This window comes from Bacillus mycoides (genome assembly GCF_001757995.1).
Taxonomy (GTDB): Bacteria; Bacillota; Bacilli; order Bacillales; family Bacillaceae_G; genus Bacillus_A; species Bacillus_A mycoides_B.
Window position 1 is genome coordinate 1 of sequence record NZ_LXLV01000011.1, and the last position, 55,355, is coordinate 55,355.

General features: G+C 35.8%; 64 protein-coding genes, 13 tRNA genes, 1 pseudogene and 4 riboswitches (1 of these 82 running past the window's edge). Of the genes and pseudogenes, 60 read left to right on the top strand and 18 right to left on the bottom strand.

Annotated features, from left to right (window positions below; translation table 11 throughout):
* Nucleotides 1–53 precede the first annotated feature (53 nt).
* From BWGOE10_RS03415 to BWGOE10_RS03485, 15 genes are all read left to right on the top strand, one after another.
* Nucleotides 54–127 (top strand) — tRNA-Arg (locus BWGOE10_RS03415).
* Between the two features lie 10 nt (nucleotides 128–137).
* A tRNA-Pro gene (locus tag BWGOE10_RS03420) sits at nucleotides 138–211 on the top strand.
* 15 nt (nucleotides 212–226) lie between these two features.
* Nucleotides 227–299: transfer RNA gene (locus BWGOE10_RS03425), tRNA-Ala, on the top strand.
* An 18-nt stretch (nucleotides 300–317) separates the two neighbouring features.
* A tRNA-Ser gene (locus tag BWGOE10_RS03430) sits at nucleotides 318–410 on the top strand.
* A 61-nt stretch (nucleotides 411–471) separates the two neighbouring features.
* Nucleotides 472–564: transfer RNA gene (locus tag BWGOE10_RS03435), tRNA-Ser, on the top strand.
* Nucleotides 565–588: 24 nt separating this feature from the next.
* Nucleotides 589–665 (top strand) — tRNA-Met (locus BWGOE10_RS03440).
* Between the two features lie 2 nt (nucleotides 666–667).
* A tRNA-Asp gene (locus BWGOE10_RS03445) sits at nucleotides 668–743 on the top strand.
* Between the two features lie 9 nt (nucleotides 744–752).
* Nucleotides 753–828 (top strand) — tRNA-Phe (locus BWGOE10_RS03450).
* Between the two features lie 12 nt (nucleotides 829–840).
* Nucleotides 841–916: transfer RNA gene (locus BWGOE10_RS03455), tRNA-Thr, on the top strand.
* A 3-nt stretch (nucleotides 917–919) separates the two neighbouring features.
* Nucleotides 920–990 (top strand) — tRNA-Trp (locus BWGOE10_RS03460).
* Between the two features lie 10 nt (nucleotides 991–1,000).
* Nucleotides 1,001–1,077 (top strand) — tRNA-Ile (locus BWGOE10_RS03465).
* A 5-nt stretch (nucleotides 1,078–1,082) separates the two neighbouring features.
* A tRNA-Asn gene (locus BWGOE10_RS03470) sits at nucleotides 1,083–1,157 on the top strand.
* Nucleotide 1,158: 1 nt separating this feature from the next.
* Nucleotides 1,159–1,230 (top strand) — tRNA-Glu (locus BWGOE10_RS03475).
* A 131-nt stretch (nucleotides 1,231–1,361) separates the two neighbouring features.
* A complete protein-coding gene (locus BWGOE10_RS03480) occupies nucleotides 1,362–1,781 on the top strand; it encodes a CBS domain-containing protein (RefSeq protein WP_016103753.1) in 420 nt (139 codons plus the stop codon).
* Nucleotides 1,782–2,206: 425 nt separating this feature from the next.
* Entirely contained in the window at nucleotides 2,207–3,358 is a 1,152-nt protein-coding gene (locus BWGOE10_RS03485) for a DUF3965 domain-containing protein (protein WP_002159244.1), read from the top strand.
* 240 nt (nucleotides 3,359–3,598) lie between these two features.
* Here BWGOE10_RS03485 and BWGOE10_RS03490 read toward each other — a convergent pair whose 3' ends face one another.
* Nucleotides 3,599–3,931, bottom strand: coding sequence for a hypothetical protein (locus tag BWGOE10_RS03490; protein ID WP_070140928.1), 333 nt, complete (start codon nucleotides 3,929–3,931; stop codon nucleotides 3,599–3,601).
* A gap of 5 nt (nucleotides 3,932–3,936) precedes the next feature.
* Complete coding sequence (locus BWGOE10_RS03495; protein ID WP_070140929.1) at nucleotides 3,937–5,091, bottom strand: SH3 domain-containing protein; 1,155 nt, start codon at nucleotides 5,089–5,091, stop codon at nucleotides 3,937–3,939.
* Between the two features lie 259 nt (nucleotides 5,092–5,350).
* A riboswitch (TPP riboswitch) is annotated at nucleotides 5,351–5,463 on the top strand.
* Between the two features lie 60 nt (nucleotides 5,464–5,523).
* A riboswitch (TPP riboswitch) is annotated at nucleotides 5,524–5,627 on the top strand.
* 89 nt (nucleotides 5,628–5,716) lie between these two features.
* Here BWGOE10_RS03495 and tenA point away from each other — a divergent pair.
* The 18 genes from tenA (at nucleotide 5,717) to kdpDN (ending at nucleotide 20,688) form a co-directional block, all read left to right on the top strand.
* Nucleotides 5,717–6,412: a thiaminase II gene (tenA, locus tag BWGOE10_RS03500; protein ID WP_070140930.1), complete on the top strand. Its 696-nt coding sequence runs from the start codon at nucleotides 5,717–5,719 to the stop codon at nucleotides 6,410–6,412.
* A complete protein-coding gene (locus tag BWGOE10_RS03505) occupies nucleotides 6,381–7,130 on the top strand; it encodes an ABC transporter ATP-binding protein (protein WP_070140931.1) in 750 nt (249 codons plus the stop codon). Before tenA ends, BWGOE10_RS03505 begins: the two co-directional genes overlap by 32 nt.
* On the top strand, nucleotides 7,130–7,882 hold the full coding sequence (locus BWGOE10_RS03510) for an ABC transporter permease (protein WP_070140979.1): 753 nt from the start codon (nucleotides 7,130–7,132) through the stop codon (nucleotides 7,880–7,882). The genes BWGOE10_RS03505 and BWGOE10_RS03510 overlap by 1 nt, the downstream gene beginning before the upstream one ends.
* Entirely contained in the window at nucleotides 7,879–8,880 is a 1,002-nt protein-coding gene (locus tag BWGOE10_RS03515) for an ABC transporter substrate-binding protein (RefSeq protein ID WP_070140932.1), read from the top strand. The genes BWGOE10_RS03510 and BWGOE10_RS03515 overlap by 4 nt, the downstream gene beginning before the upstream one ends.
* A 10-nt stretch (nucleotides 8,881–8,890) precedes the next feature.
* The gene (gene tenI / locus BWGOE10_RS03520) at nucleotides 8,891–9,511 is read left to right on the top strand and encodes a thiazole tautomerase TenI (protein ID WP_070140933.1); all 621 of its coding nucleotides are present in this window, start codon (nucleotides 8,891–8,893) and stop codon (nucleotides 9,509–9,511) included.
* Nucleotides 9,504–10,613, top strand: coding sequence for a glycine oxidase ThiO (thiO, locus tag BWGOE10_RS03525; protein ID WP_070140934.1), 1,110 nt, complete (start codon nucleotides 9,504–9,506; stop codon nucleotides 10,611–10,613). Before tenI ends, thiO begins: the two co-directional genes overlap by 8 nt.
* A gap of 15 nt (nucleotides 10,614–10,628) precedes the next feature.
* Nucleotides 10,629–10,832, top strand: a complete 204-nt coding sequence (gene thiS / locus BWGOE10_RS03530) for a sulfur carrier protein ThiS (protein WP_070140935.1) — start codon at nucleotides 10,629–10,631, stop codon at nucleotides 10,830–10,832.
* Nucleotides 10,833–10,834: 2 nt separating this feature from the next.
* Nucleotides 10,835–11,605: a thiazole synthase gene (thiG, locus tag BWGOE10_RS03535; RefSeq protein WP_070140936.1), complete on the top strand. Its 771-nt coding sequence runs from the start codon at nucleotides 10,835–10,837 to the stop codon at nucleotides 11,603–11,605.
* Nucleotides 11,598–12,617 (top strand): thiazole biosynthesis adenylyltransferase ThiF, encoded by a 1,020-nt coding sequence (locus BWGOE10_RS03540; RefSeq protein WP_070140937.1) that lies wholly within the window; start codon nucleotides 11,598–11,600, stop codon nucleotides 12,615–12,617. Before thiG ends, BWGOE10_RS03540 begins: the two co-directional genes overlap by 8 nt.
* A gap of 6 nt (nucleotides 12,618–12,623) precedes the next feature.
* Nucleotides 12,624–13,445, top strand: a complete 822-nt coding sequence (gene thiD, locus BWGOE10_RS03545; RefSeq protein ID WP_081338070.1) for a bifunctional hydroxymethylpyrimidine kinase/phosphomethylpyrimidine kinase — start codon at nucleotides 12,624–12,626, stop codon at nucleotides 13,443–13,445.
* 83 nt (nucleotides 13,446–13,528) lie between these two features.
* Nucleotides 13,529–13,676: riboswitch (cyclic di-AMP (ydaO/yuaA leader) on the top strand.
* 93 nt (nucleotides 13,677–13,769) lie between these two features.
* Nucleotides 13,770–14,156: a hypothetical protein gene (locus tag BWGOE10_RS03550; RefSeq protein ID WP_070140939.1), complete on the top strand. Its 387-nt coding sequence runs from the start codon at nucleotides 13,770–13,772 to the stop codon at nucleotides 14,154–14,156.
* 16 nt (nucleotides 14,157–14,172) lie between these two features.
* Nucleotides 14,173–14,403, top strand: coding sequence for a hypothetical protein (locus BWGOE10_RS03555; protein WP_070140940.1), 231 nt, complete (start codon nucleotides 14,173–14,175; stop codon nucleotides 14,401–14,403).
* A gap of 263 nt (nucleotides 14,404–14,666) precedes the next feature.
* Nucleotides 14,667–14,812: riboswitch (cyclic di-AMP (ydaO/yuaA leader) on the top strand.
* Nucleotides 14,813–14,906: 94 nt separating this feature from the next.
* Nucleotides 14,907–15,011 (top strand): SipW-dependent-type signal peptide-containing protein, encoded by a 105-nt coding sequence (locus BWGOE10_RS03560; protein WP_000887888.1) that lies wholly within the window; start codon nucleotides 14,907–14,909, stop codon nucleotides 15,009–15,011.
* Nucleotides 15,008–15,088 carry a K(+)-transporting ATPase subunit F gene (kdpF, locus tag BWGOE10_RS03565; protein ID WP_000972378.1) on the top strand — a complete coding sequence of 27 codons (81 nt, stop codon included), beginning with the start codon at nucleotides 15,008–15,010 and terminating at the stop codon, nucleotides 15,086–15,088. Before BWGOE10_RS03560 ends, kdpF begins: the two co-directional genes overlap by 4 nt.
* Before the next feature lie 19 nt (nucleotides 15,089–15,107).
* Entirely contained in the window at nucleotides 15,108–16,775 is a 1,668-nt protein-coding gene (gene kdpA / locus BWGOE10_RS03570) for a potassium-transporting ATPase subunit KdpA (protein WP_070140941.1), read from the top strand.
* Between the two features lie 13 nt (nucleotides 16,776–16,788).
* Nucleotides 16,789–18,879: a potassium-transporting ATPase subunit KdpB gene (kdpB, locus tag BWGOE10_RS03575; protein WP_070140942.1), complete on the top strand. Its 2,091-nt coding sequence runs from the start codon at nucleotides 16,789–16,791 to the stop codon at nucleotides 18,877–18,879.
* Nucleotides 18,880–18,895: 16 nt separating this feature from the next.
* Nucleotides 18,896–19,477: a K(+)-transporting ATPase subunit C gene (kdpC, locus tag BWGOE10_RS03580; RefSeq protein WP_070140943.1), complete on the top strand. Its 582-nt coding sequence runs from the start codon at nucleotides 18,896–18,898 to the stop codon at nucleotides 19,475–19,477.
* Between the two features lie 56 nt (nucleotides 19,478–19,533).
* Nucleotides 19,534–20,688 carry a KdpD-like non-kinase potassium sensor gene (gene kdpDN, locus BWGOE10_RS03585; protein ID WP_098786235.1) on the top strand — a complete coding sequence of 385 codons (1,155 nt, stop codon included), beginning with the start codon at nucleotides 19,534–19,536 and terminating at the stop codon, nucleotides 20,686–20,688.
* 23 nt (nucleotides 20,689–20,711) lie between these two features.
* Here kdpDN and BWGOE10_RS03590 read toward each other — a convergent pair whose 3' ends face one another.
* Nucleotides 20,712–21,893: an MFS transporter gene (locus BWGOE10_RS03590; protein ID WP_070140945.1), complete on the bottom strand. Its 1,182-nt coding sequence runs from the start codon at nucleotides 21,891–21,893 to the stop codon at nucleotides 20,712–20,714.
* A gap of 140 nt (nucleotides 21,894–22,033) precedes the next feature.
* On the opposite strand from BWGOE10_RS03590, the gene BWGOE10_RS03595 reads away from it, so the two are divergent.
* From BWGOE10_RS03595 to BWGOE10_RS03630, 8 genes are all read left to right on the top strand, one after another.
* Entirely contained in the window at nucleotides 22,034–22,495 is a 462-nt protein-coding gene (locus BWGOE10_RS03595; RefSeq protein WP_070140946.1) for a MarR family transcriptional regulator, read from the top strand.
* A 131-nt stretch (nucleotides 22,496–22,626) separates the two neighbouring features.
* Entirely contained in the window at nucleotides 22,627–23,481 is an 855-nt protein-coding gene (locus BWGOE10_RS03600; RefSeq protein ID WP_070140947.1) for a patatin family protein, read from the top strand.
* A 197-nt stretch (nucleotides 23,482–23,678) separates the two neighbouring features.
* Entirely contained in the window at nucleotides 23,679–24,074 is a 396-nt protein-coding gene (locus BWGOE10_RS03605; protein WP_000676986.1) for a hypothetical protein, read from the top strand.
* An 87-nt stretch (nucleotides 24,075–24,161) separates the two neighbouring features.
* Nucleotides 24,162–25,235, top strand: coding sequence for an ABC transporter permease (locus tag BWGOE10_RS03610; protein ID WP_070140948.1), 1,074 nt, complete (start codon nucleotides 24,162–24,164; stop codon nucleotides 25,233–25,235).
* Between the two features lie 9 nt (nucleotides 25,236–25,244).
* The gene (locus tag BWGOE10_RS03615) at nucleotides 25,245–26,477 is read left to right on the top strand and encodes an ABC transporter permease (protein ID WP_070140949.1); all 1,233 of its coding nucleotides are present in this window, start codon (nucleotides 25,245–25,247) and stop codon (nucleotides 26,475–26,477) included.
* A complete protein-coding gene (locus tag BWGOE10_RS03620; protein WP_070140950.1) occupies nucleotides 26,478–27,128 on the top strand; it encodes an ABC transporter ATP-binding protein in 651 nt (216 codons plus the stop codon).
* A gap of 37 nt (nucleotides 27,129–27,165) precedes the next feature.
* On the top strand, nucleotides 27,166–27,378 hold the full coding sequence (locus BWGOE10_RS03625) for a hypothetical protein (RefSeq protein WP_070140980.1): 213 nt from the start codon (nucleotides 27,166–27,168) through the stop codon (nucleotides 27,376–27,378).
* Nucleotides 27,379–27,441: 63 nt separating this feature from the next.
* Entirely contained in the window at nucleotides 27,442–27,714 is a 273-nt protein-coding gene (locus BWGOE10_RS03630) for a sugar ABC transporter ATPase (RefSeq protein ID WP_070140951.1), read from the top strand.
* Nucleotides 27,715–27,774: 60 nt separating this feature from the next.
* Here the strand turns inward: BWGOE10_RS03630 and BWGOE10_RS03635 are convergent, their stop codons facing one another.
* Complete coding sequence (locus tag BWGOE10_RS03635) at nucleotides 27,775–29,076, bottom strand: NCS2 family permease (RefSeq protein ID WP_070140952.1); 1,302 nt, start codon at nucleotides 29,074–29,076, stop codon at nucleotides 27,775–27,777.
* Between the two features lie 224 nt (nucleotides 29,077–29,300).
* Between BWGOE10_RS03635 and BWGOE10_RS03640 the strand changes: the two genes are divergently transcribed.
* The 3 genes from BWGOE10_RS03640 (at nucleotide 29,301) to BWGOE10_RS03650 (ending at nucleotide 31,565) form a co-directional block, all read left to right on the top strand.
* Nucleotides 29,301–30,167: an SDR family oxidoreductase gene (locus tag BWGOE10_RS03640; protein ID WP_070140981.1), complete on the top strand. Its 867-nt coding sequence runs from the start codon at nucleotides 29,301–29,303 to the stop codon at nucleotides 30,165–30,167.
* 221 nt (nucleotides 30,168–30,388) lie between these two features.
* A complete protein-coding gene (locus tag BWGOE10_RS03645) occupies nucleotides 30,389–31,150 on the top strand; it encodes a L,D-transpeptidase (RefSeq protein WP_070140953.1) in 762 nt (253 codons plus the stop codon).
* Nucleotides 31,151–31,313: 163 nt separating this feature from the next.
* On the top strand, nucleotides 31,314–31,565 hold the full coding sequence (locus BWGOE10_RS03650; RefSeq protein ID WP_002029881.1) for a hypothetical protein: 252 nt from the start codon (nucleotides 31,314–31,316) through the stop codon (nucleotides 31,563–31,565).
* A 32-nt stretch (nucleotides 31,566–31,597) separates the two neighbouring features.
* Here BWGOE10_RS03650 and BWGOE10_RS03655 read toward each other — a convergent pair whose 3' ends face one another.
* From BWGOE10_RS03655 to BWGOE10_RS03695, 9 genes are all read right to left on the bottom strand, one after another.
* Nucleotides 31,598–31,813, bottom strand: coding sequence for a DUF1540 domain-containing protein (locus BWGOE10_RS03655; protein ID WP_002010693.1), 216 nt, complete (start codon nucleotides 31,811–31,813; stop codon nucleotides 31,598–31,600).
* A 72-nt stretch (nucleotides 31,814–31,885) separates the two neighbouring features.
* Nucleotides 31,886–32,305: a thioredoxin family protein gene (locus BWGOE10_RS03660; RefSeq protein WP_070140954.1), complete on the bottom strand. Its 420-nt coding sequence runs from the start codon at nucleotides 32,303–32,305 to the stop codon at nucleotides 31,886–31,888.
* 12 nt (nucleotides 32,306–32,317) lie between these two features.
* Nucleotides 32,318–32,737, bottom strand: a complete 420-nt coding sequence (locus tag BWGOE10_RS03665; RefSeq protein ID WP_002150462.1) for a disulfide oxidoreductase — start codon at nucleotides 32,735–32,737, stop codon at nucleotides 32,318–32,320.
* A 166-nt stretch (nucleotides 32,738–32,903) separates the two neighbouring features.
* Nucleotides 32,904–33,155 carry a YhdB family protein gene (locus tag BWGOE10_RS03670; RefSeq protein ID WP_002150460.1) on the bottom strand — a complete coding sequence of 84 codons (252 nt, stop codon included), beginning with the start codon at nucleotides 33,153–33,155 and terminating at the stop codon, nucleotides 32,904–32,906.
* Between the two features lie 122 nt (nucleotides 33,156–33,277).
* Nucleotides 33,278–33,787 (bottom strand): PCYCGC motif-containing (lipo)protein, encoded by a 510-nt coding sequence (locus tag BWGOE10_RS03675; protein WP_002186740.1) that lies wholly within the window; start codon nucleotides 33,785–33,787, stop codon nucleotides 33,278–33,280.
* A 45-nt stretch (nucleotides 33,788–33,832) separates the two neighbouring features.
* Entirely contained in the window at nucleotides 33,833–34,942 is a 1,110-nt protein-coding gene (locus tag BWGOE10_RS03680) for a GerAB/ArcD/ProY family transporter (protein ID WP_070140955.1), read from the bottom strand.
* Nucleotides 34,943–34,954: 12 nt separating this feature from the next.
* On the bottom strand, nucleotides 34,955–36,037 hold the full coding sequence (locus BWGOE10_RS03685) for a Ger(x)C family spore germination protein (RefSeq protein ID WP_070140956.1): 1,083 nt from the start codon (nucleotides 36,035–36,037) through the stop codon (nucleotides 34,955–34,957).
* Nucleotides 36,034–37,539, bottom strand: a complete 1,506-nt coding sequence (locus BWGOE10_RS03690; protein WP_070140957.1) for a spore germination protein — start codon at nucleotides 37,537–37,539, stop codon at nucleotides 36,034–36,036. Before BWGOE10_RS03690 ends, BWGOE10_RS03685 begins: the two co-directional genes overlap by 4 nt.
* Before the next feature lie 125 nt (nucleotides 37,540–37,664).
* A complete protein-coding gene (locus BWGOE10_RS03695) occupies nucleotides 37,665–38,261 on the bottom strand; it encodes a hypothetical protein (protein ID WP_070140958.1) in 597 nt (198 codons plus the stop codon).
* A 231-nt stretch (nucleotides 38,262–38,492) separates the two neighbouring features.
* On the opposite strand from BWGOE10_RS03695, the gene BWGOE10_RS03700 reads away from it, so the two are divergent.
* From BWGOE10_RS03700 to BWGOE10_RS03710, 3 genes are all read left to right on the top strand, one after another.
* A complete protein-coding gene (locus BWGOE10_RS03700) occupies nucleotides 38,493–39,053 on the top strand; it encodes a nitroreductase (RefSeq protein ID WP_070140959.1) in 561 nt (186 codons plus the stop codon).
* 114 nt (nucleotides 39,054–39,167) lie between these two features.
* Nucleotides 39,168–40,586, top strand: a complete 1,419-nt coding sequence (gene spoVR / locus BWGOE10_RS03705) for a stage V sporulation protein SpoVR (RefSeq protein WP_070140960.1) — start codon at nucleotides 39,168–39,170, stop codon at nucleotides 40,584–40,586.
* A gap of 106 nt (nucleotides 40,587–40,692) precedes the next feature.
* Nucleotides 40,693–41,955, top strand: coding sequence for a neutral/alkaline non-lysosomal ceramidase N-terminal domain-containing protein (locus BWGOE10_RS03710; protein WP_070140961.1), 1,263 nt, complete (start codon nucleotides 40,693–40,695; stop codon nucleotides 41,953–41,955).
* A 128-nt stretch (nucleotides 41,956–42,083) separates the two neighbouring features.
* Here BWGOE10_RS03710 and BWGOE10_RS03715 read toward each other — a convergent pair whose 3' ends face one another.
* Nucleotides 42,084–42,557 (bottom strand): MarR family winged helix-turn-helix transcriptional regulator, encoded by a 474-nt coding sequence (locus tag BWGOE10_RS03715; protein ID WP_070140962.1) that lies wholly within the window; start codon nucleotides 42,555–42,557, stop codon nucleotides 42,084–42,086.
* Nucleotides 42,558–42,709: 152 nt separating this feature from the next.
* On the opposite strand from BWGOE10_RS03715, the gene BWGOE10_RS03720 reads away from it, so the two are divergent.
* The 12 genes and pseudogenes from BWGOE10_RS03720 (at nucleotide 42,710) to BWGOE10_RS03775 (ending at nucleotide 49,890) form a co-directional block, all read left to right on the top strand.
* Entirely contained in the window at nucleotides 42,710–43,294 is a 585-nt protein-coding gene (locus BWGOE10_RS03720; RefSeq protein ID WP_070140963.1) for a DUF3238 domain-containing protein, read from the top strand.
* A gap of 135 nt (nucleotides 43,295–43,429) precedes the next feature.
* A complete protein-coding gene (locus tag BWGOE10_RS03725; protein ID WP_070140964.1) occupies nucleotides 43,430–44,014 on the top strand; it encodes a DUF3238 domain-containing protein in 585 nt (194 codons plus the stop codon).
* Between the two features lie 354 nt (nucleotides 44,015–44,368).
* Nucleotides 44,369–44,863: pseudogene (locus BWGOE10_RS03730) on the top strand (trypsin-like serine peptidase); the annotation flags it as partial.
* 49 nt (nucleotides 44,864–44,912) lie between these two features.
* Nucleotides 44,913–45,302 carry a DUF2606 family protein gene (locus tag BWGOE10_RS03735; protein WP_070140966.1) on the top strand — a complete coding sequence of 130 codons (390 nt, stop codon included), beginning with the start codon at nucleotides 44,913–44,915 and terminating at the stop codon, nucleotides 45,300–45,302.
* 179 nt (nucleotides 45,303–45,481) lie between these two features.
* The gene (locus BWGOE10_RS03740) at nucleotides 45,482–45,745 is read left to right on the top strand and encodes a metal-sensitive transcriptional regulator (protein ID WP_070140967.1); all 264 of its coding nucleotides are present in this window, start codon (nucleotides 45,482–45,484) and stop codon (nucleotides 45,743–45,745) included.
* An 88-nt stretch (nucleotides 45,746–45,833) separates the two neighbouring features.
* Nucleotides 45,834–46,394 (top strand): sulfurtransferase TusA family protein, encoded by a 561-nt coding sequence (locus BWGOE10_RS03745; RefSeq protein ID WP_070140968.1) that lies wholly within the window; start codon nucleotides 45,834–45,836, stop codon nucleotides 46,392–46,394.
* Between the two features lie 38 nt (nucleotides 46,395–46,432).
* Nucleotides 46,433–47,569 carry an MBL fold metallo-hydrolase gene (locus tag BWGOE10_RS03750; RefSeq protein WP_070140969.1) on the top strand — a complete coding sequence of 379 codons (1,137 nt, stop codon included), beginning with the start codon at nucleotides 46,433–46,435 and terminating at the stop codon, nucleotides 47,567–47,569.
* A 21-nt stretch (nucleotides 47,570–47,590) separates the two neighbouring features.
* Nucleotides 47,591–47,821, top strand: coding sequence for a sulfurtransferase TusA family protein (locus BWGOE10_RS03755; protein WP_070140970.1), 231 nt, complete (start codon nucleotides 47,591–47,593; stop codon nucleotides 47,819–47,821).
* 38 nt (nucleotides 47,822–47,859) lie between these two features.
* Nucleotides 47,860–48,219 (top strand): rhodanese-like domain-containing protein, encoded by a 360-nt coding sequence (locus tag BWGOE10_RS03760; RefSeq protein WP_070140971.1) that lies wholly within the window; start codon nucleotides 47,860–47,862, stop codon nucleotides 48,217–48,219.
* A 15-nt stretch (nucleotides 48,220–48,234) separates the two neighbouring features.
* Complete coding sequence (locus BWGOE10_RS03765; protein ID WP_070140972.1) at nucleotides 48,235–48,546, top strand: rhodanese-like domain-containing protein; 312 nt, start codon at nucleotides 48,235–48,237, stop codon at nucleotides 48,544–48,546.
* A 57-nt stretch (nucleotides 48,547–48,603) separates the two neighbouring features.
* Complete coding sequence (locus tag BWGOE10_RS03770) at nucleotides 48,604–49,083, top strand: DsrE/DsrF/DrsH-like family protein (RefSeq protein ID WP_070140973.1); 480 nt, start codon at nucleotides 48,604–48,606, stop codon at nucleotides 49,081–49,083.
* Nucleotides 49,084–49,116: 33 nt separating this feature from the next.
* The gene (locus BWGOE10_RS03775; protein ID WP_070140974.1) at nucleotides 49,117–49,890 is read left to right on the top strand and encodes a sulfite exporter TauE/SafE family protein; all 774 of its coding nucleotides are present in this window, start codon (nucleotides 49,117–49,119) and stop codon (nucleotides 49,888–49,890) included.
* A 33-nt stretch (nucleotides 49,891–49,923) separates the two neighbouring features.
* Here the strand turns inward: BWGOE10_RS03775 and BWGOE10_RS03780 are convergent, their stop codons facing one another.
* Both BWGOE10_RS03780 and BWGOE10_RS03785 read right to left on the bottom strand, forming a co-directional pair.
* Nucleotides 49,924–50,364, bottom strand: a complete 441-nt coding sequence (locus BWGOE10_RS03780; RefSeq protein ID WP_002010734.1) for a hypothetical protein — start codon at nucleotides 50,362–50,364, stop codon at nucleotides 49,924–49,926.
* A 149-nt stretch (nucleotides 50,365–50,513) separates the two neighbouring features.
* Nucleotides 50,514–51,728, bottom strand: coding sequence for an LCP family protein (locus BWGOE10_RS03785; RefSeq protein WP_070140975.1), 1,215 nt, complete (start codon nucleotides 51,726–51,728; stop codon nucleotides 50,514–50,516).
* A 314-nt stretch (nucleotides 51,729–52,042) separates the two neighbouring features.
* Here BWGOE10_RS03785 and BWGOE10_RS03790 point away from each other — a divergent pair, with 314 nt between their 5' ends.
* A complete protein-coding gene (locus tag BWGOE10_RS03790) occupies nucleotides 52,043–53,044 on the top strand; it encodes a YhdH/YhfP family quinone oxidoreductase (RefSeq protein WP_070140982.1) in 1,002 nt (333 codons plus the stop codon).
* A gap of 34 nt (nucleotides 53,045–53,078) precedes the next feature.
* On the opposite strand, the gene BWGOE10_RS03795 is transcribed toward BWGOE10_RS03790, so the two are convergent.
* The gene (locus BWGOE10_RS03795) at nucleotides 53,079–54,734 is read right to left on the bottom strand and encodes a Na/Pi cotransporter family protein (protein WP_070140976.1); all 1,656 of its coding nucleotides are present in this window, start codon (nucleotides 54,732–54,734) and stop codon (nucleotides 53,079–53,081) included.
* A 456-nt stretch (nucleotides 54,735–55,190) separates the two neighbouring features.
* Nucleotides 55,191–55,355, bottom strand: the 3' end of a protein-coding gene (locus tag BWGOE10_RS03800) for an MFS transporter (RefSeq protein WP_002029919.1). The gene runs 1,038 nt beyond the window's last position; only the last 165 of its 1,203 coding nucleotides appear in the window; its start codon lies beyond the right edge, outside the window; the stop codon is at nucleotides 55,191–55,193.

Genomic DNA, 55,355 nt, shown 5'->3' on the forward strand with positions numbered 1-55,355 from the left:
TCCTGCGGTGGGTGACCACCGTGCGGGTTCGACCCCCGCCCTCGGCACCATATGCGCCCGTAGCTCAATTGGATAGAGCGTTTGACTACGGATCAAGAGGTTAGGGGTTCGACTCCTCTCGGGCGCGCTTTTATTAACGGGAAGTGGCTCAGCTTGGTAGAGCACCTGGTTTGGGACCAGGGGGTCGCAGGTTCAAATCCTGTCTTCCCGATTTTCCCAAAAACATGGGGCCTTAGCTCAGCTGGGAGAGCGCCTGCCTTGCACGCAGGAGGTCAGCGGTTCGATCCCGCTAGGCTCCACTTTATTTTTTATATGTCGGAGGTATACCCAAGTTCGGCTGAAGGGATCGGTCTTGAAAACCGACAGGCGGCGAGAGTCGCGCGGGGGTTCGAATCCCTCTACCTCCTCCATTTTTTAAAAAAATGGTTTAGTTACATATAAAAATGAATAAGATATTATTTTTTCCTTCATGGAGGTATACCCAAGTTCGGCTGAAGGGATCGGTCTTGAAAACCGACAGGCGGCGAGAGTCGCGCGGGGGTTCGAATCCCTCTACCTCCTCCATTTATTTTTAAAACATAATATCGTCGCGGGGTGGAGCAGTACGGTAGCTCGTCGGGCTCATAACCCGAAGGTCGCAGGTTCAAATCCTGTCCCCGCAACCAATGGTCCCGTGGTGTAGTGGTTAACATGCCTGCCTGTCACGCAGGAGATCGCCGGTTCGACCCCGGTCGGGACCGCCATTTTATGTTGGCTCGGTAGCTCAGTCGGTAGAGCAGAGGACTGAAAATCCTCGTGTCGGCGGTTCGATTCCGTCCCGAGCCACCATTTTTTTTTTATGCCGGCTTAGCTCAATTGGTAGAGCAACTGACTTGTAATCAGTAGGTTGGGGGTTCAAGTCCTCTAGCCGGCACCATTTAGGGGCATAGTTTAAAGGTAGAACTGAGGTCTCCAAAACCTCCAGTGTGGGTTCAATTCCTACTGCCCCTGTAAAGTATATGGGCCTATAGCTCAGCTGGTTAGAGCGCACGCCTGATAAGCGTGAGGTCGATGGTTCGAGTCCATTTAGGCCCACCATATATTCCGCAGTAGCTCAGTGGTAGAGCTATCGGCTGTTAACCGATCGGTCGTAGGTTCGAGTCCTACCTGCGGAGCCATGGCCCGTTGGTCAAGTGGTTAAGACACCGCCCTTTCACGGCGGTAACACGGGTTCGAATCCCGTACGGGTCATAAAAAAAGAGTCAGCAATGTGCTGACTCTTTTTTATTATGTATAAGCCTCTTTTTATCACCGTATTTTCCTGAAATAAATAAAGGGATTTAGGAAAAGCTATGGTATGTATTAAAAGGAGGAGATGAAAAATGACACAAGTTAGAGAACTTATGAGTACTCATATCGTACATTGTACACCATTAGATAATGTATATGAGGCGGCTGTAAAAATGAAGGAAGAATCGGTTGGATTGATTCCTGTTATTGAAAATAAACAAGTTGTTGGGCTTGTTACTGATCGAGACTTAGTTGTTCGTGGGATTGCTGAAAAACATCCTGGATCTAATCAAATTACAAATGTAATGACAACAAACATTGTTTCAGTTTCTCCAGATGATTCTATTGAAAAAGCTACAGAGTTAATGGCACAATATCAAATTAGACGATTACCGGTAGTTGAGAGCGGTCAACTTGTTGGGATGCTAGCACTAGGTGATTTAGCTATAAGACAATCAGCAGATGATCAAGCAGGGTTTGCTTTAAGTGAAATCTCGGAGCATACGGAATAAATTATGTATAAAGATCAGATACATTATTCTAGTATATATGGATTAAACTAATATGTTAGCGTGATGTATCTGAGACATTATATAATAAGTATAGAGTCAATATTTTTGACAGTTTTTTTAAATTTGTCATTCCTAATTTTTAATAAGAGAAAAAATGATATACTGAGAGATATAAGTATTATGATAGATTTTGAATATAACAATATTCATTATTAATGATGTAATAATGAATTAATATTTCCTACGTAGATAAAGTGAAACTTTAATTATTGGGGGGTTTGTCCATCCCCCAATAATTATTAGTTGAACCAATCGGGCTTTTATGGGCAGTTTTATCTCCCATCTAACTTCCTCGCATTCGCAGAATTTTGAGGTGGGAGTCTTACTGCCCGCAAATAGCGGGATAAAAAGGGAAGGGGAATTATATGAGGGCTGTACAGGGCGATCCAAATTGGAATTTGGTTACAGATACATATATAGAACCAAATAATTTCGCTGAGTTATTTTCTTTGCTTGTACCTTGTCATCCAAAAGGTGAAGGGAAAGAGCGAACTATATTAGTATGGAAAGAAAAAGAATTTTATAAAGAAGAAAATTTAGCGGCATTTATCGTATATGGCATGAATAAAGTAAAGAATTTACCGCAGTTTCATAAAGATGAAATTCCAACTCTAGTACGTATTCTTCGTTTATGTCAAGAGATTGGTTGGTATGAAGAGGCAAATGCTTTTATGATAGCCCAAGGACTAGATGAATTTGTCCAAACTTCATTGGAGTATGAAACATGGGATCTTTTGACGAAAGCAGTTGCTTTAAACTATTTAATTATTAAATATCGTATTGGTGAATTAACAGCCGAGGATGTAGAAATTTGGGATCGAGTTAAATTTAATGAGAAATGTATAACAAATTGCAAACATCTATTATCTCATAAAGAAGTATTGGAATTTACATTCTTTTATATGTGTAAGCGAGCGAAAACACTATCAAAAGAGCAATTAAATAGTGATATGATGAGTCTAGCAATGTATTGTAATACTTTTGTGTATGATTTATATACACATGACTTATTACGAAAGTATCGTAAGTGTACAGACTTCCTATCATATTATGGACCTAGTCAGGCAGTTTTAGCTTGTCAAAGAGCTGTACTTTCTCAAATTTCCGATCGATTAGACCCTTTAAAGACAACTCATGTAGATGATTATTTATATGTGATGAAAGAAATGATGGAGCATATGACGATAGGGGTAATGGATCGGTATGGTCATTTTATTGGAAAGTTACTATCATATGTACCATTTTTCGAAATGATCCAAGTTCCACAGCATGCATATTATTGTGAAGAATTACTGTATATTTGTAAGGGAATTGAATACAAAGAAGAAATACTACGCAATTATATATTTATACAATTACATGATTGTTTACCATCATTCTTTAAACTATTTCTTAAAAATAAGCGTTATGCAACGATTCATGATATTCTTTTCTATTGGTGCGACGATGAGCAAAGAATGAGCTTAGAGAAAAAATATAATCTTAGTTTTATTTATGAAAAATATGCTTGTGGATAAATCTTATTTTACATATTAAAAATTAATATAAATTAAAAAGGATCTCAAGTTTATGTGAGATCCTTTTTTGTTAGTAAAACAAGGAGAAAGTAACTAAGATAAGAAATAACATTCCATAAAGGAGAAATTGTGCAGTATAACTTCCTTGTATACCAAAAAAAGTATTCATTTGTTCATATAAATTCAATATATATTTCATTGGATTATCTTTGAAATATTGGTACACAGTGTCTCCTCTTTCTAAGCTTCTTGTTCATGTTTTTGGTTATTAGGAACATGAACGTATCTAGCTATGAATAATAAAACACCTATAAAGAATACAGGAAGTACGGTAGATAAATAAAAACCATTACTAATTATATTTGTTATAAGAGCGCTCAAAAGAAAAATTGCATTATAAATATGGGCAATTTTTTGTTTTAGCCGCATTTGTAATGCTTCCATAATGATTTCTAAAGCAACAAAAGCAATAATAATAGATAAAAATACAATGTTCGTATTATAAATGATTAAACAACAGATTAAACCTAAAAAGGCCAGGTATTCAATAAAGAGAGGTATATTGCGTGGCATATAATTTACCTAACTAAATATGGCAGTGGGTTCACTGCATTTGTTTTTTCAAAATTCCATTCCCCATTATGTAATTCAAAATGGAGATGTTGCCCGTATGAATGACCTGTGTTTCCCATATGACCTACTAATTGTCCAGTTTGTACTTGATCACCAGCTTGTACAGTGCGATCCTTCATATGAGCATAAACTGTTGTATATAATTTCCCATTTATTTGATGGGCGATGAACACGACATTGCCGTAGCTAGCCGAATAATAAGATTTCACAACTTTACCTGCAGCAGCAGCTTGAATAGAGACATTTCCTTGAGCTGCTATATCTATACCATAATGCATTTGCTCCCAGCGCATATCAAAAGTTGAGCTGATTTTCCCTTGAGTAGGGAATTTGAAAACTGCTGGAATTGATGAAGGTTGAGCTGTTTTAGCTTGTGCTTGATTTTGCACTACATAGTGTTTTGCTACATATCCGTATCCTGTACCAAAACGAATTTTATACCAAGTACCTACCGTTTCTACTACTTGTACTTGTGTACCATTTTGTAATGAACCAAGTAGAGTGCTACTTGTACTAGCGTTGCTACGTACATTTAATTTTGGTGTTGCAACAGTATAAGAAGGAGAACCTTGTACAGTTACACCTTTTACTAGAGGTGTGGATCCATTAGATACAAATGTTTTTTGTACGTATCCAATTTGACCATTATGTAATATTTTGTACCAATCCCCTTGTTCACCTTGAATGGTAATGAATTGACCATTTGGTAATATATCTAGGATAGAAGACTCTGTATTAGGTTCAGAACGAACGTTTAATGCGTTTGCATTTACGATATATTGATTCTTTGGTTGAACATTTTTTTTGAATAGAATTGCATCTTTTTTCATATAGCCTGTTTTGTTGTTAACAGATACTTTATACCAATCTTGAGTTGTCTCAAGAATAGTAACCGGGCTATTAAATCGAATGTTATCAATTATTGCACTGTCTGCATTGTTATTTTGATGTAGTGCAACGTTGTCAATTTTTACATATCCAGTTGTTACTGTAGATGGTTGCTTAGCAGCCGCTGTTTGTATATCGGATTCTCCCATAGAAGGAAGTAAAGAAGCAATTGCGATAGTAGTTGCTGTTAAAGCTGTAGCTTTCATATTCATGTAATAAAGACCTCCTCTAGTTGTATAGTTGTAATTTTATTATAGTATAAAGATATAATATATTGGTCGTATTCACATAAATGTAATATGAAATCAATAAAAATAATGCTAGAAGAGAGATTCGTATATAAATATTGTATATATCATTTGTGGGGTCGCATTTATATTTGTTTAACACGTTAAGATTTAATTCTCAATTAAGAAAATTAAAACAGTTGATGATGTCTTATGGCGGTGTTATACTGACAGTGATAATTTTATAGTTTGCTAGGAGGGCTGGTGTTGCCAGCTGAGAGTAGGGCCGTAAGCCTTTGATCCTTTTTATTACCTGATCTAGATTATGCTAGCGTAGGGAAGCAATTCGGACATTAACAATCAGTCCCCGTTTCTTTGCGTATAGAAACGGGGCTTTTTTATTTGAAAATTTCATATTAACACCACTAGGGGTGCTTTTCGTGCTGAGAGAGGAATAATCCTTAACCCTTACAACACCTGATCTAGATAATACTAGCGAAGGGAAGTGGAACAACGAATAAATTATAATTTTATTTGCTGTAACCACTTCTTATATACAGAAGTGGTTTTTTTATTGAGATAAATAGATATATAGGAAGGGGAATTATAAATGAAATTTTGTGAAAGATTATTTGATACGGTGCAGCCTGTTTGGGAGAAAAGTCATAATCATCCGTTTGTAGTAGGTATGGGGGATGGTACGTTGGAAAAAGACAAATTCCAGTACTATATTATTCAAGATTATTTATATTTGTTAGATTATGCAAAGCTATATGCAATTGGGGTTGTAAAGGCAACGAATCCACAAGTTATGGCAAAATTTGCAGAGCAAATTGATGGGATTTTAAATGGTGAAATGACGATCCATAAACAGTATGCAAAAAGACTTGGCATTTCTGCACAAGAGATGGAATCTGCGAAACCATCTGCTAAAAATTTAGCCTATACAAATTACATGATGTCTGTATCTCAAAATGGCACACTTGCGGAATTAATAGCGGCACTTCTTCCATGTATGTGGAGCTATCGGGAGATTGGAAAACGTTTAAATGATATTCCTGGAGCAAGAGATCATGAGTTCTTTGGTGAATGGATTCAAGGATATAGTTCTGAAGAATACGGTAACCTTTGTATTTGGTTAATAGATTTATTAAATGAAATGGCAGTTGGAAAATCAGAGAAAGAGCTAGACCGATTAGAGGAGATTTTCTTATATTCCAGCCGATTTGAATATTTATTCTGGGATATGGCTTATCGTAAGGAGATGTGGGGTTTTGAGGAGCAAGAACATACTACAGTTTCATAATGTTTCTTTTCATTATGATGAGAAACCAATCATCGATGAATTAAATGCTTCTATACAAGATAAAGAGTTTGTAAGTATTATCGGACCGAGTGGATGCGGGAAAAGTACATTATTTCGCCTTATTACAGGCTTAGAAGAGGCAAGTACTGGACAGATAGAGCTGACAGAAACAAAGAGCCATCCTGTAGGGTATATGCCCCAAAAAGATATGCTTTTGCCGTGGAGGACGATTATTGAGAATGCGGCCCTGCCGCTAGAATGCCAAGGTGTGCAGAAGAAAGAAGCGCAAGTAAAAGCGAAAGAACTGTTACATAAATTTGGTTTACAAGGGTACGAGAAAAAATATCCGAAAGATTTATCTGGTGGTATGAGGCAACGCGTATCTTTTATCCGAACTTTATTAACGGGCGGGGAGATATTATTGTTAGATGAACCGTTTAGCGCATTGGACGTTTTAACGAAGGCATCTTTGCAAGAATGGTTGTTTGAACAATGGAAAGAGTGGGAAAAAACAATTTTATTTATCACTCATGATGTTGAAGAAGCATTGTTTCTTTCTAATCGAATTTTCGTTGTAGAAAATCAACCGATAGCAACTTTAACTGAGCGAATTGTGCCGCTTGATCGTAACCGAACAAGAAAAGATTTATATAAGCCTGAAGTGTTGGCGCTTAAAGAAGAGCTCCTTAGTATGTTACAAAGGCAGGTACTCGTATGATGAATCGCTTGAAGGAGTTATTACCTGCCCTCATATTAAGTGGGATTTTACTTACTCTATGGGAAGTAGGAGCAAGAATTGTAGATGAGATGTACATTTTGCCATCACCTTCTGCAATTGTAATGAAGATATGGGCGCTGAAAGATATATTATTTACGGTTCATTTACCAGCAACGTTGTACGTCGTTTTAATAGGCGTTGTTATTTCTATCGTACTGGGCGTAGGGCTAGCGATGTTAATGAATGCGAGTACGTGGATGGAAAGAGCATTTTATCCATTATTGGTAGCTTCACAAACAATTCCAATTACAGCACTTGCACCACTATTTGTTTTATGGTTTGGATATACCATTTGGAGCAAGGTTGTTGTCACTGTCTTAATTACGTTTTTCCCAATTGCGGTAAATACGTATGATGGACTGCGTAGTACGAAGAAAGAATGGGAGGAGCTCTTAGTTACGTATGGTGCAACGAAAAAAGATATTTTTTTAAAGCTAAAATTGCCATCTGCTCTTCCTTATTTTTTCTCAGCTTTAAAAATTGCAGTTCCGCTTAGTGTTATCGGGGCAGCAATTGGAGAATGGCTCGGTGCACAAGCTGGGCTTGGATATTTCAGTAAACGAATGATGACGCAGTTAGACGGAGCTGGTGTATTTGCACCGATTGTATTGTTATCATTATTAGCTATTTTCTTCGTCATACTTGTTTCGATATTAGAAAAGAAATTTATTAGTTGGAGGAAACATTCATGAAATTATTAAAACGCATCTTTGTGTTTACATTATTAGTTGCAATGATTGCAGGATGTTCGAGTAATTCAGCATCGGATAAGAATAAAACAGAAAAAGAAATAACAGTAATGCTTGATTGGTATCCAAATGCGGTACATAGCTTTATTTATGCAGCAATTGAAAAAGGATACTTTAAAGAAGAAGGAGTAAAGGTGAATATTAAATTCCCTTCTAATCCGACTGATCCATTAACGTTAGCTGCTGCAGGGAAAGTGACAGTTGGTCTATATTATCAGCCAGATGTTGTCATGGCCAGAGCAAATGAACAAATTCCAGTGAAATCCATTGGAGCTGTCGTACGTTCGCCGCTAAATCATGTTGTATCGCTGAAATCAGCAGGTATTAAGTCACCTAAAGACTTAGAAGGAAAAACAGTTGGATATTCTGGAACTCCTTTAAGTGAAGCATATTTAAAGACGATGGTAAAAGAAGATGGTGGTAATCCAGATACAGTAAAAGTAGTTGATGTTGGATTCGATTTAGTACCAGCGTTAATTACGAAAAAAGTAGATGCTGTAACAGGAGCATACATTAACCATGAAGTACCTGTTATGCGTCACGAAGGCCATGAACCAGCATACTTTAATCCAGCTGATTACGGAGTACCGAATTATCATGAACTTGTTTTCGTAACAGGTGATAAAACGTTAAAAAAAGATAAAGAAGCATTGCAAGCCTTTTTACGTGGGGCACAAAAAGGGTATGACTTTATGAAGAAAAACCCTGATGAAGCATTAAATATTTTATTAGATCATCAAGAAAAAGAAAACTTCCCGCTTGTACCAGAAGTTGAAAAAGAAAGTATGAAAATTTTATTAGAGAAGATGGAAACGAAAGATGAGCCATTCTTATCGGATTCAAAAGAGTCATGGGAGAAACAAAACAAATGGTTGAAAGACAAAGGAATGACGAAAGAAATCGTTCCAGCCGATGAATTATTTGAAAACATTTTAAAGTAGGCGAATGAATATGAAAAATGAGCTCCATGTAATCTCAAATGGCCATATGCCATTCGAAGAGTTAGTGAATGTAGCGATGCAAATTGAGAGTGAGATTGATTATTTGCATATTCGTGAGCGTGAGAAAAGTACGAAGGAATTGTATGAAGGTGTGGAAAGTCTTTTGGGGAAAGGCTTTCCGGCATCGAAGATAGTGATAAATGATCGAATTGATATTGCTATTCTATTAAATATTCCACGTGTGCAGCTAGGATATCGAAGCGCAGATGTAAGGTCAGTGAAAGAAAAGTTTTCTTATTTGCATGTTGGTTATTCAGTACATTCTTTAGATGAAGCGATAGTGGCATTTAAAAATGGAGCGGATTCACTCGTTTACGGTCATGTATTTCCAACGGCTTGTAAAAAGGATGTGCCAGCAAGAGGATTAGAAGAAGTTGCTCATATGGCAAGATGTTTATCCATACCAATAACTGCAATTGGTGGAATCACTCCTGAAAATACAGGAGAGGTTCTTGTAAATGGTGTAAGTGGCATTGCTGTTATGTCCGGAATTATAAGCAGTAGTAATCCGTATAGCAGAGCGAAATCTTATAAGGAATCAATAAGAAAGTGGGCGGAGAAACATGTGTAAGAGGTATGATGTAGCGATTATTGGCGGAGGTGTAATTGGTAGTTCAGTTGCACACTTTCTAGCAGAAAGAGGGCATAAAGTAGCGATTATAGAGAAGCAAAGAATCGCATCTGAAGCTTCGAAAGCAGCTGCTGGTTTGCTCGGTGTTCAGGCAGAATGGGATGAATATGATCCGCTGTTTGAGCTTGCTAGAGAAAGCCGTGCTATATTTCCACAACTTGCAGCAGTTTTACGTGAAAAGACAGGCATCGATATTGGGTATGAAGAAAAAGGCATTTATCGTATTGCCCAAAATGAAGATGAGAAGGAAAGAATTCTTCATATTATGGATTGGCAACAGAAAACAGGTGAAGATTCCTATTTTCTAACGGGGGACCATTTACGGGAAAAAGAGCCGTTTCTATCTGAGTCAATTATAGGAGCGGTATATTATCCGAAAGATGGTCATGTTATTGCACCAGAGCTTACGAAAGCATTCGCACACTCCGCGGTATTTTCTGGAGCTGACATATATGAACAAACAGAAGTGTTTGATATTCGTATTGAAAATAATAAAGTGACTGGGATTGTTACGAGTGAAGGTGTAATCACATGCGAAAAAGTCGTTATCGCTGGAGGGTCATGGAGTACGAAATTACTACATTATTACCATAGTGATTGGGGTACATATCCTGTTAAGGGAGAGGTTGTTGCAGTAAGAAGCAAGAAACCGCTCTTGAAAGCTCCTATTTTCCAAGAACGGTTTTATATTACGCCGAAGCGCGGTGGGCGTTACGTAATTGGAGCAACGATGAAGCCTCATACGTTTAATAAAACTGTGCAGCCCGAAAGTATTACTTCTATATTAGAGCGTGCTTATACAATATTACCGGCTTTAAAAGAAGCAGAGTGGGAAAGCACATGGGCAGGATTAAGACCACAATCGAATCACGAAGCTCCTTATATGGGAGAGCATGAAGAAATAAAAGGTTTATATGCTTGTACTGGGCATTATCGAAACGGTATTTTATTAAGTCCTGTTTCTGGTCAGTATATGGCTGATTTAATAGAAGGAAAGCAGGAGAATCACTTGCTAGATTCATTGCTTTCTAAATCGGTTTAGAAAGGGGATGGAAGTTTGAATTTAAAAATTAATGGTAAGCAAATTGAAGTGCCGGCGAGTGTGAAAACAGTAGCTGAGCTACTTATATATTTAGAATTAGATAACAGAATTATTGTAGTAGAGCGTAATAAAGATATTTTACAAAAGGATGATCATAAAGATACATCTGTTTTTGATGGAGACCAAATTGAGATTGTAACTTTCGTAGGAGGCGGTTGATTATGTTAAACATTGGACCATTTTCATTTAATTCTAGACTTTTATTAGGAACAGGGAAATTCTCTGATTTTGATGTGCAGCAAAAGGCAATTGACGTTTCGGAAGCTGAAATTTTAACATTTGCAGTACGTCGTATGGATATATTCGATGCGAAGCAACCTAATTTATTAGAGAAACTTGATGTGAAAAAATATACGTTATTACCGAATACTGCAGGAGCAAAGAATGCTGAAGAAGCTGTTCGAATTGCGAAATTAGCAAAAGCTTCGGGGCTTTGTGACATGATAAAAGTAGAGGTTATTGGTGATGATAGAACGTTACTACCTGATCCAGTAGAAACTTTAAGGGCATCTGAAATGTTACTAGAAGAAGGATTTATCGTACTTCCGTACACATCTGATGATGTTGTATTAGCGCGTAAATTACAAGAACTTGGTGTGCATGCGATTATGCCAGGAGCATCACCGATTGGTTCAGGGCTTGGTATTGTAAATCCATTAAATTTAAGTTTCATTATTGAACAAGCGACAGTACCAGTTATCGTTGACGCTGGTATTGGTAGTCCAGCAGATGCAGCATTTGCAATGGAATTAGGAGCAGATGGTGTGTTATTAAATACAGCAGTATCTGGAGCAAACGATCCTATTAAAATGGCATACGCAATGAAATTAGGTATTGAGGCAGGACGATTAGGGTTTGAAGCGGGTCGTATTGCACGTAAACGTTGTGCAACTGCAAGTAGTCCTTTAGAAGGAATGAGCGTAGTTGAATAATCGATATTCTCGCCAAGAGCTATTTTCTCCAATTGGGGAAGAAGGGCAACAAAAGATAGGGGAAAAGCATGTACTTATTATCGGTGCAGGTGCATTAGGTAGTGCGAACGCAGAGATGTTTGTAAGAGCAGGCGTTGGTAAGGTAACAATTGTTGACCGCGATTATGTAGATTGGAGTAATTTACAAAGGCAGCAATTGTATGCAGAGTGTGATGTAGAGAATAACCTTCCGAAGGCTGTGGCGGCAAAAAAACGTCTAGAAGAGATTAATAGTGAAGTAAGAGTAGAAGCTCTCGTTCAAGATGTAACGGCTGAAGAGTTAGAAGAACTTGTTACAAATGTTGATGTAATCATCGATGCGACTGATAATTTTGAAACGCGTTTCATTGTGAATGATATAGCGCAAAAATATTCTATTCCATGGGTTTACGGGGCATGTGTAGGAAGTTACGGTCTTTCTTATACTATTCTTCCAGGCAAAACGCCATGTTTATCTTGTTTATTACAATCGATTCCGCTTGGTGGAGCGACATGTGATACAGCGGGGATTATATCACCTGCTGTATCTCTTGTCGTTTCTCATCAAGTAACAGAAGTTCTTAAACTGTTAGTGGAAGATTATGAATCACTTCGAGATGGACTTGTGTCGTTTGATGTATGGAAAAATGAATATTCATGTATGAATGTACAAAAGCTTCGTAAACATAATTGTCTTTCTTGTGGTGAACAGGCATTATATCCGTATTTAAATAAGGAAAATACTTCAAAAACAGCGGTGTTATGCGGGAGAAATACAGTTCAAATTAGACCACCTCATAAAGAGGAAATGGATTTTGAGCAATATAAAAAATTGCTGAATGATCGTGTGAATGATTTGAATGTAAATCCATATTTACTATCATTTTCGGTTGGAGAAAAGAGATTAGTTGCTTTCAAAGATGGCCGTGTACTTGTACATGGAACGAAGGATATAAGTGAAGCAAAAACAATTTATCATCGCTATTTTGGATAGAAAAGGATGAGTGGTATGAAAGTAAATAAAGCTTTAACAATTGCAGGATCTGATAGCGGAGGCGGCGCTGGAATTCAAGCAGATTTAAAAACGTTCCAAGAGCTTGGTGTGTATGGAATGACGGCTATTACAGCAATTACTGCTCAAAATACGCTTGGCGTTCAAGGGGTATATCCTGTTTCTTTAGAAGGAATTACGGAACAGCTGAATTCAATTGGTACGGATTTAACACCAGATGCTGTAAAACTAGGAATGTTATTTAGTAGTGAAATTATTCAAATTGTTGCAGAACATATTAAAAAATTTGGCTGGAATAATATTGTGCTAGATCCTGTTATGATTGCTAAAGGCGGCGCGTCATTATTACAACAAGAAGCAGTACAAGCATTAAAAGAATATTTATTGCCAGTAGCAACTGTTATCACACCAAATGTTCCAGAAGCTGAAGTGTTAACTGGGATGGAGATTCATAATATAGAAGATAGTAAGAAAGCTGCGAAAGTATTGTACGAATTAGGTGCTAAATATGTGCTTATGAAGGGCGGACATGCAGAATATCAAGGTAATGAAGTAATTGATTTACTCTTTGATGGAGAAGAGTTTATCGAATTTAGAAGTGAACGAATTCCTTCGAAGCAAACACACGGAAGCGGGTGTACATTTGCTTCAGCAGTTACAGCAGGACTTGCTAAAGGGTATTCAATTGAAGAGGCAGTTCAAGAGGCGAAACAATTTATTAGTATAGCGATTGAAGAGCCATTGAATATTGGAAGTGGTCATGGACCGACGAATCATTTTGCGTATAAGATGAATAATACACGTGTATAAAGACATGAGAAGCCAGTTTGTTAACTGGCTTTTTATGTTTACTTTTTCCAAATACAGGAGTAATATATCAGCCAGAATACATTTTTTGTAATACGCTGAGTCCAAATGTATGGAGCGGAGGAACCAATTTGTGCTTCGTCACTAGGGGTGAATCTTTCAATTTTGAAAGTAGGGCTACTCTCAAAGTCCGAATCCGACAGCTAACTTCGTAAGCGTCTTGAGAGAGGACGGTGCCATGATGGATACATCACTTCATCGATCCGATTAGTATAGGGGAATATCAATCTACGTTTGAATTCTTTTATGCTAAGGAGGATGAGGTACATGGAACTAACACTTATTTGTGTTGGAGAAAAAAACAAGGTAAAGAGTTTAAGAGAGCTAGTAGCATTTCAGCATGAGTTAATTATTTTTACAGCCAATGAAGAGATAGCGGCTGAAGTTAGAAATTATGGGTTTGAATCAGCTTATAGCTGTAATAAGGAGAAGGATTTTACTAGTATTTGCACACGTATTAAGAAGGTGATTTTACTAGGGGATGAGCTTCCGATAGTTAGTTTCTTCACAGAACACATTCGTTTTTCTTTTCAAGCGCCTATTACTGTTGTTACAAAAAATAAAAGATATCCAGCGCGGCTCTATGAAACAATTGGAGCTAAATTTGTCGTGTTTACGAACTGTGATAATATTTCTTTTTTATTTTTTGAATAGAGCGGGGGAAACGAAGATGAAGGTATTGTTACTAGGAGATATAGCGAATCGTTGGGTGGTATCGGTAGAGCGAGTTCAAGAATTGGTAGTGCTCGATCCTATTTTTCCAAGGCCATATATAATATTGCCATCGAAAGATGCCTTATATTTAAAAACAGATATTATCGAATATGAGCAGTTACATGCAGAATTATCACAAGCTTATATCCGTGGGAGAAATTTACGTGCTTTTTTACGGGGTAAATAAATTCTGAATGAAAAAGAGAGCGAATGTTAAGTGCGTCTAAGTGGGGTGCTTATATATATTCGCTCTTTTTATATATATATAAAAGGTCATTTCTATGAAAAAGAAAGAAAAGACAAGGAAACAGATGAAAGAATATTAATAACACGTAATGTAAGCGTTTAAATGATAAAATATTTTCTTATTTTCAGTAATTTGCCTCTTTACAAGTTAAATATAGAGGAGTATATTTACTCTCATAAATCATTCATGAAATTTCCAAAAAAAACCTAAAATCGCTGAGTTCCAGAAATGGAGCGGGGGAACCAATTTTGTGCATCGTCACTTGGGGTGAATCTTTCAATTTTGAAAGTAGGGCTACTCTTTAGGCCCGAATCCGACAGCTAACCTCGTAAGCGTTTAGAGAGGAGGTTTACTTTGTGTTGTTCACTTCGAACACTAAGTAGAGCTTAGTGTTCTTTTTTTGATAACTAAATGGTAAATTTTAACAAAAGCGAGGGGTAGTTATGTTAGATGTTGTAATGATCGGGATTTTTGTTGGGTTAGTCGCATCGATGGCGAGTCTTGCAAGTTGGTCAGATAAAGTTGTGAAAGAAGGGAAGCAATCATGATGATTGCCTTATCGGTTATTGTTGCAGCGATTACGGTGTACTTAGTGTACGCATTATTAAATCCAGAAAAGTTTTAATTAGGGGGAATCATTCATTATGATTTGGGTTGCAGTCGTTATTACAATGCTCTTGTTTATTTTAGTAGCAAAGCCAATGGGGATTTATTTAGAAAAAGCTTTTCAAGGTAGTAAGACGCTAGATAAAGTATTCGGGCCTTTTGAAAAACTTATTTTTAAAATTACGGGTGTAAAAGAATACAATCAAACGTGGAAACAGTACGCATTATCATTAGTTTTATTAAATGGATTTATGATTGTTGTCGTATATTTCATTTTCAGATTACAAGGTGTATTGCCATTAAATCCAGCACATATTGAGGGAATGGAGCCTACGCTCGCTTTTAATACAGCAATTAGTTTTATGGCTGATACAAACTTACAGCATTATAGCGGTGAAAATGGCTTATCTTATTTATCACAATTAATCGGGATTACATTTTTAATGTTTGCGGCACCAGCAACGACGTTAGCACTCGTTATGGCTTTTATAAGAGGACTCGCTGGAAAAGAACTCGGTAACTTTTTCGTTGATTTTACGAGAGCGTTAACGAGAGTTTTTCTTCCTATCGCATTTATTGCAGCGCTAGTCTTTGTCGCACTTGGTGTACCACAAACGTTAGACGGGGCAGTTACAGCACAAACAATTGATGGTGCGAAGCAAAGTATTTTACGTGGGCCAGTTGCATCATTCGTTTCCATTAAGGAACTTGGAAATAACGGCGGTGGATTTTTCGGGGCAAATTCTACACATCCTTTCGAAAACCCAGGACAAATGAGCAATATTTTACAAATGATGCTTATGATGTTATTGCCAACAGCACTTCCATTTACGTACGGACGAATGGTAGGAAATAAAAAACAAGGTCGTATCCTTTTCGTTTCACTATTCATGGTATTTTTACTAGGATTTATAACGATTACGACATCTGAATTACATGGAAATCCAGCTTTAAATGGAATGGGTATCGAACATGTACAAGGAAGTACAGAAGGAAAAGAAGTAAGGTTCGGAACAGTATTTTCTTCTCTTTATGCGACAGTAACGACAGCTGCTGAAACAGGGGCCGTTAATACGATGCATGATACGTTAACACCAATTGGCGGATTAGTACCACTCGTAAATATGATGTTAAATACAGTATACGGCGGCGTTGGAGCAGGATTTGTGAACATTATTATGTACGCGATTATTGCGGTCTTTATATCTGGGTTAATGGTGGGACGGACGCCAGAGTTTTTAGGTAAGAAAATTGAAGGTAAGGAAATGAAATTAATTGCGGTAACGATATTATTTCATCCATTACTTATTTTAGGGTTTTCAGCATTAGCTCTTTCAACAAATTTAGGGACGGATGCGATTTCTCATTCCGGTTTCCACGGTTTAACGCAAGTTGTTTATGAGTATACATCATCAGCTGCGAATAACGGATCTGGATTTGAAGGATTAGCAGATAATACACCGTTTTGGAATATTACGACGGGTTTAGTTATGTTTTTAGGGCGCTATTTCAGCTTAATTACGATGCTAGCTGTGGCAGCTTCGTTGAAAGAGAAGACGGTCGTACCAGAAACAGTTGGAACGTTCCGTACAGATAATGGTTTATTTGGTGGCATCTTCATCGGAACGATTGTAATTGTCGGTGCGTTAACATTCTTCCCGATGTTAGTACTTGGCCCAATTGCAGAATTTCTTACATTGAAGTAATGGAGGGTAAATAATGAGACCGGTAGTAGTAAAAGAAAAACAAGTAAATCAGTCACAAATACACGCTGTAGAAGATGAAGTTAGACAAGCGAAAACGCTGGATCGTGATATCGTGACGCATGCGATGAAACAATCCTTTGCGAAATTGAATCCGAAAGTAATGATAAAGAATCCTATTATGTTCATTGTGGAAATTGGGTTTATCATTACGTTCATTTTATCCTTTCTCCCAAGCAGTTCTAGTAGTGTACCAGGATGGTTTAATATAACAGTTTCTCTTATTCTATTATTTACAGTTTTATTTGCTAACTTTGCAGAAGCGTTAGCTGAAGGTCGTGGTAAAGCACAGGCCGATTCTTTAAAACAATCGAAGAAAGATGTATTTGCAAATGTTGTAAAAGAAAATGGAGACATCGTTCAAGTTTCAGCAACTGATCTAAGAAAAGGTGACGTCGTTATTGTAAAACAAGGAGAAATGGTTCCAAATGATGGTGAAGTGATTAAAGGATTAGCGTCTGTAGATGAATCTGCAATAACAGGGGAATCAGCTCCTGTAATAAAAGAAGCAGGCGGCGATTTTTGTTCCGTAACAGGAGGTACGATGGTCGTAAGTGATGAGATTACGATTGTCATTACGAGTAATCCTGGTGAATCGTTTATTGATAAAATGATTTCTTTAGTAGAAGGAGCTGCACGTCAAAAAACGCCGAATGAGATTGCTTTAAATACAGTATTAACGAGTTTAACGCTTATTTTCTTAATCGTTGTTGTGACGTTGCCGATTTTTACAAATTATTTAGGGTTTCAAATTGATACAGCTGTACTTGTAGCATTGTTAGTTTGTTTAATTCCAACGACAATTGGTGGGTTATTATCGGCAATTGGTATTGCCGGGATGGACCGCGTGACAAAGTTTAATGTGCTAGCAATGTCAGGGAAAGCAGTAGAAGCTGCGGGTGATATTAATACAATTATTTTAGATAAAACAGGTACGATTACTTTCGGGAACCGGATGGCACATACACTGCTACCAGTAGGAAATGAAACGATTGAGCAAGTAGGAAAATGGGCTGCGATTAGCTCAGTTTTAGATGAAACACCAGAAGGTCGATCTGTTATAGAATATGTACAAACGAAATCTATATCATATAATAGAGAAATTGCAGAACAAGGTGAATTTGTTCCATTTAAAGCAGAAACAAGAATGAGCGGTGTCGATTTACAGGATGGAACGAAAGTGAGAAAAGGTGCTGTTGGTGCCGTGATTGAATGGGTTCAATCGCAAGGCGGGATGATTCCGAAAGATGTGAATCAAAAAGCAGATTTAATTTCAAAAGAAGGCGGAACACCACTTGTAGTTGCAGTAGACAATCGTATTTACGGTTTAATATATTTAAAGGATACAGTGAAACCTGGTATGCGTGAACGTTTTGAACAATTACGTCAAATGGGAATTAAAACAGTTATGTGTACAGGTGATAATCCGTTAACAGCAGCAACGATTGCAAAAGAAGCAGGGGTAGATGAATTCGTTGCCGAGTGCAAACCAGAAGATAAAATTGCGGTTATTAAAGCAGAGCAAGATAAAGGAAAACTTGTAGCGATGACAGGTGATGGTACAAATGATGCTCCGGCATTAGCACAGGCGGACGTTGGATTAGCGATGAATAGTGGTACGACAGCTGCGAAAGAAGCAGCGAATATGATTGATCTAGATTCGAATCCAACAAAAATTATTGAGGTTGTAGGAATTGGTAAGCAATTGTTAATGACGCGTGGTGCGTTAACGACGTTTAGTATTGCGAATGATATTGCGAAATACTTTGCTATTATTCCAGCGATGTTTACATTAGCAATTCCGCAAATGGAAGCATTAAACATTATGAAATTAACATCGCCACTTTCAGCGATTTTATCAGCATTAATATTTAATGCAGTTATTATTCCATTACTAATTCCGTTAGCGATGAAAGGTATTGCATATAAACCGATGAGTTCTAATGCATTGCTTAGCAGAAACTTACTCATTTACGGGCTGGGCGGGGTTATCGTTCCGTTCATTGGAATTAAAGTAATTGATATGATTGTCGGCTTGTTCATATAAGGAAGAGGGGAAAAAGATGGCGAAGAAACAAAGTATACTATCACCAATTATTCGTATTACTTTTACATTTTTAGTTTTGTGTGGCCTCGTATACCCGCTTATTGTAACTGGTATTGCGCAAGCGGTAATGAAGGATAATGCGGATGGAAGTCTTATATATAATGATAAAGATGAAGTAGTTGGTTCAAAATTAATCGGTCAAAATTTCACAGATCCACGTTATTTTCATGGACGTGTCTCTAGTATAGAATATAAGGCAGAGGCGTCTGGTTCAAATAACTATGCACCGTCTAATCCAGATTTAGAGAAACGAGTTGAGAAAAGTGTTGCAGACTGGAAAGAACAGAATCCAACCGTTCCAGTTACAGAAGTACCGATAGATTTAGTGACAAACTCAGGTTCAGGGCTAGATCCTGATATTAGTCCACAGGCAGCTGCCATACAGGTGGATCGCATCTCGAAATTAACGAATATTCCGAAAGAAAAGCTGAATCAATTGATTAAGGATCAAACGGAAGGTGCTGCACTCGGTTTATTTGGAGAAAATCGTATAAACGTCTTAAAGTTAAATTTAGAATTACAGAAATTAATGAAATAGTAAAAGTGCTACCTCAATCTAACGGATTGAGGTAGCGTTGTTTCGCAAGAAAGGTTGTGAGTGTTTTGTATGCAGATGACTATAAACCGACGTTTCAAAGGCGAACGCCAGAGGAATATTTAGAATACATTCGTCAACAAAATCGTGGAAAGTTAAAGCTATACGTAGGGGCTGCCCCAGGAGTAGGGAAAAGTTATAAAATGCTTTTTGATGCAAGAGAGATGAAAAAAGATGGTATGGATATTGTCATTGGTTTAATTGAAACACATGGGAGAATCGAGACGGAGGAAGCAATTGCTGATTTAGAAAAAGTTCCTTTAAAAGAAATACAGTATAAAGGAAAGGTGTTTTATGAGCTTGATGTGGAAGGAATTATAAAGCGTGCGCCGCAAGTAGTTGTAGTGGATGAACTCGCACATAGTAATATACCAGGTTCCAAACATAAAAAACGTTACATGGATGTTCAAGAATTGTTAGATACCGGTATATCCGTATTATCAGCGTTTAATATTCAACATTTAGAGAGCGTTCATGACATTGTAGCTCAAATTACGAATGTAAAAGTAAGAGAGCGTATTCCAGATTTTATTCTGCAAAAAGCAAATGAAATTCAGCTTGTTGATGCAACGCCGGAAGTGCTAAGGAAGAGATTAATAGACGGAAAGATATATAAAGAAGAAAAAATAGGGCAAAGCTTACAAAACTTCTTTACGCTTAATAATTTAGGGGCACTAAGGGAATTATCGCTTCGCGAAGTTGCAGATGATATGGATGAGAAAATTAGCCAAACAGTTATAGAACCGATTGGTGTAAAGGAAAAAATTCTCGTTTGTGTACAATACAGTTCAACAGCAGAGAAATTAATACGGAGAGGTTGGCGCATGGCAGATCGGTTAAATGCTGAATTGTATGTATTAAATGTAGAAAGGGAAAATATAGATTCTATTTCAGCTGGTAAAAAGCAAACAATTGAAGAGTGGAAGTCGCTGACGAATCAATTTGATGCGAGTTTTGTGTTAGAAGAGGCGAAAGGAAGAAAGCCAGCGGATGTTATTATTGAAGTCGCGAACAGACTACAAGTAACACAAGTTTTACTCGGACAATCGGCGAGAACAAGATGGGAAGAAATTCGAAAAGGTTCTATTGTAAATGAAATTATGAGGCAAACGAAGTATATTGATATTCATATTGTTGCGGATCAAAGAGCTTAAATAGAGCCCACCTTTCGGGGGCTCTATTTTGCTTTTTGTGCGGTAGAGAAACGTAACATTTTCATTGCGTATAAAACTATAAGTAGAAATGTAACTGCTCCTATAAAGAAAATCCAAAAGTAATTTTGATTAAATAAAAGAAACCCACCTACAATAGGTCCTGTCCCCATGCCAAAATAGCGAATGAAGTTGTACATACCGATAGCTGTTGCGCGTTCTTGTACGAATTCTTCCGTTAATAAAGTAGTGTGAGTTGGCATAGAGAGTCCCATGCTAAAACCGTATAAAGAGGTAACGATAATGATGATTGGGATATTGATGCTATATGTGAAAGAGAATAAAGTGATACATATAATATTGAAGAAACTAGTAATGAATAAAGCTTGCTTTGTTGTGAACCGTTTTTGTGAAAATTTGTAGCAATAACTTCCTAACATAATAGAAAGGGACATTGGTACAAACATAAGACCAATTTTACTTGCGTGTAGATGAAATATATTTGTTAATATGCTAGGTAAAAAAACGAGGAAACAGAAATACATACAAAATTGAATAAAGCCAATAAGTGTAATGGAAAATCCAGTTTTGTTTTTTAAGATAAGCCAGTAATTCTTTTTTGCTTTAGGTTGCTCAATTACATTTGGTTTTGTTTCTGGAAGTAGTGAAATGTTTATAATTAATAAGATGATGCCAATTGTAGATAAAAACAGAAATACGGATAAGTGGCCATTTATACTGCCGAGATAACCACCTATGAGAGGGCCGATCGCAGGTGCGAGAGCAAGTAACATTTGATAAAGGCTCATCGCTTCTCCGCGTTCTTTTCCTTCAAATAAATCACCGATAATCGTTGCTGCAACTACAGGTATAGCTGCTATTCCTAAAGCTTGAACAGCTCTAAAAAATAGAAATAAGTAAATGTTTGGTGAGAAAGCACAACCAATTGAGCCGATTGTACTAATAATTAAACTAGGGATAAGGACAGATTTTCTTCCTTTTGTATCAATTAAAGGTCCGTATATGAGCTGCATAATCGCAAGAACGAATGTGAAAAGTGAAACGGTTAAATTTACAAGATAAAGAGAAGTATGAAACGAATTTTGAATCGTCGGTAAGATCGGTGTGTAAATATTTTGAGCGAAGGAACCGAGTAAGGCACTCATACAGATAACATATAAAATGAAATTCAGTTTGGTTTTTTCCATAATGTTAACCTCCTTTTTATTTAGTTTCCTTGGAAACTAAATTTATTTTAACATGATTTTCTCACTTGTAAAGATGGGGAAATGATTTTAAAATGGTATATAGTTAAATTGTTTCTTTGGAAACTTAGGAGGCGAGCGGATTGGAACGTACAGCGAAACAAATGGAAATACTTTCGGATATTCGTACACTTTTTCATAAAAAAGAAGAGCATTTGAAAGAAAATAATGAGAAGTTTCTTCGTGAGACAGGTGTAAGTGGTATGTCTTTATCTGAGTTACATGTTATCGAGTGTATCGGACAAAATGGTCTCATGAATGTAACGGCTATTACGACAGAAATGGGAATGACGAAGGGTGCAATCTCTAAAATTTGTACAAAGTTGTTTCAAAAGCAATTCGTTGAGAAGATGCAAATGTTAGATAATCAAAAAGAAATTTTCTTTCGCTTAACGGAAAGCGGAAATGAAATATATAAAGCTCATGAAAAGTTGCATAAACAAGCTGAAGAAAATTGGCTGTTACTTTTAGATGGATATACGAAAGAAGAGCAAGATTTTATTCAAAGGTTTATAAAGGATGTCTCTGGTCATTTGGAAATATAATTGGAAGAAAAAAATCCCTCCATTTCAAGCCTTTTAAATATAATTTCTGAAAGAACTCATATATAATAGAAAAAGATACTTAACATAGTGAATAATTAAAGAGTCAATATATATAAAGAGGAGAGAATAACATGCTTGAAAATACGGGGTTAGTATTAGAAGGCGGCGGTATGCGTGGTGTATATACGGGCGGGATATTAGAATACTTTATGGAACAAGATTTATATTTTCCATATGTAGTCGGTGTATCAGCTGGTGCTTGTCATGCAGCGTCGTATCTTTCCAGACAAAGAAATAGAAATAAAACGGTCAATATTGATTATGTATCACATCCGAAGTATTTATCGTATAAAAACTTATGGAGAAAACGTCAGTTATTTGATATGGATTTCATTTTTCATGAAATACCAGAAAAGCATGTGCCGTTTGATTTTGAAACATACTTTAATAGTCCCGAACGCTTCCTTGTAGGAACAACGGATTGTGAAACAGGACAGTCTGTTTATTTTGAAAAAGAGGGAACGAATGATGATGCGCTAAATTTATTACAAGCGTCTAGTTCATTACCTTTCATTGCACCAGTAGTAAACTACCGTGGTAAGCAATTGTTAGATGGCGGGATTTCTGATCCAATTCCAGTTCGTAAAGCGCAAGAGGATGGATTTAAAAAATCAGTCGTTATTTTAACGAGAAACCATGGTTACGCAAAGGAAAAATCAAAATTTGGCTGGATTGCAGCGAAAGCTTATAAAAAATACCCGAACCTTGTTAATACGATGCTAACTCGTTATGAAGTGTATAATGAAACACTTCACTACATTGAAAAAGAAGAGCAAGCGGGTAATTTATTTGTTATTCGCCCAGAAGTGCCGCTTCAAGTAGATCGTATGGAAAAAGATGCGACAAAATTACAAAGTTTATATGAGCAAGGATATGAAGATGCAAAGAGACAATTTGCAGATTTACAGGCGTTTTTGCAAAAATAATAATTAGGCTGTGGAGAAGGAGTTCTCTGCAGCCTTTTTTGTATTGCTACTTATACGTTACTTTTTAAAAATGTATTAATGTTTAAGTGTTTAAAGAGTTTGTAAAACATATGGGTTTATTATTGAGAAAAATTTGCTTGAAGGGTATTATGACGATGTAGCGCTACTAAACTATTTAATTTATGAGGTGATTGTTAATGAAAGGAAAGGTTTTTTCAATTACGACTTTAGTATTATTAGCAACATCAATCTCAACAAGTGCATTCTATCCAACTTTAAGTGGTCACAAAAGCGGTAATCTACTATCTTACAGAGCTCAAACGACTACGAATCAAAATGCATCTCGCTGTTCAGTAGCGATTTCTTTTATTAATTCAAAAGGAAGTTATTCATATATTGAAAGCGCCTCGGATAAGTTAGGATCCCATGAATCTGGAAGAGCATTAAATGCTACTGTTAGTAATGGTGCATATAACGCCTTTGGTGCAAAAGGACTCTACTCTGAGCATTATGCTAATGAGAATAATGACTATCAAGAAGATACACACAAAGGTACTTTTGATAGTAATGGTAACTTACGATTACAGTGGTAAAAAACATTAAACAGTTGTCTTTATAAATATTTGGATAAGGAGAAGGGGATGTATATCATCTCCTTCTTATTTAAAAGGAGCCAAAGTATGTATTTAGCTTTTAAAAATATAAAAAGCAACAAACTGTTTTCCGTAATTCTTCTGATGTCATTTTTTATTTCTTTTCTTTCTATATCAGTTGCCGCGCTTTTAACGGAATCTAAACGAAATTTCATATCTGCTTTTCAAATCGGCTTTCCAGAAAAGAATCAAATGTTAACAGTTCCTATAGATAATGAAACAGAGCTTGAATCAATCATTCCTTTCATTCAAGATACTTTTGTAAAAAGTGATATTTACGTAGAGAATTTAAAAGCATTGAATAGTTCAGGTGCAATAAAAATCATAGCTTTGAACTTAAAAGATGATTATTATTGGACGCCATATATTTCTGAAGGGCAATATTTTCATCGTGGAAATTCAAGTGATATGGTTGTTGGTGATCAAACAAATGTAGAGGAATTATATGAATTTGATGATACATATAAAAAAATAGGAACTGTATCGAGGAAAGACAGTGATGTCGGTGTATCAGACATATACATTCCACTTCAAAACTTACCTAATATATCTAAAAAAGGTATTATCGCTAGTAAACAATTACAATTAACAGTTGTTAACCCTACATCATCTATTCATAAGGAAATAAAAACGTTTATAAATAGGAGCAAAGAAGTGCTTTCGGGAGAGGCTCAAATACTGAATGAACGAGATCTTCAGGAACTAAATGTAACAGATATAGATTCAGCAAATAAGTATTATTATAAGTTTATTCTTGTTGCAATAGTTTCTGGCATTTCCGCAGTCTTATTTTGGATTTATAAGAAACAAAGGGAGATTTCATTAAAAAAGGCAGTAGGTGCGTCTAATAGATCTATTTACTGCGAACTATATATTCAAATTTTGTTTGTTTCTCTAGCAGCGATGTTGTTGGTTTTTCTTACTTTAGAAATATTTTCTGGAACAATTCATACGTATTTTCAGACATACTTATTAAAACCGTTAACACTATATGTATTGATATGTAATGTTGGTTTTATAATATTTCTTACAATGTTTGTTACTTTAATTCCGATCAAGCACATTATAAATATATATCCCGGAAAACATTTAAGAACATAGGAGGTCTTCATGTTTTTTATATTTGATTCTATACGGTCTATGAAAAAACGGCTGTTACCGAGTGTGATTATAGTAATTTCTTTAGTTATTGCATTTTCTTCAGCTATAGAATTTATTAGTAACCTTTCGGGATATCGAAAAATGATGACAGTAGCAAACAGTTTATCGACTAATGAAAATTTCTATGAACTTTATGCAACACAAGATATAACGTTGTTTAGCGAAGAAAAAGCAAAAAATGACTATCAACATTTCATTCAAGGTTTATCTAATACGATACCAATTACAAATACAACAAATTATTTGTTTCGTGAATATTCATTTACCTTAAATAAAGAAAATGAAACGATAAAGACTCTGCTTGTTGATAAAGGTATTAATAAATATTTTCATATACGACTTTCACAAGGAAGATATTTTGAGGAATGGGAATTTCATAAATCAGTATTTAATATTAGGCCTGTTATATTAGGTGCTAATTATAAAGAAAAAGTATCTATTGGTGATGTCATACCATCTGGAAAAACGAAACTAAAAGTAATTGGTTTTTTAGAAAAAAATTCATCCTTTATACATCCTAGGAGTGGTGAAATATTAGACAATCGTATTACATTATTAGATGACATGGCTATTTTACCAATTGGAACAGAAGAAATAGAATTCCACAGTGTAGAGCTTTTATATAATGGGTTAATTATAGAAATAAATGAGAAAATGGATATAAATGAATTTCAAAGGAAAGTATTAAAGTTAACAGAAGGTAAGGGGTATTCGTATTATGTTACAAATCCGAATAAATTGTTAGAAAACGAAAAGCAAGGCATTGATAATATGTCATACCCCTTATTATTAAGTGGTACAGTCTTATCTTTTTCATTTATATCTATTTTATTAACATCAATGGCAGCGCTTTATATGGAGTGTAAAAATATTTCTATTAAATCAGCATTAGGAGCAAGTACTTTTCAAATATGTCTTCCGTTTATTATTGAGTATATGCTGATATTCATATTATCGATATATATAGGAACTGCATATTTTCAATGGGAGAATAGCGGAGCAACTGAAATTCAGAAAGGGCTAGAAAATAGTACCGTATCTTTCTTTGGAACGCTAAAAGTCTCTAAAGAATCATTAATCGTTATAAGTACGTTATCAATTATAATGATCCTCATTATATATGCAATCATTTACTTCAATGTATTAAAAATAAAAAATACATATATGAAAGAGGTGTTATAGATGATTCAGCTCGCAAATGTAGCTAAGGAGTTTGGAAAGGAGAATTTTAATGCTTTAAAAGATATTAATCTTACAATAGAAAAAGGTGAAATGATAGCTATTATGGGGCCATCTGGTTCGGGGAAATCTACTCTTCTCAACATTATTGGCTTAATTGATAGTCCCTCTACTGGAAAATATTTTTTAGATGGAATGGATACTAGTAAATTAAAGTCAAACTATCATAAGTATCGAAATAAGGAAGTTGGATTTGTGTTTCAGAACTTTTCGCTACTAGATGATTATACAATTATTGAAAATGTAATGCTTCCACTTGTATATAGAAGAATTTCTCATAAGAAACGTATGCAAATATCAAAAAGAATGCTTGAGATGGTAGGTTTGGAGAAGCATATAAATAAATATCCTTACGAGTTATCAGGAGGAGAACAGCAAAGGACAGCGATAGCAAGAGCATTAGCGCAAGATACAAAAATTATCTTAGCAGATGAGCCGACTGGTGCTCTTGATCAAGAAAATGGGAAAAAAATTATGAGCATTTTAAAAGAAATTAATAAACAAGGAAAAACGGTACTAGTTGTTACACATGATCAAAAGGTAGCTGAATATTGCCAGAGGACGATACGTTTGCTTGATGGCAATATTCAATAATTTTTATGGTATAATATGGATAAAAGTGTGTGAAGGAATGATACATATGAAAAATGTATATAAAGGACTTAGACATACTGGATTTACTGCAATGCTTATTTTTGGTGGTGTATTTCTACTTCGCTTGTTGATTCATGATGAAATGCTATTGGATCAGCTTATTGGGTTTAGTGTAGGAATGGTGATGGTTGTTTCTTCAGTTTTCATTCAAAAGTATAGTAAAGAATTACAGGCGAATGAAAAGTATTAAAGATTTTTAACTCCTTTTATATTTTTCATAGTTAAGTAGTTTAGGCGTAGAGGAGGCTTTCATATGATTTTTTTATTTGCGGTATATTTTGTTTTTATTATGACATTGTTAATGACGTTTTTTCTTTCTAAAAGATCATATGAGAAGCCGTTTATTAAATATATACCAGCGTTCATATTGTTTATTTTGGCTTTCATTTCTTCTATTACGTTTGTATTTAATAACGGAATGGGAGAGCTTATGATAGCAATCTTCTTAGGAGTTACGGCAATAGCGAACTTTTCCTTACTTCTTGTATTGAAAGTAGTTCGCGTAATTGTTGCAAAAGAAAAGTAGAGCATCGGAATTCGATGCTCTACTTTTTTATTTATAAAAAAACCCTCATAACGAGGGTTTTTAATGTGGTAAGAAAACTAATTGATAAGCGAACAAGATCCCGAATAAATACACAAGTGGGTGAACAGCACGGAATTGTCCTTTTGCCACTTTCATAAGTGGGTATGAAATAAATCCAAGTGCAATACCTGTTGAGATACTTGATGTAAGTGGCATGCTTAAGATTACTAAAAATGCTGGGAATGCTTCATCGAATGTATCCCAATCGATGTGGCGAACTGAGCCCATCATAAGACTACCAACGATAATTAATGATGGTGCTGTAATAGCTGAAACGCCAGAAACAGCGCTCACTAACGGTCCGAAGAATGCTGCTAATGCAAATAGAACAGCTACTGTAACAGTTGTTAAACCAGTACGACCACCAGCTGCAACACCAGCAGATGATTCAATGTAAGCTGTTGATGGTGTTGTTCCGAACATAGCTCCAATTGTTGCTGAGAATGAGTCAGATAGAAGAGCTCGTCCTGCTTTTGGAAGCTTTCCATCTTTCATAAATCCACCTTGTTGTGCTACACCAAGTAATGTTCCAGTTGTATCAAATAGTGTAACGAGGAAGAATGAGAACACAACGCCGTATAATCCGTAGTTAATTACATCAGATACAGCAGTAATTGGATTTGAAACGATAATTCCTTCTGGTAATCCAGGCATTGATGTAACGCCGTTTGAGAACGTTAATTGCCCTGTGAAGTAAGCGATAATACCAGTTAATAACATTCCGATAAATAGTGCCCCGTTTATATTTAAAGACATAAGGATAATTGTAATTCCAAGGCCAGCTAATGCTAGTAGAACTGGAGCAGAGTGAAGATCACCAAGCCCAACTAAGTTTGCATCATTTTTTGTAACAATTCCCGTTAAGCGCAAACCGATAAAAGCAATAAAAAGACCGATACCAGCAGTAAGTGCATGTTTTAAGTTTTCAGGAATTACTTCCATTAATTTCGTACGGAAAGATGTGAATGATAACAAAATTAAAATCATACCTGCTACGAATACAGCAGAGAATGCAATCGCGAAAGTCATGCCTTCATGAGCTTTTACAACAGAATAAGAGAAATAAGCATTTAATCCCATACCCGGTGCAATTGCGATTGGTAAGTTTGTAAAGATTGCCATAAATAATGTTCCGACAACAGCGGCGATAATTGTAGCTGTAAATGCTTGTTCAAATGGAACGCCTGCATCCCCAAGGATGACAGGGTTTACGACAATGATATATGCCATTGTTAAAAAGGTAATAATACCTGCCATAATTTCAGTTTTAATAGAAGTTTTATGTTTTGAAAGGTTAAACATATAAACATCCTTTCTTTTTACGAATAATTTTCACAACAGTTATATATAATATTCGTTTTTTATCTATTTTGCAATAGTTTTGCATAAAAACTTTAGAATAACTCATATTTTATGTCTTAAATTCGAATATTAACCGTAAAATTGCGTGTGAATAGCGGTTTTTTAATGTGTAAGTAGTTTTTATTATTGTGCACATTATAAGGGGAAAGGAGTTGAAGGAAGTTATGCCGCAGCAAAAAAACTTTTTAACGATGCCAGCGCAGCATCAAAATAAACAGCCTGGTATTGAATCGTTAATGAATCCTCTTCCAAAGTTTGAAGATCCAAATTATAAAGGAAGCGAAAAGTTAAAAGGAAAGAATGTGTTAATTACAGGGGGAGATAGTGGGATTGGACGAGCTGTGTCCATCGCTTTTGCAAAAGAGGGAGCAAATATTGCGATTGCTTATTTAGATGAGGATGAAGATGCAAATGTGACGAAACAACTTGTTGAAAAAGAAGGCGTGGATTGTGTATTACTGCCGGGGGATTTGAGTATTGAACAACATTGTAAAGATATTGTGGAAGAGACCGCCCGGCAGCTGGGAAGTTTAAATGTTCTTGTGAATAACGTCGCACAGCAATATCCGCAGCAAGGGCTAGAGTATATCACAGCGGAACAGCTAGAAACGACATTCCGTATTAATATTTTTTCTTATTTTCATGTTACAAAAGCAGCACTCTCTCATTTAAAGCAAGGTGATGTAATTATAAACACGGCATCTATCGTTGCGTATGAAGGAAATGAAACGTTGATCGATTATTCTGCAACGAAAGGAGCAATTGTCGCTTTTACAAGATCGCTATCTCAGTCGTTAGTACAAAAAGGAATTCGTGTAAATGGTGTTGCACCAGGCCCAATTTGGACACCGCTTATTCCATCCAGTTTTGATGAGAAAAAAGTATCACAGTTTGGGAGCAATGTTCCTATGCAAAGGCCTGGTCAGCCGTATGAATTAGCGCCTGCATATGTATATTTGGCGTCTAGTGATTCGGCATATGTGACAGGGCAAATGATACATGTAAATGGTGGCGTTATTGTAAATGGATAGTTTTCATTTATAAGAGCAAAGTAAAGCTAATTGCATTTATCCCGCTATTTGCGGACAGTAAGACTCCACCTCAAAATTTGGCTGGAGAAAAGAAGTTAGATGGGAGTCGGGCTGCCCGTAAACGCCCGATTGGTGAAGGCTAATAATCAGTGGGGGATGAACAGAACCCCCACTGATTAAAGTTTCACTTTATTATGATGTTAGTGCTAGGGAGGATTTAGATGAAGAAAGTATGGTTTATCGTAATCCTATTTTTCTGCCTGCCAGCTAGCGTTTTTGCTAATACAGATCATTTAATATTAGTTAACCTTACGACGAATCAGCTGTCTTTTTTTGAAGAGGGAAACTATACTAGAACTTTTCCGATAACGACAGGAAGAGATAGCACCCCGACGCCTGAAGGGAATTTTTGTATTATAACTAAATATAAAAATAAAGAATACCATCGTAAAAAAATACCTGGGGGTGCACCGAATAATCCTCTCGGTACAAGATGGCTAGGTCTGGATAAAAAGGAATATGCCATTCACGGGACAAATCGTGAAGGAACGATTGGAAGTCGGGAATCAAATGGTTGTATTCGCATGCACGATCGGGACATACAATGGTTATACGACCGGGTACAATTACAGACAAAAGTAATTATTTCTCGTTTTCATACGAGTCCCGAATATGAAGCTTATAAGCTTGGTTATCGTGTTGTGAGCTGGAATGGTCGTAAAGTAGAAGAAGAACAAATTGGAATGCTTACGTTAGTAGATCGTGTAAATATATATTGGCAAGAACCAAATGGACAATTAACGAAAGTAAAAACGGTATTGCCAAATGAAAAATACGCAGTGTATTCCAAACGAAAAGATGGAACCTATTATATAGGAAACAATTTGTATATTGTAGAGGAAACGGGAGAAAAAATTCGTTATGAGCAATTACCTTATTCGATTTTAAGTAATATATATAAGCGGAAATATAATATTCCATAATAGCTACCGTGTATAGGCGGTAGCTTATTTGTGATGAAGTTTAGTTGTTTTTATTGATTTCATACCAATCGCGTGTCTACAAATAGTAAGATGAAAAAATTGAAACAGCAACTATTATGTTTTGGTGAATATAATACAGTACAGATTGGGAGGCGGTCACATTATGAAAAGTGAATTTGCATTTAAAATTTTCTTAATCACGACTTGTTTATTTATCGTGTATTTATATGCGTTACTCGTCTTCTCCTTTTATGTTCCATATATTGATTTAATATTGTTCGTCGGATTTATTTGGGCATTTGTTAAAGCGAGGGAAGGGGAGAAGAGTGTATATCGACGCATTACTTTATGCGGGACGGTCCTTCTCGTTATTTTGTACTTTTTTATGATGCATGATGTTTGGAGGGGAATGTAAAAAAGCATACGACTAATCGTATGCTTTTACGTTTAATATTTCGGTTTAAATGTATGACAACACGTTTCTACACTCGTTGTTACAGAACTTTCAAGCGTCTCGTTTGTTAAAGTAGCGCTTGTATACGAACTGTTTTCAATTTGACCTGCTTCTTGTGCATCAGGTTGAACAACAATTGCACTTGCTTGACAAAAGTTACCTTGTCCCCAAAATGAACAATTGGAAACCGAGCATTTCACTTCTGGCATAAAACCCCCTCCTCATACATTAGTGTGGGATTTTACACCCATTTCATGTATAGAAGGAGTTTCCTTTTCTTATTATTTTTTTGTTTGCTCAAACCATTCTTTGAACTTTTCTTTCGGTTGTTCACCGCTAATACGGCTTACTTCTTTGCCATCTTTAAAATGAATGATTGTTGGAGTTCCTGTAATTTTATATTCATCCCAAGGAGCATCTAATTTTTCAATATCCATAACTTTCATATCAACATTCAAGTCTTTAGCCATTGGTACTACGATAGGAGATAATTTTTGGCAATGAACGCAAGATGTTTGATAAAAGTATACTGTTTGTTCTTTTTTATCTTCTAAATTTTTATTGAGATTCTCAAGAGAAATTTTATTTGAGTAGTAATCTTTTTCATTTGTCGATGCGCTTTTCTTTTCCATTTGTGTTACAGCAAAAATTGCTGCGAATAAGATGATAATAATACCGCCAAATATAAGCATTTTTTTCATTCTTTCATCTCCTTATTTGTTTTTAATTACAATAAAGCTGCAAATAGCGATTGTGATAAAGCCGATAAGTGCTAAAAACGGGATTGTCACAAAGCCGAACCAGTTTATGTATTCTCCCGTACAAGGTACGCGTCCGCAAGCTGCTCCTGCAGCTGATAGTGCTGAAATTTTTTGAATTGCATAGTGATATAAAGAAATACAAGCACCAATACTTGCAATTGGTAAGGAATAACTTGCAATACGATAATCTTTTTTTACTACAGCAATGCCGAGCCATAAAACGAATGGATACATAAAGATACGTTGATACCAACAAAGGACACAAGGCTCAAATTTCATGATTTCGGAAAAGTATAGGCTACCTAGCGTAGCAATAAAAGAAGCTCCCCATGCAGTAAATAAAGCATACTCTTGCTTTTTTTCTCGTCCCATATTTTATACCTCACTTATAATAGTTACATACTAAATTATAGTATGAAGTAGCACAGAAAAGAAAGAGAAAATATGTTTATCAATAAAAGTTTTGTAAAAGAAAACTTTTATTGATATAAAAATGTTCAAAAAAGCGCCATTCTCTAAGAGAGAATAGCGCTATATTTTACATTTGAATTTGCTCTACTACTTCTTCTACATGTGACTTCTGGGATGCATGGTCAATATATTGAAATAGGAGCTGCAATTGTTTGTCAACTTCTGGCAATTCTTTACTGTATTGATAAGCGTGTAAAAAGTGTTCAATACGCTTAGAAAATAGTTGATCATTCGTTTGAACCATTAAAACGAGTAGTTTATCCCAATTACAGCAATACGTGTAATAGAGAGCTTTGTCATAGTCGTTATATGTTTGCACTGTGTACCCTCCTTACCGAAGAGTTATATATAGTGTGTGACAAGCGAGGAGAAATACACTTGAAAGAATTTGTTAAGAAAAAAAGTGAATGAAAAGAAAAAAACGAGGAGTCTCCTCGTTTTTTAAGCTTTTGGCATTGGCGTAGGTGTTGGTTTCCCATATCCTTCTTTGTATTTATTATCAATATAATTACGAATTTCAAGCGTTGATTTTCCTTTTTGTTTCATCGAAGCAGATTCAACTGCGATTTCTAAGCAATTTACACAAGTTGTTGCATGGGAATCCCAAACAACTTCACCATTCTTTTTGATTTCACGAATAAAGCAATTTTTATTATTTTTATGTCCTACACTTTCACCACACCCGCAGTAACAAGGAATCCAATCCAATAGTTCAGCATTTTGTCCAGCGACAGTATAGATGTCTTTCATTTGTGGATCAAGTTTGTCTAGGAAGGCCGGAAGTGTGTCGACTCCTTTTGTCTTTTCTTGAATGTCAGCTTGCTGAGTGTGCGATGCGTGGTCATGCTCTTCTTTTGATTCAGAAGATTTTTTTTCATTTGTACCAGTACTCCCGCATCCAGTAAGAATTAAGCTCAGTACTACAAGTAAAGAAAATACATACTTTTTCATTCGCTTGTCCCCTTTACAAATGTATTAATAAAATTGTATCAAATATCATGGGGTGTCGGGAGAAGATTTTTTCGACTTATTTTTGAAGCGCCACCGTAGTGAATGGAATAGAAATAAAATCGGTACATAAGCGTAGACAATATACAGGCCTATTTGGGATAATACTGTATTTAATGTATTGATACTCTCACGGTTTGTAAAAAATAAGGATGAAATAAATACACTTGTGATAAAAAGTGGCAATGTAATTTTAAATGGTATGTGAAAAGAACATTTAATAGTACGGCAAGAAGACCAAATCGTTAAACAAAGGTTAGGTAAAATAATAAGGAACCATACGAAAATAATGATGTATTCAAATCGCTGAATGAAGGGAACTTTAATAATTTTTAACATCGTTAATGTAGGCCAAATGGTATGATGCAATTGCCCTTGGCTATAGTACATAAAAGAAACAATTGCCAAGAGTACATATAGAATGGTTGAGAAGGCTATGCCGCCATGGGCCCACTTTTTTAAGGATTTCCCTTTTTCAATTAACGGATAAAAGATAAGAATCGCCTCAAATCCAAGAAACTCTAAAGCAGAAGCTTTCGCTGAAGTTAAAATTTCTACAGGAGAATGTGTGAGTATAGGTAAAATGTTACGGAAATGTGCATATTTCATTGGGAAAACTAAAAACAGTACTACAAAAATCGGTAATATGATACCCCAAAAACATATTCCTGCTACAGAGCGGAATCCGCCTTTTATAACATAGTAGGTCACGAATAAAAATAATAAAGTTAATTTCCATGGTTTAATTGTAGGGAAGACCCATACTTGAATGACCTCAATATATGTACGAAGAACTGTAAGGCAAAATAATAGAAGGTATATGGTGAAACAAACGGAAAGAAAGGTACCAAGCCATTTTCCGAAACATGTCATATGGATATTCATTAAATCATTATCTTTTTCTAACATTTTAAGCATACAAAATAATACGATATGAGTTGCAATACCTGCAACAATAAGGGAAATCCAAGCATCATAGCCAGCATGTTGCGCAATAATTCGTTGATATCCTAATACACCTACTCCAATTTGAAGAGAGTGTAATAAAAGAAATACGAAATAAGGAGAAACAGTATTCTTTTTATTTTGCTCAGCCATTTTAACACCTCATTATTCTCCGATACCAGATTGTACGATATTAATTTGCACATTAACAGCAACGTCTACGCTAGGGTACATTTTTTGAATTTCTTTCATACTCCATTTTCTCGAGTGACTACGAATTTCTTCACGTATGCCTACTGGATCAATATCTTTTTCTTGGAACTGTTTTATTAATTCGTTTAAATCTTTTTTTAGTGTTTTTTCTACATGTTTTTTTACGTAAGTTACATTCTCCTTCTTCGATAAATCAAGCCAATCAGGAGTGTTTTTTATGAGCCCATTTAGTTTTAAGTGGATGTGAACTTTCGGAAGACTACCGTTTTGAGAAACGTTACAGACACTTCTTCCAGATAAGTTTTGAGTAGCGATTAATCCGTTATGTTTACCTTGACGTATCGGAACTTCGTAACGTCCATTTTTAGTTGGATTAATGAGTAATTTTAATAAAAAAGAGCCTTTTTTATCTGTATACATAGCCACTTTATCTTTTTTTAAAAAAGCGATTCCTTTAATAGAAGCTGATTTGTCTTCGTCAATTTCAATATAGGGAAGAAATGGATCGCCCCCTGATGAATAAAAGTTATACAAAAAAATATTTAAAGCGGTCCGAGGAAGCGTTTCAGTTTCTATATTTTGCTCAAGTAAATCAGCAAGATAGAGCGATCCATTTGTTTTAACATGCTTGAGAAGCTCTTCTGTTGATCCATCTACAAGTGCTAGCTGTACATCTCGGCCGATGTTAGGGTCACGTTGTAAGTTGTTAATAATGTCACCAAGCCCACGTTCACCAAATGATTTTCCGAATAGGGCAACACGCATTTGACCTATGGCGATGGTATGTGGTGATTTGGCGTTTAACTGTGAAGAGATAGTTTCAACTGTACTTGCAGTAGTTGATTGAGTTTCTGGATTTGACTGTACGCCCTTTGTATAATCTGGATAGAGAATTGTCCCGCGAAATTTATTGTCTTTCGTTATATCAAATCCACCTACATGAATAATGCGCTGTGTGTCTACTATATTCGATTGTATACAACCTGATTGGAAAGTAAAAAGGATCATAGTAAAGCATAGTAAAATCTTTTTCATTTCTTTTCACCATCACGTTTCGTTTTCGCTTTTTCCGGATTATAGCGCCATTTTGATTTCGGTCTAAGAAAAGAAGCACGTGCGGCGGTTTGACTAAATGGTAAACGAAGGAGCCCTTCCGCAGTTTTTAAACCTCGAAATGGGTATAAAGGTAATAAATATGGCGATCCAAGTGATTTCAAACGAATTAAATGAGCTAATATGAAGACGAATCCGACAATGAGACCTAATCCGCCAAATGCTCCAGCTAAAACGATGAGCGGAAATCGAAGTAACCGGATAGTAGAAGACATTTTTACCGTCGGTGTTGTAAAAGACGCGAGCGCAGATAATGCAACCGCAATTAATAAAATAGTACTCGTTAAAGCAGCCTCAACAGATGCTTGTCCAATTACAATTCCCCCAACAATACCGATTGTTTGTCCAACTTTTGTCGGTAATCGTGCCCCTGCTTCGCGAAGTAACTCAATTGTAATTTCTAAAAATAGAGCTTCTAAAACAGGGGGAAACGGTACATTTGCTCTTGAATAAATGATTGGTCCCAGTAAATCAGCAGGAATCATTTGATAGTGATACGTTAATATAGCTGTATAAATAGCTGAAGAAAATAGAGAAAATGTCGCTCCGAAAAACCGCACCATTCGAAGAAATGAGCCCGCTACCCATGGTAAATAATAATCTTCTGGAGATACAAAAAAATCGAGTAACGTCGCCGGTCCGGCTAATGCGTAAGGGGAACCGTCTGTTAAAATGACGACACCGCCATTAATTAATGCAAAAACAGAACGATCTAACCGCTCTGTAGGTAGTAAAACAGGGAAGGGAGAGTTACTATTATCGCAAATAAACTGCTCGATCATAGTTGCATCGAAAGGAACATCAAAGTCAATGTCTTGTAGGCGCTGCATCGCGGTATTAACGTGTTGCTCATTCGTAATGCCTTCGATGTAAGCAACTACGACTTTTGTTTTTGATATAGAACCAACTATAACTTCTTTGAAAACTAATTGTTCTGTGACAATATTTCGCCGAAGTAAGTGTATATTTGTATCGATATTCTCAACGAATCCGACTTTTGGACCGATGACACTATATTCATTTTCAGTATCGTTATATAGCCGTGTACCTAAAACTGAACTTTCAGCACGAATAAGTGCATATTCTGCGGTTTGAGAATCATTTTTCAGCTGTATGAGTACATATCCACTTAATAATTTTTCACGAATATCATTAATAGTAGGGCCGGTGATAATCTCCTCAAGTGTGACGATATTGGCTATATCATTTATATTTTCAATGTGATCTAATTCTCTTTTTATAGGTGTTAAAATGAATCGATTAATGAGGAGTGATTCAGCCGTAGATTTATAGTAAAACAAACATAACGTCCCATCTTCTACGATGTTATAAGAAACGAAATCACTAGACCCTTTCATAGTTTGGATAAATTCTGGAATGGAACAGATTGTTTTTTTATTCTTTTTAGACGAAAAACGAAACATTTTCTCACCCCTTACCTACATTATTGACTTCTGTTAGTTTTTGGGGAATACGGGAATTTATACTTAAAAATTGAAAGTTCATAAAGAAAAGGAAGAGGGATGAATATCTCTTCCTTTTTGGCATGTTAATTTGTTTTCTTTTCTTTAATAGACTTCACTAATTTAATCATTTCTGCCCGTATATCTTCTTTTTTAACATTTAGTTTTTCCGCAATTTGTTTAATATCCATCCCATCTTTTTTCATTTTCAGTACATCATCGAGAGAAGTATTACTTTTTTGAGCGATGATTGTTAATACCGTGAGCTGACGTAAGCTTATGTTATACTCTTTCATTTTTTGTTTTAGTCCATCTGGTGTGGACTTTTGCATATTTGCTAATTCTTGCAGTAGTGCTTTTTTCGTTTCTTTATTCATATGATGCTTTTTTAATTTACTTGGATCTACACCGAAATGCTCTGCTGTTTTCTCCCAAGATTTATTTTGCTTATAGTAAGCTAAAACGTCTTTAATTTCTTTTTTACTTATTCTTGCAATGTGCGCAGCTTTCCAAATTTCATGTTTGTTATAGCCGAGTTTTTCGAGAGACTGCATTTCTTCCTCTGAGATTGGTTTATGGTGATGCAGTGTTACTTCTTTTGGCGGGGCAGCGGAAACAGGGAAAACAGACACTCCGCATAATAATGCTGCCATAGTCATACTTACTGCGATTTTCTTATACATGTAAACTCCTCCTAGATGGGTAATGTGGAAAACTTACACATATCATTTCCATAAAATGTGAAAAACTTGTGAACAAGTTAAGTTTTTTTATTCACAGTATAAAAAGAAGTTTTTCTTGGTTTTCCAACATAAAACATTGATTAATAGTGAAAAACTAGGTTATAATCGAAATTGAAAATCAATATCAATGACGGATTTATACATATAGATAAAAATAAGGGAGAGAAAAATATGACTACATATACTTCCATCGCAAACGTTATTAAAGAAAGACGTTCTGTTCGTACATTTACAGATAAAGCAGTAGAAAAAGAGCTATTAATTGAACTATTAAACGAAGCAACGTGGGCGCCGAATCATAAAAACCGTGAACCATGGAATTGTAAATTATACATTGGAGAAGGCCGTCAGAAATTAGTAGACGCAGTATTAAACTCTTTCACAGAAGAAGAAAGGGCGAAACGCGGCAAAATTTTATCTGACCGTTTCTTAAGGACACCTGCACAAATCGTTGTGTACATTAATGAAGATCCGCGTCAAATTCAACGTGACGAAGATTACGCTGCAACATGTGCATTTATGCAAAACTTCCAATTGCTTGCTTGGGAACGCGGCTTAGGCTGTGTTTGGAAATCAGGTGGATTAAACTATAATCCACTATTTATAGAAGGAATCGGTTTAACAAGAGGTCAACGTATCATTGGAATTCTTCACATCGGCTATTTTGATAAAGCACCAGAAGGAAAAGCTCGTACGCCGATTACGGAGAAGATGGAGATTATTGAGGGTTAATTAGGAAGGCATTCTCGTTTTTACGAGGGTGTCTTTTTATTATGCAATCAATCCTCATGAAAGCTTGTTCCTCATCATACACTTTCTTAAGGGAAAGTGTAAGGAGGGAAAATAATGAGAGCAAGTGACGATAAAGCACTGCAATATGCGATAGCGGAAATTACTGAAATTGCGACTGGATTTGGGCTTGATTTTTATCCGATGCGTTATGAAATATGTCCAGCGGAAATTATTTATACATTTGGTGCATACGGGATGCCGACGAGGTTTTCACATTGGAGTTTTGGAAAGCAATTTTTTAGAATGAAATTACAATACGATTTGGGACTTAGTAAAATTTATGAACTCGTTATTAACTCTGATCCATGTTACGCCTTTTTGTTAGATACGAATTCTTTAATTCAAAATAAATTAATCGTAGCGCACGTTTTAGCGCACTGTGATTTCTTCAAAAATAATGTTCGTTTTTCAAATACGAAGCGAGATATGGTAGAGAGCATGGCGGCAACAGCGGATCGTGTGAAAGCATATGAGCATAAGTATGGAAAGGCAGAAGTAGAGACATTTTTAGATGCCGTACTTGCCATTCAAGAACATATTGATCCATCACTTATGCGTCCAAAATTGGCATGGAGTATTGATGATTTAGAGGAGGAAGAAGTAGACAAGAAAAAGGCATCACAATACGATGATTTATGGAATTTAGATGATCGAAATAAAACGAGGGAACGATCCAATATACGCAAAAAGAAGAAGATTCCTCCGCAACCAGAGAAAGATTTACTCCTCTTTATTGAAGAATATAGCCGTGAGCTTGAAGATTGGCAGCGCGACATATTAACGATGATGCGCGAGGAAATGTTATATTTCTGGCCACAGCTTGAAACGAAAATCATGAACGAAGGCTGGGCCTCCTACTGGCATCAACGCATACTTCGTGAAATGGACTTAACATCTGGTGAAGCAATTGAATTTGCGAAATTAAATGCAGGTGTCGTACAGCCATCAAAAACAAGTATTAATCCATACTACCTTGGTATTAAAATGTTTGAAGATATTGAAGAACGCTATAACAATCCGACAGAAGAAATGAAAAGGCGTGGTGTGAAGCCAGGATCTGGTCGTGAGAAAATGTTTGAAGTACGAGAAATTGAATGGGACGTATCGTTCCTAAGAAACTACTTAAATAAAGAACTCGTAATGAGAGAAGATATGTACTTATTCCAGCGCCAAGGTAAAGAATATAAAGTAATTGATAAAGAGTGGGAACAAGTACGAGATCAACTCGTAAATATGCGTACAAATGGAGGTTTTCCGTACTTGGTGGTAGAAGATGGAGACTACTTAAAGAACGGAGAATTGTACATTAAACATAGTTACGAAGGAATTGAGTTAGATCTAAAATACTTAGAAAAAGTATTACCGTATCTTCATCAGCTATGGGGAAGAACGGTGCATATGGAGTCCATTGTGGAGAGTAAGGGCGTTGTGTTTTCTTATGATGGGAAGATGGTGCATCGGAAGTATGTGTGATAAAAAGAACGGACATAGAATTTCTTGTCCGTTCTTTTTATTTGGAAAATGGTAAATATGCTATTCTTGAAGAGAGGGAGTTACATAGAGAAATGGAGCGATTTGAATGAGCAAAGTAGGGGTATGTAAGGTGGATATTACACCACCCTTAGGTATTGATTTTATAGGATACCATAGAGATACAGGAATTAATAATCTTGAAGAGCATATTTACGGGACAATTTTTGTATTTGAAAAAGATGAAATGAAGACTGTGTTTGTGAGCATTGATAATATCGGGATGTTAGTAGAAGATACGACGATGATTCGTGAACGGATTGCTAGTGAGCTTCATGTGCCATTTGAGCGAATAACGGTTGTTTATACTCATACGCATTCCGGTCCAGAAACGGTCGGTGATGATCCGCTAGTACAGTCGTATAAAATGATTTTAGTAAATAATGTAGTGCACGGTGCTGTTACTGCGAATAACAACTTGAAGCTATGTGAAGTTGGCTGGGGTGTTACGACAGGTGATATTGGAGTAAACCGAAGAGAGAGAACATCTGATGGAAAAGCGAAGATGGGAACAAATATAGAGGGTGTTGTAGATAAACGAATTGGTATGTTAGCAATAAGAGATGCTGAAACGAAGGAGCTATCTGGGATTGTAGTATTTTGTACTGCTCATCCGAATGTTTTAAAAGGAGATAGTGATGTATTATCAGCGGATTATCCTGGAATGGCGAGAGAGATTCTTGAGAAGATAGTAAACTGTCCTGTTATTATTGTTCAAGGTGCTGCTGGTAATGTGAATGCGAAGTATCGTGGTTCAAGGGAAGCGTTAAAACAAATGGCTTACATACTTAGTGGACACGTATTAACGATGTTACCAGCAGTTACATATAGCCCAATTGTAAATTTAAGAACAATTTCGAGTACGATGCAAATGAAATTGAAGGATATTCCTGAAATTGATGAGATACGAAGCGTGGCTCAATTAGCTGAGAAGCAGTGGGGTGTGAATACGGATGAATGGCTTACTATCGTTTTAAAGAAATATAAGCAAAATATTCGACAGTTAAGTATCGATTTAGAAATTCAACTGTTTCAAATTAATGATGGTATGTTCTCTGGCATACCGATGGAACCTTTTTCGGAAACTGCGTTAGAAATGAAAGAGAGTCTTCAAAATGAACAAGCTTTCTTTGGCGGATATACGAATGGATATATTGGGTATTTACCAAGCAAAGAGGAATATGCATATGGTGGGTATGAAGTGGAATTAAATCCTGTTGTGTATGGGCCAGTAACGAGGTTGCTAATGCCGCCAGAGGAGAATACGGCAGAGTTGATCATGCAGAGGGTTATGGAATTATATAATGCATAAAATATGGATATCTCATATATTTAGCATAAAGTTTAAAGCAATCAATGATTTTAATAAAAATGTAGAAAACGAATCCATTTTGAAAAAGACTAATAAAAATGGATTCGTTTTTTATATGGAGTTTTTGTTTACCAAACAGGTCGTATGCTCGATGATAATTTACCTGTATTTTCTTTATTAACGAATGTTGTTAAACCTTCTTTGAGCATTTGCATTCGATCTGCACCTATGTTTTCAATCCATCGCTGTTCTATTTCAGCTACTATTTCTTCTTTTGCTTTCATTACTGACAAACCACGTTCGGTTAGAACAATGATTTTACCTCTTTTATCAGTAGGGTGCGTTTTGCGCGTAACGTAGCCACTGTTTTCAAGTGAATCAACCATTTTACTTACGGCTTGTTTTGAAACCCCTAAATATTCAGCTAGTTCTATACCGGTTGCTCCATTAGGAAGGATGCGCTTAAACATAAAACCATGCGCTGGCCTAATATCTTCAAATCCCAATTCACTTAATCTGTTATGTAGTTCAGTAATTAATGTACTGAAGGATAATGATAAAAGTGATGTAAGATCTAATTCGTTAAATGTTTGATGATTCATGTATATAACCTCCTCACTTATAGTCAATTAAATTGACTATAAGTAAGACCTATTGTACTATACAGTATATAGTCAATCAAATTGACTATATACAAGTGATAGAAAAAGTAATGATTTATTTAAATAGAATCAATGAATTATGGAGGTTTCATATGGCTAATATCGTTAAGATTAGAGGAAGTGTATTTGCACCATATGCATCGCTGACGCCTATTAAGGATCCTGCAACAGGAAGAGTGTTTGAATATGCCGGAGATGCACGTGAGTTTACACCATACGCTGTGAACACAAAGCGTTCAAGATTAGAACAAGAAGTGAATATTGATTTTTATAAAAGAGAAATTTTCACATATGCAGATGCTTGTATCGTCACTGTGAAAATTACAAATCCAGATGGCTTAATTGAGTATCAAAAAGGAGAAACAAGTACAGAAAACATTGCATGTACAAATATTGTATGGAGTGAAGATGAAGTTTCATTTGAAATGAGAGCAAGTGCAAGTAATCCATTAAATACGGCAGCACCAGCAGCAGATTATTTTTTGACTATACGGGTTAATGAAAGCGGCGCTGTGCACGTTGAAGGTTTACATGATGGTTTCCCTTGCTATGAATTTTATAAACAAGTAGACTGTGGTTCATTCGAATTAATATATACACATGATTTCAGAGAAACGGATGATACCCCAGCAGCACTAGCTGGAGAAATGGAATATAGCTTTAAAATGACAATCTAGATATAAATATAGCGCTATTTTTCAGAAGGAAGTAGCAAGCGTAAAAGAGAAAGCTATTGATTAGGGGAGCGAAATTGTGGGCTGTTTTACTCAATATTATGCAGTATCTAAAATAAAATTATAGAGGTGTTTCTTATGACTAATATCGTTAAAATTAGAGCCAGCGTATTTATTCCAATGTCTTGGACTGAAGCTAAGAAGGATATAGAAACAGGAAAAGTAATCCAATTCGAAGGTGATTCACGTGAATTTACACCGCATGCGGTAAATACTATGCGCTCTAGAGTTGAGCAAGAGGTAGTAGTAGATTTTTATAAAGAAGAAGTGTTTTCATATGCGAACACGGGTATAACGACGGAGAAGATTACAAATCCAGATGGCTCTGTGAATAAAAGAACAGGAAAAGCGAGTACAGAAAATATTGTGTGTACTGATATTGTATGGAATTCTGACGGTGTGCAATTCAAAATGAGTGCAAGTGCTAGTAACCCATTAAATGTATATGCACCTCCTGTGGATTATTTATTAACTGTATGTGTTAAAAAGGATGGTAGTATCGATATTCAAGGAGAGCATGATGGATTCCCTTGTTTTGAATTTTATAAGCAAGTAGATTTCGGTTCATTTGAAAAAATTTATACACACGATTTTAGAGAAACTGGTGATACAGCTGAAGCTTTAGGTGGAGAGATGGATTATAGTTTTACAAAGAGATTATAGGAAGTAGGATAATAAAACGGTTGATTCTTTCGTTCGTAAATGAAATGAATTTTTTGTAGTAGATATATTGTATTAGTCATAGTATCCCCCGCCGAGTATTAGCCATTATCAATTGGGCATTTACGGGAAGTTGATCTCCCACCTAACTCCTTTTCTTTACAGCCGAATCCTTGGAAGAACTAAGCTTTTTTAACTCAAAGTAAAGAATGTAAATAATTTCATTGTTTTGTTAAGTCAATGTAATTAATAATGATAATCATTATTAATTACATTGACTTCTAAGAAAAGAAAAATTAGAATTTATAAAGGGGATCCTCAATTGTTCGCTATCATTTATATAGGAGGTAAGTTAAAGTGTATAGCTTTATTTCTATAAGATGTAGATTCGCTCTTTACAGTTTTGGTGTTCTCTTTATCTTTTTTTATATGGTATTTTGGGTGAATCAGAAGGTATATGCAGAAGATGTACCTTGGACATCAGTTTCGAATGAGGGAGAAAGAGTACTTTTTCAAGAACAATCTTTGTATAGTGATGATCTAAGAGGAGAAGATCTTGTTTCGCCTTCGTTTGAAGGGCGTAAACATGGTAGGGAAGATTGGGGATATTTATTGGAAAATACTAAGTTAAATTATTCACCTAATATTCTTACCTATTCTGTTATAGGAATAGATGATCGAATACGGGTCAATGATACAACTTCATATCCGTATAGCGCTATAGTCCATGTAGCAACTCAGTATAATAATGGAGAAATTTATGGGTGTACAGGAGCACTAATTAGTAAAGATACAGTGCTTACAGCTGGACATTGTATTTACAATAAAAAAATTGGTGGATGGGCGACAAATCATACAAGAGGAAATAAAAATATGAATTCTGGAAATCGGATAACAGACGATGTTTTTAATAATATTAAAAAATGGTCTGCATAAATATAGTAAGTATATTGGGATTTTGTTTTGTATATTGATCATAATCTTGATGTCTAGTTGTATAGCAAATAATGAGGAGAATGCTAGTAAGGTTGGTAATCCTATAACTTTCTATGTTCAGAATAAAGAGAAACAACCGATAAAAGATTTTGAAATTATGCTTATAAAAGATGAATCACCTGGGCCTAGCAAAGAAATCGTAATTTCGATAGGGAAGACTAATCAAGAAGGAAAATTCATTTGGAAGACTCCCAGAAAAGGGAAGTATATAATTTTACTGCCGAATAATGAGAAAAAAGCGCTTGTGATTAATGATAGAAATGTAGCTGAATTAATAACGATTAATGTAAATTAATGAATAAAGATAGGCCGAAACCCGCTATATGGTTGATTCGGTCTATTTTTATATGGTTAGAAAGTATAAATTATAGGTTTAAAATTAAAAACTTTACAATATACCCTTAAGGGTATATGATATTATACAAAGTTATAAAGTAATGTATAATATAGTTATAATTACGGAGGTGGTCTACAGTGGAATATAATCAAGATATGAAAAATAGATTGAAACGTATTGAAGGTCAAGTTCGTGGTGTTCTTCGCATGATGGAAGAGGGAAAAGATTGCCGAGATGTTATTACACAGTTAACTGCATCCCGTTCTGCGCTAGATCGTACAATTGGATTGGTTGTTGGAACAAATTTAGAGCAATGTTTGCGCGAGCAGTTTGAAAGTGGTAATGGTTCAAATGAAGATTTAATTAAAGAAGCTGTTCAATTACTTGTAAAAAGCCGATAATCTGTCAAACATATGTGTTGACAGATTTTCAAAAACATTTTAATATACCCCTACAGGTATATGTATAGTGATTAAGGGGGAAATGATTATGAGTATAAAAGTTGATACGAGTTTAGACTGTAAAGGTTTGGCTTGTCCGATGCCAATTGTGAAGAAAAAAAAGGCGATGGAAGGGTTGGTATCAGGGCAAGTTATTGAAATAGAGGCGACAGATAAAGGTTCTACGTTAGATATTCAAAGTTGGTCAAGTAAAGTAGGGCATCAATATATCGGAACGAAACAAGAGGGAAATATATTAAAGCATTATGTAAGAAAAGCACACGAGCATGAAGTGAATGAAGTTGTGAAATATCCTCATACAATTACGAATACGGAATTACAAGCTATATTATCTCGCGGAGAAGAGTGCATCGTACTAGATGTTCGTGAAGCAGCGGAATTTGCTTTTGGTCATATTCCATCGGCCATTTCGGTGCCATTAGGTGAGTTAGACAGTGCAGTTTTAGATCAGGCAAAGCAAATATATGTTATTTGCCGAACAGGTAACCGCAGTGATGTAGCTTGCCAAATGTTGAAAGAGAAAGGTTATTCAAATGTGAAAAATGTCATTCCAGGTATGTTAGAGTGGCAAGGGAATATAGGGAAGTAAATTTTTTTAAATGAAAATATACCTATGGGGGTAATTGGATGAGTGTTAAATCGTTACAAGCAAAAGATGTTGCAGAGAAAGTTTTATTCGGAGAGTTGTTTATTTTAGATGTTCGTAATGAAGCGGATTATGAGGAATGGAAAATTGAAGGGAAACAAATTTCTTCAATGAATAAACCGTATTTTGATTTATTAGATGGTGTAGAACATATTGTAGATGGATTGCCGAGAGAGAAAGAGATTTTAGTTGTATGTGCGAAAGAGGGCTCTTCTCAGTTTGTCGCAGAGCAATTGTTAGATGCTGGCTTCAATAATGTTTACTATTTAGCTGGCGGTATGAAAGCTTGGAGTGAGTATGTGAAGCCGTCAAAGGTAGGAGATGTACAGGGCGGAGGAAGTATATATCAATTTAATCGTCTTGGAAAAGGATGCTTATCTTATATGGTCGTTTCAAACGGTGAAGCAGCAGTCATTGATGCGGTGAGAACGATTGAAGCATACGAAGATTTTGCAAAAGAGCACGGAGCTACTATTACTAACGTAATGGATACACATCTACATGCAGATCATATTTCTGGTGGGCGTAAGTTAGCTGAAAAAGTAGGCGGTACGTATTGGTTACCTCCAAAAGATGCGGAGGAAGTTGTTTTCTCTTACGAACCGCTAGTAGAAGGCACTGTTATTACGGCGGGGGGTACCCTAATTAACATTGATGCACTATACTCACCAGGGCATACGATTGGGAGTACATCATTTATTATCGATGAGACGTATTTATTATCAGGAGATATTTTATTTGTAGATTCAATTGGCCGTCCCGATCTTGCTGGGAAGGCGGAAGATTGGGTGAGTGATTTACGAAATACGTTATACAAACGTTATAAGGAACTGTCTCAAGATTTAATTGTTTTACCGGCTCATTATTCAAAAATAAGTGAAATGGACGACAGAGGCATTGTGAGTGCGCATTTACAAGATTTATTTAAGGAGAATGTAGGGTTAAATATTGTTGATGAGGTTGATTTTCGTAAAGCTGTGACAGAGAACTTACCGCCTCAGCCGAATGCTTATGAAGAAATTCGTCAAACGAATATGGGTAAGATTTATCCGAGTGTGGAAGAAGAGCGTGAAATGGAGATTGGTCCAAATCGCTGTGCAGTTCATGATTCATTATAAAATAACAAATTGGAGGAATAGATGATGGATGTAAAACAAGTATTAGATGCGAAAGGTTTAGCATGTCCAATGCCGATTGTAAGAACGAAAAGAGCGATGGATACTTTACAATCTGGAGAAGTGTTAGAAGTACATGTAACGGATAAAGGGTCGGTAAAGGATATTCCGGCATGGTCAAAAATAGGTGGTCATGAAATAGTAAAGCATGCAGAAGAAGACAAGGTGCTGAAGTTTTGGATTAAGAAGGCATAGAGAAGAACTAGTTTTGGTAATACGGAAAGGTTGGTTATATGAATACAATATTAAGTACGCTTTTCATTGTACTTGCTGCAGGGTTTGTTATTTCACGTTTTTTACCAGTAAAAGGTGTCAAAAATATAAATGGAACAGAATTAAAGAGTATAGTGGGGAAAAAGGGGAAACAATTTATCGATGTTCGTACATTAGGTGAATATAGAGGGAACCATATGAAAGGATTTCAGAATATCCCGCTAAATGAGTTAGCTAGTAGAGCAAATCAATTAGATAAAAATAAGGAAGTAATCGTTATTTGTCAGAGCGGGATGAGAAGTAAGCAAGCAGCAAAAGTATTAAAGAAATTAGGATTTCAGCACGTTATAAATGTTTCAGGTGGTATGAATGCTCTGTAAGGAAGGAATATCAAGATGAAAGAAATAGCAGCGAGAGAAGTAGAAGAAAGATTGTTACGAAATGAAGAGATACATGTAATTGATGTTCGTGAAGTGGAAGAAGTGATGGAAGGGAAAATTCCAGGAGTGATTCATATTAGGTTAGGTCTACTAGAGTTTCGAATGCATGAGTTGGATAAAAATAAAGAATATATTATCGTTTGTCGCTCTGGTGGGAGAAGTGCAAGAGCAGTTCAGTTTTTAGAGAGTTACGGTTTTCGAGCGATAAATATGGTAGGTGGTATGTTAGCTTGGAAGGGGAAAGTAGTATTAGGTGTAGATAGATAATTTGAGTCTTTTTACAATTTCAAAAATACCCCTACAGGTAATTAGGAGGAGAACAACATGGAACAACAGAAGAAAACGACGATTGTTTTATTTAGTGGAGATTATGATAAAGCGATGGCAGCTTATATTATTGCAAATGGCGCAGCGGCGTATGATCAAGAGGTGACTATTTTTCATACTTTCTGGGGATTAAATGCCTTAAGGAAAGATGAATATGTGAAAGTAAAGAAAACGTTTATAGAGAAAGTGTTTGGAAAAATGATGCCGCGCGGCGCTGATAAGATGGGATTATCGAAAATGAATTTTGCGGGTATGGGGCCAAAGATGATTAAAGGCATCATGAAGAAGCATAATGTGATGCCTTTGCCAGATTTAATTGATATGGCGAAAGAACAGGGAGTTAAGCTTGTAGCTTGTCAAATGACAGTAGATTTATTAGGGTTAAAAGAGGAAGAGATTATGGAAGGGGTAGAGTTTGCAGGAGTAGGTGCATATTTAGCAGATGCTTCGGATGGGAATGTGAATTTATTTATTTAAATCACCTTCTTTTTAGAAGGCGGGGGATACAATATGAGTTTAACAGTACTACTTTTTATTATTGGGTTTATAGGATCATTTATTTCAGGGATGGTTGGGATTGGCGGTGCAATAATTAATTACCCGATGATCTTATATATTCCAGTATTGCTAGGATTTGCTGGATATACATCTCATGAGGTGAGCGGTATTACAGCGATTCAAGTATTCTTTGCAACTTTTGCAGGCGCGTGGGCGTATAGGAAAAGTAACGATATGGATAAAACTTTAGTTGTGTATATGGGAGCTAGTATATTAATAGGAAGCTTTGTAGGTAGCTTTAGTGCGAATCTATTAAATGAGCATGCTGTAAATGTTGTTTATACAGTATTAGCAACTATCGCGGCTATTATGATGTTTATACCAAAGCGAAGCAATCGTAAGGGGACAGAAGGAATTACGTACAATAAGTGGCTCGCTAGTTTGCTAGCGTTTAGTGTAGGAAGTGTTTCTGGCATTATTGGGGCTGGTGGTGCATTTCTTTTAGTACCGATTATGCTAGTTGTTTTAAAACTACCGATACGTACGACAATAGCAACCTCTATCGCTATTACTTTTATTTCCTCGATAGGAATTACTACTGGAAAAGTGATTACTGGACAAATAGTTGTTATTCCGGCTCTTATCGTTGCGATAGCAAGTTTATTTGCCGCTCCTCTTGGAGTGAGAGTAGGGAAGAGAGTGAATCAAAAAATTTTGCAGTATGTATTGTCTACTTTAATTGTAGGTACTGCGATAAAGATGTGGGTTGATATGATATCGAAATAAAAAGATGGTGCTCTTGTAGCACCATCTTTTTAATTACGCCCAAATAACTTTCATTAAGTTCTTATATTCATCGTTCGCTAATTTATATAGCATTCTCGTATGTTCAAAGACAAGTGCTGGATTAAAGTTTGGTTCTGAGAATGCAAGAGATGTTGAAATATCAATTGCATTTTGCTTATTTAGTGTGAATTTGGCAAATCGGTAAGATGTGTTTAATTCATTGATGACATGTAAAATGTCATTTTTTGATGTTGAATCAGGTACAAGAGCAACATTGAAGCAGTATATATCCACAGCAGGATGTTCGCTTTGGAAAGCAGCGATAAGTTGAATTTTTGCGCCAGCTTCTGTTTCTAATCCTACTGAAAAATGTACCGAACCATCATTTTCATCTATATTTTCTTCCATGTATATATCGTTTGATTTTAAGTACTCTTTAAAATCTGAAATGTTATGTTTTACTGCAGCTTTCATATGTGTGAGCCCCCTGATAATTGGAATAGATTACTATTATTTATTATAATTTAAAAATATTAAAAAAGATAGTTGGAAAGTTCTGATTTTTTTGTTTTGAAAGCATTAAAAAGAAGCAGTGCTCTACCTCCATAGAGCACTGCTTCACTTTATTCATTGTTATTAGACGATGTTTCTGTATCTTCACTGTTATTTTTATTCTTATTTTGATTTTCATTGTTACTTGATTCGCGTTCACTCGTATTTTCAGACTTAGATTCTTTTGTTTTTTCTGAGCTTGTTTTTTTCGAATCAGAATCAGAATCAGATTTTGTATAGGCAGGTAGTCCAAGGTGACTACGAAGTTCGTTTGTAACATTCGCCAATTCTTTTTTATCTGGATTGTAGTAGTAAGTTCGGCCACCACCAGCTGACTTACTACATGTATCATCACCTTTTGCCATGTAACAATCTTCACCTTCAATTTGTAATTTCTCAATTGAAGAATCCGCTCCATATTTATAGAATGAAAGCATATCATCGAATGTTAAGTTTGTAACGAATTGTCCATTAATATCATCAATGATATTACCAACTTTTGTTACAGATCCAACACTTGTTAGTTTCTTTAAAATAGCTTCAATAACAAGTTGCTGGCGTTGACCACGCATCGCATCACTATCAACGTGTCGTGTTCTAGCAAGAGCAAGAGCTTCTTCACTATTTAACTTTTGAACACCTTTTTTCAGGTGAATTGCATCGGCATTATCATTACTATCTTGTTCAGTAAACTCAACTGGTACGTCAACTTCAATGCCGCCTAAATCATCAACGATTTTCATGAATGATTTAAAATTGAATTTTACAAAGTAATCGACAGGAACATTCATTAATTTTTCAACTGCATCAATACTAGCTTGTGGTCCACCATCTTTTCCGTTTTTAGTAGAACCAAATGCATGAGCGTGTGTAATTTTATCTTTTTTCTTTTCCACTGGAATATAAGTATATGTGTCTCGTGGAATACTTAATAGCTTTACAGTTTTGCTATCTTTATTAAAGGTTGCAAGTAATAGTGCATCCGTTCTTATAGCTTCACCATATTCTTTCCCACGGACATCGCTTTCATCAACACCCATAATTAAGACAGATACATTATTCGTAATAGGTTTTACAGCTTTATCACGCAAATCAGATTTATCACCGCGCGCTAAATCGTGAGCGGCATTTCGAATAGCAGAAGATGCTTTATTTACTAAAAACCAAGTATAACCGCCACCTATTATTAAAAATAATAAAATAACGCTTATAATAATTTTTGTTTTTTTCTTACTATTTTTCGGTTTAGTTCGTGTATTTTCTTGCAAAGATGGGTTTTGCTCCATTTCTTGTACTCCTTCATTTGAATTGAAATACGACACTCATATCCACTTATTATAATGAAATTTAGCGAAAAAAAACATTACAAATCATTTACATTTCGTAAAAATTCAATTTATTTATAAAAAGTCAGATTTTCTATATTTTATTTTTAAGATGTAGAACAAGTATAATGTGTTTTAGTAGAAATGAAAATATGTATTGTGAGAAAGTGATAGAGAAGTAAGATTTGTTGAAATATAGCCAAGAAGAAGCGGTTAGCTTTAAAAGCATTTCTTATATAATAAAGAAGGATTTTACGGATGAAGGAGAGAGCGTAATGAATCATACACCATTCCGAGCAATTGTCGTGAAAGAAAAGGAAAATAATCAATTTGAAAGAAAGCTTGTTGAGAGAGAAATCAATAGTTTACCTGAAGGAGATGTGCTAATACGGGTTCATTACTCTTCATTAAATTATAAAGATGCTCTTTCAGCTACTGGTAATAAAGGTGTAACGAGAACATACCCTCATACACCAGGCATCGATGCAGTGGGAGAGGTAGTAGTTAGTAGTGGGAATACTGCCTTTCAGGAAGGCGATCAAGTTATTGTAACTGGATATGATTTAGGTATGAATACTTCTGGTGGCTTCGGAGAATATATTCGCGTGCCATCATCTTGGGTTGTTCCTTTACCAAAAGAAATGTCTTTGAAGGAAAGTATGATGTACGGGACAGCCGGTTTTACAGCTGCCTTATCGGTATATAAGCTCATTAGAGCGGGAATTACACCTAGTACGGGAGATGTTTTAGTAACGGGTGCTACGGGCGGAGTAGGCAGTGTAGCAGTTAGTATTTTAGGGAAGCTAGGATATAGCGTAGTAGGGGCAACAGGGAAAATGGAAGAGAAAGAGATGCTGCTACGTTTAGGTGCAAAAAAGATGATTCATCGCGCGGAATTGAGTGATGAATCAGGAAGACCGATGCTTAAAGGAATATATGCTGGGGTTGTCGATACTGTAGGCGGAAACATGTTAGAAAGTTCTTTAAAGGTAGTTAAGTATGGAGGCTGTGTAACAACGTGTGGTAACGTAGCAGGGCATGAATTAAATACAACTGTATACCCATTCATATTACGAGGGATTAGCCTTTTAGGAATAGATTCAGTTCAATGTCCAGTAGATGTGAGAAGAGAAGTGTGGGCATTGCTAGCCGGTGAGTGGAAAAATTCAGAGTTATTATCTTATACAGAAGAATGTACATTAAAAGAATTAGATGAGAAGTTTACACTTATACTGCAAGGAAAGTTAAAAGGAAGAACGGTTGTAAAGGTGAAATGAAAAAAGAGACGCTCAAATTAGCGTCTCTTTTCTATTATAATGATTGTTTTAAATTTACTTTTCCTTGTTCACCTAAAACGCCATCAGCAATATTTACAGCGTGATCACCGATACGTTCTAAGTTACTTACCATATCAACGAAAATGATGCTTGCATCACCTGAACAGCTACGTTCGTTCAGACGTAATACATGACGTTTACGAAGAACACGTTCCATTTGGTCAATTTTACGTTCTTTCGCAATAACCGTTTGAGCTAGTTCAGTGTCGAAGTTTGTTAAAGCATTGATTGCATCTTGTAATGTTGAAATTGTTAATTCAAGCATTTCATTTAATTCAGCTAGTGCCTCATCTGATAGTGAAACACGATTTGAAATTTGGAAATCTACAAGTTCTACCAGATTTTCTACATGATCACCGACACGTTCAATATCTCCAACAACACCTGCTAAAACTGAATGTTTTTCAGAGTCTGTAGGTGAAAGTGGTTTTTCTGATAGTAAAACTAAATACTCGGTAATTTTTTTATCTAAATTGTTAATAGCTCCTTCTAATTGAGTAGCCATGTTAGCGTGTTTTTTGTCTTGTGTATTTAAAAATTGGTTTGCTTCTTTTAATCCATGTAATGAGAATTCAGCCATGCGAACAATTTCTTTTTGCGCTTCTGTTAGTGCGATAGCAGGAGATTGTTCAATAAAAATTGGATTTAAATGTTGCGGTTTGAAATCAATAGCAGAATCTTCGCCGCGAATAAGTTTTGTTACAATCCATGCTAATACAGCGATGAATGGGAATTGAATAAGTGCATTTGTTACGTTAAATGTTCCGTGGGCAAATGCGATTGTCATTTCTGGATTTAAGTTTAATGATGTTTGGAAATATTGAATTAAACTTGTAAATGGTACTAATAAAATCGTAAAGATAATTGTACCGACGATATTAAAGATAACGTGAACTAATGCTGCACGTCTTGCTGCAATAGAAGTACCAATTGCTGCTAATACAGCTGTAATTGTTGTACCGATGTTATCACCGAATAATACAGGAAGGGAAGCTTGTAAATCGATTGCACCCTGGCCAAATAGTTCTTGCAAAATACCGATTGTCGCACTTGAACTTTGTACGATTAAAGTGAAGACTGTACCAACAACGATTCCTAAGATTGGGTTATCACTCATACTAACCATTAATTCTTGGAATGATTCTAAAGAGCGAAGAGGTTTCATACCTGAGCTCATCAATTCTAAACCGAAGAATAACATACCAAAACCAAATATAACTTGACCTAAAGAATGTACTTTTTTATTTTTAAAGAAGAATAGTAAGATTGCTCCAACTGCCATAATTGGAAGAGCGTATTCTCCGATTTTAATTCCGATAATAAATGCAGTAACTGTCGTTCCGATGTTGGCACCCATAATAACACCGATTGCTTGTCTTAATGTCATAAATCCGGCACTTACAAGTCCGACTGTTAAAGCGGTTGTTCCTGAACTTGATTGAATTAATACTGTAACTAACATACCTGCTAGTACACCCATAAGAGGGTTTGTTGTAAAACGATCTAGAATATCGCGAAGACGATCTCCAGCTGCTTGTTGCAGTCCATCGCCCATGTATTTAATCCCGAATAAGAAAATACCTAATCCACCAATGAACTGGAAGATCATATCTTGAATATTGTATTCCACGCATTCCACTCCTTAAATTTCATGTACGATGTCATTATTAACTAAACCTTGAGGCACTGTAAACGGTTTATCAGTAAAATTTACACTAAATTTACAAAGTGATAAAAAGTTTACAAATCTTTAAAGAAACACCTGGATTTAATTGGTTTTTTAGATGATATATCTGATCGGTTTGTAAAGAAATCACATTTATCACACTATTTGCGGATAGTAAAAATAGGAGAGGTAAACTATCCAAATTGGATGCGCTAAGTAAAGTTTCACCTTATTTATAATAATGGTTCTTTGTATATTTTTTGATTAAAGTTAGAAAAATATGTGGGGGGAAATGGGGAGGTTTGAAATGGATGTATTAAATGAAAAAAGCAGTGTGATTTTTTTAGGAATCCACTGCTTTTTTCAAATGTGTATACATGATTTTTTGGTCCAAGTACTTCGAAAAAGAACCAATTAGCACTACCCAACGGCTTTTTCTTTTGTTTTATCCCCTTGTTTTTGCTTCCGTAAGCTTGTGATGTAAATGAAAAGAAAAGCGATAAGTAATAGAGAGGAATATCGATATACAGTTGCATAGTTGGTAAAGTGTGCAATGAATCCAAAAATAATCGCTCCAGCACCAAT

Excerpts from the sequence above, each read along its gene's own strand:
- BWGOE10_RS03710 (WP_070140961.1), top strand. The coding sequence starts at position 40,693 with ATGAGCAAAGTAGGGGTATGTAAGGTGGATATTACACCACCCTTAGGT.
- kdpB (WP_070140942.1), top strand. The coding sequence starts at position 16,789 with ATGAGACCGGTAGTAGTAAAAGAAAAACAAGTAAATCAGTCACAAATA.
- thiG (WP_070140936.1), top strand. The coding sequence starts at position 10,835 with ATGTTAAACATTGGACCATTTTCATTTAATTCTAGACTTTTATTAGGA.
- BWGOE10_RS03635 (WP_070140952.1), bottom strand. The coding sequence starts at position 29,076 with ATGTTTAACCTTTCAAAACATAAAACTTCTATTAAAACTGAAATTATG.
- BWGOE10_RS03720 (WP_070140963.1), top strand. The coding sequence starts at position 42,710 with ATGGCTAATATCGTTAAGATTAGAGGAAGTGTATTTGCACCATATGCA.
- BWGOE10_RS03790 (WP_070140982.1), top strand. The coding sequence starts at position 52,043 with ATGAATCATACACCATTCCGAGCAATTGTCGTGAAAGAAAAGGAAAAT.
- BWGOE10_RS03640 (WP_070140981.1), top strand. The coding sequence starts at position 29,301 with ATGCCGCAGCAAAAAAACTTTTTAACGATGCCAGCGCAGCATCAAAAT.
- BWGOE10_RS03495 (WP_070140929.1), bottom strand. The coding sequence starts at position 5,091 with ATGAATATGAAAGCTACAGCTTTAACAGCAACTACTATCGCAATTGCT.
- BWGOE10_RS03700 (WP_070140959.1), top strand. The coding sequence starts at position 38,493 with ATGACTACATATACTTCCATCGCAAACGTTATTAAAGAAAGACGTTCT.
- tenI (WP_070140933.1), top strand. The coding sequence starts at position 8,891 with ATGAAAAATGAGCTCCATGTAATCTCAAATGGCCATATGCCATTCGAA.
- BWGOE10_RS03680 (WP_070140955.1), bottom strand. The coding sequence starts at position 34,942 with ATGGCTGAGCAAAATAAAAAGAATACTGTTTCTCCTTATTTCGTATTT.
- tenA (WP_070140930.1), top strand. The coding sequence starts at position 5,717 with ATGAAATTTTGTGAAAGATTATTTGATACGGTGCAGCCTGTTTGGGAG.
- BWGOE10_RS03620 (WP_070140950.1), top strand. The coding sequence starts at position 26,478 with ATGATTCAGCTCGCAAATGTAGCTAAGGAGTTTGGAAAGGAGAATTTT.
- BWGOE10_RS03630 (WP_070140951.1), top strand. The coding sequence starts at position 27,442 with ATGATTTTTTTATTTGCGGTATATTTTGTTTTTATTATGACATTGTTA.
- BWGOE10_RS03690 (WP_070140957.1), bottom strand. The coding sequence starts at position 37,539 with ATGTTTCGTTTTTCGTCTAAAAAGAATAAAAAAACAATCTGTTCCATT.
- BWGOE10_RS03735 (WP_070140966.1), top strand. The coding sequence starts at position 44,913 with ATGTTTTTAATAATATTAAAAAATGGTCTGCATAAATATAGTAAGTAT.
- BWGOE10_RS03650 (WP_002029881.1), top strand. The coding sequence starts at position 31,314 with ATGAAAAGTGAATTTGCATTTAAAATTTTCTTAATCACGACTTGTTTA.
- BWGOE10_RS03665 (WP_002150462.1), bottom strand. The coding sequence starts at position 32,737 with ATGGGACGAGAAAAAAAGCAAGAGTATGCTTTATTTACTGCATGGGGA.
- BWGOE10_RS03775 (WP_070140974.1), top strand. The coding sequence starts at position 49,117 with ATGAGTTTAACAGTACTACTTTTTATTATTGGGTTTATAGGATCATTT.
- BWGOE10_RS03615 (WP_070140949.1), top strand. The coding sequence starts at position 25,245 with ATGTTTTTTATATTTGATTCTATACGGTCTATGAAAAAACGGCTGTTA.
- BWGOE10_RS03675 (WP_002186740.1), bottom strand. The coding sequence starts at position 33,787 with ATGAAAAAGTATGTATTTTCTTTACTTGTAGTACTGAGCTTAATTCTT.
- BWGOE10_RS03785 (WP_070140975.1), bottom strand. The coding sequence starts at position 51,728 with ATGGAGCAAAACCCATCTTTGCAAGAAAATACACGAACTAAACCGAAA.
- BWGOE10_RS03515 (WP_070140932.1), top strand. The coding sequence starts at position 7,879 with ATGAAATTATTAAAACGCATCTTTGTGTTTACATTATTAGTTGCAATG.
- BWGOE10_RS03765 (WP_070140972.1), top strand. The coding sequence starts at position 48,235 with ATGAAAGAAATAGCAGCGAGAGAAGTAGAAGAAAGATTGTTACGAAAT.
- thiO (WP_070140934.1), top strand. The coding sequence starts at position 9,504 with ATGTGTAAGAGGTATGATGTAGCGATTATTGGCGGAGGTGTAATTGGT.
- kdpC (WP_070140943.1), top strand. The coding sequence starts at position 18,896 with ATGGCGAAGAAACAAAGTATACTATCACCAATTATTCGTATTACTTTT.
- BWGOE10_RS03600 (WP_070140947.1), top strand. The coding sequence starts at position 22,627 with ATGCTTGAAAATACGGGGTTAGTATTAGAAGGCGGCGGTATGCGTGGT.
- BWGOE10_RS03625 (WP_070140980.1), top strand. The coding sequence starts at position 27,166 with ATGATACATATGAAAAATGTATATAAAGGACTTAGACATACTGGATTT.
- BWGOE10_RS03510 (WP_070140979.1), top strand. The coding sequence starts at position 7,130 with ATGAATCGCTTGAAGGAGTTATTACCTGCCCTCATATTAAGTGGGATT.
- BWGOE10_RS03610 (WP_070140948.1), top strand. The coding sequence starts at position 24,162 with ATGTATTTAGCTTTTAAAAATATAAAAAGCAACAAACTGTTTTCCGTA.
- BWGOE10_RS03590 (WP_070140945.1), bottom strand. The coding sequence starts at position 21,893 with ATGGAAAAAACCAAACTGAATTTCATTTTATATGTTATCTGTATGAGT.
- BWGOE10_RS03645 (WP_070140953.1), top strand. The coding sequence starts at position 30,389 with ATGAAGAAAGTATGGTTTATCGTAATCCTATTTTTCTGCCTGCCAGCT.
- kdpF (WP_000972378.1), top strand. The coding sequence starts at position 15,008 with ATGATGATTGCCTTATCGGTTATTGTTGCAGCGATTACGGTGTACTTA.
- BWGOE10_RS03555 (WP_070140940.1), top strand. The coding sequence starts at position 14,173 with ATGAAGGTATTGTTACTAGGAGATATAGCGAATCGTTGGGTGGTATCG.
- BWGOE10_RS03755 (WP_070140970.1), top strand. The coding sequence starts at position 47,591 with ATGATGGATGTAAAACAAGTATTAGATGCGAAAGGTTTAGCATGTCCA.
- BWGOE10_RS03655 (WP_002010693.1), bottom strand. The coding sequence starts at position 31,813 with ATGCCAGAAGTGAAATGCTCGGTTTCCAATTGTTCATTTTGGGGACAA.
- BWGOE10_RS03490 (WP_070140928.1), bottom strand. The coding sequence starts at position 3,931 with ATGCCACGCAATATACCTCTCTTTATTGAATACCTGGCCTTTTTAGGT.
- BWGOE10_RS03745 (WP_070140968.1), top strand. The coding sequence starts at position 45,834 with ATGAGTATAAAAGTTGATACGAGTTTAGACTGTAAAGGTTTGGCTTGT.
- BWGOE10_RS03715 (WP_070140962.1), bottom strand. The coding sequence starts at position 42,557 with ATGAATCATCAAACATTTAACGAATTAGATCTTACATCACTTTTATCA.
- kdpA (WP_070140941.1), top strand. The coding sequence starts at position 15,108 with ATGATTTGGGTTGCAGTCGTTATTACAATGCTCTTGTTTATTTTAGTA.
- BWGOE10_RS03560 (WP_000887888.1), top strand. The coding sequence starts at position 14,907 with ATGTTAGATGTTGTAATGATCGGGATTTTTGTTGGGTTAGTCGCATCG.
- spoVR (WP_070140960.1), top strand. The coding sequence starts at position 39,168 with ATGAGAGCAAGTGACGATAAAGCACTGCAATATGCGATAGCGGAAATT.
- BWGOE10_RS03695 (WP_070140958.1), bottom strand. The coding sequence starts at position 38,261 with ATGTATAAGAAAATCGCAGTAAGTATGACTATGGCAGCATTATTATGC.
- BWGOE10_RS03780 (WP_002010734.1), bottom strand. The coding sequence starts at position 50,364 with ATGAAAGCTGCAGTAAAACATAACATTTCAGATTTTAAAGAGTACTTA.
- BWGOE10_RS03770 (WP_070140973.1), top strand. The coding sequence starts at position 48,604 with ATGGAACAACAGAAGAAAACGACGATTGTTTTATTTAGTGGAGATTAT.
- BWGOE10_RS03480 (WP_016103753.1), top strand. The coding sequence starts at position 1,362 with ATGACACAAGTTAGAGAACTTATGAGTACTCATATCGTACATTGTACA.
- BWGOE10_RS03685 (WP_070140956.1), bottom strand. The coding sequence starts at position 36,037 with ATGAAAAAGATTTTACTATGCTTTACTATGATCCTTTTTACTTTCCAA.
- BWGOE10_RS03550 (WP_070140939.1), top strand. The coding sequence starts at position 13,770 with ATGGAACTAACACTTATTTGTGTTGGAGAAAAAAACAAGGTAAAGAGT.
- BWGOE10_RS03760 (WP_070140971.1), top strand. The coding sequence starts at position 47,860 with ATGAATACAATATTAAGTACGCTTTTCATTGTACTTGCTGCAGGGTTT.
- thiD (WP_081338070.1), top strand. The coding sequence starts at position 12,624 with ATGAGTGGTATGAAAGTAAATAAAGCTTTAACAATTGCAGGATCTGAT.
- BWGOE10_RS03750 (WP_070140969.1), top strand. The coding sequence starts at position 46,433 with ATGAGTGTTAAATCGTTACAAGCAAAAGATGTTGCAGAGAAAGTTTTA.
- BWGOE10_RS03660 (WP_070140954.1), bottom strand. The coding sequence starts at position 32,305 with ATGAAAAAAATGCTTATATTTGGCGGTATTATTATCATCTTATTCGCA.
- BWGOE10_RS03725 (WP_070140964.1), top strand. The coding sequence starts at position 43,430 with ATGACTAATATCGTTAAAATTAGAGCCAGCGTATTTATTCCAATGTCT.
- BWGOE10_RS03485 (WP_002159244.1), top strand. The coding sequence starts at position 2,207 with ATGAGGGCTGTACAGGGCGATCCAAATTGGAATTTGGTTACAGATACA.
- BWGOE10_RS03605 (WP_000676986.1), top strand. The coding sequence starts at position 23,679 with ATGAAAGGAAAGGTTTTTTCAATTACGACTTTAGTATTATTAGCAACA.